The sequence below is a fragment of the Streptomyces sp. NPDC091272 genome, assembly GCF_044757485.1.
Taxonomy (GTDB): domain Bacteria; phylum Actinomycetota; class Actinomycetes; order Streptomycetales; family Streptomycetaceae; genus Streptomyces.
Genome location: NZ_JBIVVC010000018.1, coordinates 57,672 through 113,285, shown reverse-complemented (window position 1 = coordinate 113,285; position 55,614 = coordinate 57,672). Strand labels below are relative to the sequence as shown.

Genomic DNA, 55,614 nt, shown 5'->3' with positions numbered 1-55,614 from the left:
CGTGGGTGACCATCAGGGTGCTCTGGCCGTCGCGGTCGACCAGCATCCGCATCATCCGCAGCACCTCCTTGGAGGTGACGGTGTCCAGTGCGCCGGTGGGCTCGTCCGCGAAGAGGACGTCGGGGCGGGTGACCAGGGCGCGGGCGAGGGCCACGCGCTGTTGCTGGCCGCCGGAGAGCCGGCTGGGCCGGTGGCTTGCGCGGTCGGCCAGACCGACGGCGGCGAGTGCGTCCGCGACCTGCTCCGGCTTGACCCTGCGGCCGGCGAACCGGGAGGGCAGTGCCACGTTCTGGGCCGCGGTGAGCGACTCGACGAGGTTGAAGGCCTGGAAGACGAAGCCGATGTGCTTGCGGCGGAGCTCGGTGCGCTGCTTCTCGTTCTGCTTGCCGATGTCGACGCCCGCGAGGACGATCCGGCCGTCGGTCGGCTGCTCCAGTCCTGCCGCGCACTGCAGCAGGGTGGACTTCCCGGAACCGGAGGGACCCATGATCGCGGTGAACGTGCCGCGGGGGAAGCCGATGGAGATGGAGTCCAGCGCGGTGACCGTGTGTTCGCCGGCGCCGTGGACCTTGCGCACGCCGTGCAGTTCGACCGCGTCCTGCGCGGAGGCCCGCCTTGTTGTCGTCATGTGCCGATCCCACCGCACGAGGGGGGCACGGCACACTGACCCGCTCGCTACCTCCGGGGTAGTGCCAGCTCTACCCCGGCCGCCCGAACTCCCCGGATACGGTGGCCGCATGCGTCCCACGACGGCCTGGCAGGCCATGGCCCAGCGGCCGATGAGCTTCCTGACGTCGAGCTGGCCCTGGCGCTCCCTCGCCTATCTGGGCAGCGGGGTCCTGTTCGGCGCGGCGGCCGTGGTGATCTTCGCCGTGGGGCTGGGGGCGGGGGTCGTCCTGCTGGTGGTGCTGATCGGGATCGCCCCGCTGGTGGGCATGGTGCTGGCTTCCACGGTGGTGGCCGCGGTGGAGCGCGGGCGGCTGCGGCTGGTGGACCTCGACCGGCTGGAGGACCCGCACCGGCGCCCGGACGAGAAGGGCGTCAGGGCCTGGGTCGCCACCCGGCTCAGGGAGCAGGTGACCTGGCGGGAGCTGATGTTCACGCTGCTGTCGACGGCCGCGCTGTGGTGGCTGGACCTGCTGGTGCTGGGGTTCTCCTTCGGGCTGCCGGCCGCCTTCCTCACCTCGCTGGACGGCAGTACCTGGCCGTGGGCGCTCTTCAGCGGGGTCGTGCTGCTGGCCTCGCCGTACACGGTGACGTCGTGGGCGGGTGCGCGGGCGGCGCTGGCCCGTACGTTCCTCGCGCCGCGCGGCCGGGAGCTCGGCGAGGAGCTGCGCGAGGTGCGGGCCTCGCAGGGGCGGCTGCTGGACGCCTTCGACGCGGAGCGGGTACGGATCGAACGCGATCTGCACGACGGGGCGCAGCAGCGGCTGGTGTCCCTGGGGATGACGCTCGCGATGTTGCGCCTGGACACCCCCGCGGACTCGCCGCAGGCCACTCTGCTGAGTGATGCGGAGGCTCAACTGTCTGCTGTGCACCAGGAGTTGAGGGCACTCATCCGGGGTCTCAACCCGCCGGTGCTGGCCGATCACGGGCTGGTCGCGGCGGTCGAGGACTACGCGGCCCGGTTCCCGATCCCGGTCACGGTGGACCTGCGGCTGCCCGAGGGGCTGCCCAGGAAGGTGGAGACGACGGTGTACTACCTCATCAGTGAGGCCATGACGAACATCGCCAGGCACAGTGGCGCCGGGAAGGCGCAGGTGCGCGGTCGCTACCATTCCGATCTGTTGATCCTCGACATCACGGACGACGGCCACGGCGGCCTGGACACGGGGGCGGGCACCGGGGTGACCGGGCTCGCCGACCGGGTCGGGGCGCTGGACGGGCGGATACGGGTGTCGAGTCCGGTCGGGGGTCCCACCCTGGTGCATGTGGAGGTGCCGTGCCGCTTCGCCTGATCGTGGCAGAGGACGCAGTGCTGTTGCGCGAGGGCCTGGTGGGGCTGCTGGAGCGGGTCGGGCACGAGGTGTTGGCGGCGGTCGGTGACGCCGACGCCCTCGTGGCGGCGGTGCGCGCCGGCCGTCCCGACCTGATCGTCACGGACGTACGGATGCCGCCGACGCTGAGCGACGACGGGCTGCGGGCGGCGGTGCGGCTGCGCGAGGAGTTCCCGGGACTGCCGGTGCTCGTGCTGAGCCAGTACGTGGAACGGTCGTACGCACTGGGCCTGCTGGACTCCGGCGGCGGCGCGGGGGTGGGCTATCTGCTCAAGGAGCGGGTGGCCGCGGTGGCGGACTTCACGGCGGCGATCGAGCGGATCGCCGCCGGCGGGACGGTGGTGGACCCGGAGGTGATCCAGCAGCTCGTACGGATCCGGAAGGACCCGCTGGAGCGGCTCAGCCCGCGCGAGCGCGAGGTGCTGGCCCTGGTCGCGCAGGGCCGTACCAACTCCGCCGTTGCCGCGCAGCTGTTCGTCAGCGAGGCGGCGGTGAACAAGCACATCGGCAACATCTTCGCCAAGCTGGACCTGCCGGTGGCCACCGAGGGGCACCGGCGGGTGCTGGCGGTACTGGCCTTCCTGCGGGCGTGAGGCGGGGCGGCGGGAGTGCGGGTCACGCCTGCGGGCGTGCGGCGGGGCGGGGCGGTGCGGGTCACGCCAGGCAGTGCAGTGGGCCGCCGTGGTACTCGGTCATTTCGTCGAAGAGGGCCGTGATGTCGAGCGGGGAGCCTTCGGGCAGGCCCTGCGCCTCGGCGTAGGCGCGGTGCAGGTTGGGCAGCAGCCGTTCGGGGTCGAGGAGTTCGGCGTACGGGCCGAGGTCGGTGGCGCGGGCCAGGGTGAGGGGGTCGGTGGCGGAGCGGGTGCCCTCGTGGGCGAGCTGCTGGACCCGGCGCAGGTAGGCCGCGTTGGCGTCCAGGATCTCCGGCCCGCCGACCGGGCCGTGGCCGGGCACGATCGTGGTCGCGCCGAGGGCGCGCAGCCGGTCGAGGGCGCGCAGTGAGCCCGCGACGGAGCCCATGGCGCAGAACGGGGTGACGCCGTTCATCGCGAGGTCGCCGGTGAACAGCACCCGCTGGTCGGGCAGCCAGACGACGGTGTCGTCGGTGGTGTGTGCGGCGGGGCCGATGTGGATGAGCTCGGCCTGGATGGCGCCGATGTGCAGCGTGGTGCGGTCCTGGAAGGTGAGCTGGGGCGGGGTGACCTCGATGTCGCCCCAGCGGACGTCGGGCCACAGGGTGGCCATGTGGAGTCCGGCCGCGCGGGTCATCGTGCGGGTGCGGGCGTGGCCGATGGTCAGGGCCTCGGGGAAGACGAAGTTGCCGTAGGTGTGGTCGCCGTGGAAGTGGGTGTTGACCACGGCGCACGGCGGGTGCGGGGACAGGGCGAGTGCGGTCCTGCGCAGGGCGCGGGCGCGCCGTTCGGTGGCGGCGGTGTCGACGAGGGCGCTGCGGCCGGCGTCGGTGAGGATGCCGGCGTTGTTCAGGCACCAGCCGCCGCGGTGCTGCACGTAGGCGTGAACTCCTTCGGCGACCTCGGTGACGTGGGTGCCCGCCGGGGGCTTTGGGGTGGCGCTGTGCACGGGTCTGCCTTTCGTCGGCGGCCGGCGGGCGGGGGCCTTCGGGTCAGCGGGTCAGCGTGTCAGCGGGAGCGCCAACTGCCGGTGCGTACGTGCGGGTTGTGGTGGACGCGGTCCCAGACGGTGTCGGTGTGGGCCGGGTGGGCGGGGGCCTGCCGGGAGGCGGCGTGGTGGGCCAGCAGCGCGGTCAGCACCGCGGCGAGAACGGCGGTCTCCTCGTCCGTGGGCCGGCCGCCGGTGATCTGCCAGGGGCGCGTGAGGGGGGCGGGGTCAGGGGTGGGCGGGGGTGTGGTCGGGGGCGCGGACAGGGGCGGGGATACGGACAGGGGCCGGCGCACGGACGCGACCTGGGACGGGGGCCCGGACGGGGGCGGGGGCGGGGCAGCCGGCGCCGGAGCGGCAGCGGGGACGGTGGTCATCGTGGGGGCTCCTTCTCTCAGACCGGGGGGTTGCCGTGTTTGCGGGAGGGCAGGTCCGTGTACTTGGTGCGCAGCATGGCGAGGGCGCCGATCAGGACGGAGCGGGTTTCGGCGGGGTCGATGACGTCGTCCACCAGGCCGCGTTCGGCGGCGTAGTAGGGGTGCATCAGCTCCGTCTCGTACTCCTTGATCTTCTGGGCCCGTTCGGCGTCCGGGTCGGAGGCCGCGGCGATCTCCCGGCGGAAGATGACGTTGGCGGCGCCCTCGGCGCCCATCACGGCGATCTCGTTGGTGGGCCAGGCCAGGGAGAGGTCGGCGCCGATGGAGCGGGAGTCCATGACGATGTACGCGCCGCCGTAGGCCTTGCGCAGGATGAGCTGGATGCGCGGGACGCTGGCGTTGCAGTACGCGTAGAGCAGCTTGGCGCCGTGCCGGATGATGCCGTTGTGCTCCTGGTCGACGCCGGGCAGGAAGCCGGGCACGTCCACCAGGGTGAGCAGCGGGATGCTGAACGCGTCGCAGAACTGCACGAAGCGTGCGGCCTTCTCGCTCGCCCTGATGTCCAGGACGCCGGCGAGCGCGGCGGGCTGGTTGGCGACGATCCCGGTGACGTGGCCGTCCAGGCGGGCCAGTGCGCAGACCACGTTGGGGGCCCAGCCGGGCTGGACCTCGAAGTGGTCGCCGTCGTCGACGATCTCCTCGATGACCTGGCGGATGTCGTACGCCTGGTTCGGGTTGGCCGGGACCAGGTGCAGGAGGGATTCGGTGCGGCGGTCGGCGGGGTCGTCGGTGGGCAGGCGCGGGGCGGTCTCGCGGTTGTTGGAGGGCAGCAGGGAGAGCAGGTGGCGGACGTCGGCGAGGCAGCTCTCCTCGTCGTCGTAGGAGAAGGCGGCGACGCCGGACACCTCGGCGTGGACGTCGGCGCCGCCCAGGCCGTTCATGGAGACCTTCTCGCCGGTGACGGCCTGCACGACGTCGGGGCCCGTGATGAACATCTGTGAGGTGCCGCGGACCATGAAGACGAAGTCGGTGAGGGCGGGGCTGTAGGCGGCGCCGCCCGCGCACGGGCCGAGCATCACGCTGAGCTGCGGGATGACGCCGGAGGCGCGGGTGTTGCGCTGGAAGATGCCGCCGTAGCCCGCGAGGGCGGTGACGCCTTCCTGGATGCGGGCGCCGGCGCCGTCGTTGAGCGAGACGAGGGGGGCGCCGGCCGCCTCCGCGAGGTCCATCACCTTGTGGATCTTGGCGGCGTGGGCCTCGCCGAGCGCGCCGCCGAAGATCCGGAAGTCGTGCGCGTAGACGAAGACGGTGCGGCCCTCGACGGTGCCCCAGCCGGTGACGACGCCGTCGGTCCAGGGCCGGTTGCCGGCCAGCCCGAAGCCGGTGGCGCGGTGCCTGCGCAGTGCCTCGATCTCGTGGAAGGAGCCCTCGTCGAGGAGCAGCCCGATCCGCTCGCGTGCCGTCAGTTTGCCCTTGGCGTGCTGGCGTTCGGTGGCCAGGGGGTTGGGCCCGGCGACGGCCTGGGCCTTGATCTCGGCCAGTTCCGCGGCGCGGTCCTGGGCGGGCGCGGGGACGGGAGCGGCGTCGGTGATGCTCATGGATTCCTCCGGGTGGTGGGGAGGGCTGCGGGGACCGGCGGGCACCCTCGTGCGCGGTCCTCCTGCTCCTCGCCGGGCCGGCCGGGAACGCACCTCGGTACCGGGCAACCCTGCTGCGCGGCCCTCGACAACCTGTCGAGGACCGCTTGAGGACGGCTGGGCGCCATGGTGAGCCTCGTCACTCCCAACTCCCTCAGCGCACGCGGAAGTTGGCCATCATGCCCATCGCCGAGTGGTCCAGCAGGTGGCAGTGGTAGACGTACGTGCCCCGGTAGGAGTCGAAGGTGGCGTGCAGCTTGACGCTCTCGCCGGGGAAGAGCCGCACGGTGTCCTTGAGTCCCGCCTCGGCCGGGCCGACGGGGGTGCCGTTGCGCTCCAGCACCCGGAACTGCACCAGGTGCAGGTGGAAGTTGTGCGGGATGATCTTGTTGGCGTTGGTGACGGTCCAGATCTCCGAGCTGCCGAAGGCGACGGACTGGTCGACGCGGCCGGCGTCCCAGACCTTGCCGTCCAGGTAGGCGCGGGGGTCCTGGCGGCCGTCCTCGTCCATGCTCAGGACGATGCTGCGCTGCACCGTCGCCTTCGGCAGCGACGGCAGCCTGCGCAGCACGTCGGGTATCCGGCTGGGGTCGGCCGCCTTGCGCACGACGTCGAAGCGCAGCACGTTGCCCACCTGGTCGGGGGTGCCGGGGCCCAGGGTGTTCTCCAGGACGATCTTCGTGCCGACGGGGTAGCGGGAGAAGTCGATGATCACGTCGGCGCGTTCGGCCGGGGAGAGGCCGACGGTGTCGGTGACGAAGGGGCGCTCCAGCAGGCCGCCGTCGGTGCCGATCTGGACGATCTGCCCGCCGTCGGCCAGCCGCAGCTGGAAGAAGCGCATGTTGGAGGAGTTCAGCAGCCGGAAGCGGTACTTGCGTGCGGCCACCTCGAAGTACGGCGAGGGGCGGCCGTTGGCGAGGATCGTGGTGCGGCCCATGTCGTCCATCTCGTAGACGAGCTGGCCGGCGCCGTCGAAGCGGGCGTCGCGCAGCGCGACGGGCACCTCGTACTCGCCGTCGGGCAGCGGGAGCGCGCGCTCGGTGGCGTCGGAGAGCAGGTAGCTGCCGGACAGGCCGCGGTAGACGTGCTCGGACTCCATGTGGTGGGAGTGGTCGTGGAACCAGAGGGAGGCGCCCGGCTGCTGGTTGGGGTAGGTGTAGGTGCGCTCCTTGCCGGGGGCGAAGGTGTCCATCGGGCCGCCGTCGTTCTCCGGGGTGACCGAGCCGCCGTGCAGGTGGCAGGAGAGGGGCATGGTGAGGCTGTTGCGGTGGCGGATCACCACCTTGCGGCCGCTGCGGGCGCGCAGCACCGGGCCGGGGAAGTGGCCGTCGTAGGTGAGGACCCTCGTGCGGACACCGGGGATGATCTCCCGGTCCACCTCCTTGGCGGTGACCAGGTAGGTGTCCTGCCCGCCGAGCGTCGACACCGGGGCGAGCTGCGGCAGCCTGGGCATCCGTACGGAGAAGGCGGGCGCCGCGGCCGCCGCGCGTGACCCGGCCACCGGCGCCAGGTCCCCGCCCGCCGTCCTGGCCTGCAGCAGGGGGACCAGCCCGCCCGCGGTGAGCAGGCCGGCGCCGCTCGCGCCGAGGACGCCGCCGAGCACGCTGCGTCTGGTGACCATGGGTTTCCTCCTGGGGGCGTACGGGCGTGGCGGACGCCGCCCGGCGTCGCGCGGCGAGTGCACCAGGGCCGGCTTGCGTGCTGCTCGGGCCGCGGTGGGGCGCGGGCGGCGGGGCGCGGACGTTGCGGAGGCCTTGCGGGGGCTCGGCAACGCTCCTGGTACGTGCGTGGGACCGCGCACGTACGACCAGAGCCGCCCCGTCGACTCCCGGTGCGGCCCCAGGCGGAGGCTCCCGTGGACCTGCACGATCTGCACGACCTGCGTGCCTGGCTGCCGGGTGCGCTGGAGGTGGCCGAGCGGTGGGGCGGGCGGTTCGGCCCGTACGAGAGCCATGGCGCGCACCGGGCAGGACCCGAGGCGTTCACCGAGGCGTTCGAGCGGTTCGCCAAGCGGATGGACGACAACTACCCGTTCTTCCACCCGCGGTACGCCGGCCAGATGGTCAAGCCGCCGCATCCGGCCGCCGTCACCGGCTATCTCACGGCGATGCTGTTCAACCCCAACAACCACGCGGCCGAGGGCGGCCCGGCGACCACGGAGATGGAGCGCGAGGCGGTGGCCTCGCTGGCGGAGATGTTCGGTCTCGCCGCCTCCCACGTCGGGCACCTGACCACCAGCGGCACGATGGCCAACCTGGAGGCCCTGTACGTCGCCAGGGAGCTGCACCCGGGGCGCGGGATCGCCTACAGCTCCGAGTGCCACTACACGCACGAGCGGATGTGCCACGTGCTGGGCATGGCGGGCCACCGGGTGCCGGTGGACGTGCGCGGGCGGATCGACCTCGACGCGCTGGAGGGCGTGCTGCGCGGCGGCCGCATCGGCACGGTCGTGGTCACCACCGGCACGACCGGGCTCGGCGCGGTCGACCCGGTGCACGAGGTGCTGGCGCTGGCCCGGCGGTACGGGGCACGGGTGCACGTGGACGCGGCGTACGGCGGCTTCTACGCGATCCTGGGCCGGGCGGGCACCGGGGGCGTCCACGCGGAGCCCTGGCGGGCGATCGCCGACTGCGACTCGGTGGTGGTGGACCCGCACAAGCAGGGGCTCCAGCCGTACGGGTGCGGGGCGGTGCTCTTCCCCGATCCGCGCGCCGGACGGCACTTCGCGCACGACTCGCCGTACACCTACTTCACCGACTCCGACCTGCACCTGGGCGAGATCAGCCTGGAGTGCTCGCGGGCGGGGGCGGCGGCAGCCGCGCTCTGGCTGACGCTGCAACTGCTGCCGCTCACCGTGGCGGGGTTCGGGCAGATCCTCGCCGCGAACCGGCGCGCGGCCCTGAACTGGGCCCAACTCATCGACGGATCAGGTGAGTTGGAGCTTTACCAGCGGCCGGACCTCGACATCGTGACGTACTTCCCCGCGGTCGCGGGCGGCCGTCTGTCCGCGATCGACGGGGCGAGCGGGCGGCTGCTGCGGGACGGCATGACGGCGCAGGACGACCCGGTGTTCCTGAGCGTGCTGCGCGCGGACGCGGACGCCTTCCAGCGGCGCCACCCCCGGGTGGTGCGGGACGCGGAGACGGCGCGGATCATCCGCAGCGTGCTGATCAAACCCGAGCACGAGCACTATCTGCCGGTACTGCACGGCCGCGTGTCGGAACTGGCGGCGCGGGCCCGCAGCACACCCGCGACCGCCACACCCTGACCACCGCGCGGCTGACCACCGCACTTCTGACCGCCACGCCCCGACCACCGCGTGACCGCCGCACTTCCGACCGCCACGCCCCGACCACCGCGCCGCTGACCACCGCGCCCCTGTCGTGCCTCTCCTGTGGCCCGACTCCCCCACGCCACCCGTGACTCTGGAGCCCACCTTGCCCACCATCCGACGGTCCTCCTTAGCCGGCCTGCCGGCCACCCGGGACCTGTGCGACCTCCTCTCCTCCTGCTTCCACGACGACGCGATCACCCGCTGGATCGTCCCGGACCCACAGATCCGGGCGCAGCTGCTGCCCGGCTTCTTCCGGGTGTTCGTCGAGCTGTCCGCCGCGTACGACGGGATACTCGCCGACCCCGGCGGCGACGGCGTGCTGCTCTTCCTGCCGCCCGGCGCCGAGCCGGACGAGGCCGCCCTCGACGCGGCCCTCGCCGACGCGCTGGGCCCCTACGCGGACGCGATGCGTACCGTCGCCGCCCTCCAGGCCGAGCGGCACCCGCTCCACGCACCGCACTACTACCTCTCCTTCGGCGGGGTCCGCGCGGGCCGCCGGCGCGGCGGCATGCTGTCCGGGTTCCTGACGACGGTGGCCGAACGCGCCGACGCCGAGGGGGTCGGCGCCTACGGGGAGGCCAGTTCGCCCGGCGGCGAGGCCGCGATCGGACGGGTCGGCTTCACCCGGGTGGGCGGCGACATCGTGCTGCCCGGCGGCGACGCCTCGCTGCGGCCGATGTGGAGGGAGCCCCGATGAAGGGCGACGACCTGATCGAGTCGTGGACGGCCGGCCAGGTGACGCGCGGCGAGGTGCCCGCGCAGCACCTCGCCCCGCTCACCGAGGTGCTCGACTGGAGCAAGGAGTTCCTGGTCTCCAGCCACCCCGAGCTGGGCCGCACGGGCCCGGTCTGCCCGTACACCCAGCCCTCCCTGCGCAAGGAGCTGTTCCACCTGGCCGTGCCGTCGGCGGGCTGTGAGGACCTGCCCTCCGCGGTGGACTCGCTGCGCACCCGGCACGCGACCCTCTCGCTGCCGCTGTCGGAGGAGGACCAGGAGCTCCTGACGATCCTCCTGGTACTGCCGGAGTTCGACCGGGGCGACTCGGTGGAACTGGACGAGCTCCAGCTCAAGGCCAAGAACGAGTTCGTGGCCGAGGGGCTGATGATCGGTCAGTTCCACCCGGTGTGCCCGGAGCCGGGTCTCTACAACGAGGAGTTCCGGCCGCTGCGTGCCCCGGTGCCGCTGCTGGCGGTCCGCAAGCTGCTGGTCTTCGACCTCCCCTTCCTGCTGACCGACGACCTGCACCTGGACCACTTCCTCCAGCGGTTCGCCCCCTCCATCCCGGCCCGGGTGCGCGACCGGCTGGTGAGCCAGGTGGTCGCCTGACCGGCCGCCCCCTCACCCGGCGGCCACCTTTGCCCGCTCCAGGCACTGTTCCAGGAACGTCAGGACCGCCAGGTGGTACGCGGGGGCGGTGCGGCCCAGCCCGATGTTGTGCCCCGCCGCCGGGAGGTGGACCGCGCCTGCCGACGGGGACCCGGTGAGCAGCGAGGTCATCTCCGCCAGGGTGGCCTCGTCGAGCTCCCACCACATTTCGTGCTCCGCGAAGGTCAGCCGGACCGGGACGCGTACGTGCGGGGCCAGGGCCTCGAACTGGCGGGGCCAGTGGACGGTTTCCGCCGACTCCCGGGGCGGGGTCGCCGAGAGCAGGGAGCGGCTGGCCCGGAAGGTGCCGGGCGGATAGAGGTGCAGCGGGCCCCAGTTGAGCTTGGTGGCGCCGCCGCCCAGGGTGGTGGGGAAGTGCAGGGCCTCGGGGTGGTAGCGGTAGCCGGTGCCGGAGGTGTCGAGGCCGAGCAGGGGGAGGGCGCCCTCGGTGGCCGCCGTGTGCAGGGCGACCTTGCCGCCGTCGGAGTGGCCGAGCAGGAAGACTCCCGCGCCGGTGTCGTGGGTACGGCTGTAGTCCTTGAGCGCCGCGTGCAGGGCCGCCGCCTGCTCGGCGAGGGGCAGTCCTTCGGGCAGGAAGCCCGCGGACTCCCCGTATCCCGGCCGGTCCACGGCGAGCACCGTGTGGCCGAGGGCGGTGGCCGCCGGAAGGAAGGAGTTCCAGTACGCGGCGCCGGTGCCGCGACCGTGCACGGCCAGGATGGTGGCGCGCGGTGGCCCCGCGGCGGGCTCGGCGAGCAGCGCCGAGAGCGGCACACCGCCGGCGTCGAGGACGAGCGGACGGGAAGCCCCGGGCACGGTGGCGAGCGGGCCCGCGGCGGACGCCGGGGTGCTGCGGTACGGGCCCGCGCCGGCCGGCGGGGTGTGGGACGGGCTCGGTTCAAGGGCGGTTCCTTCCGGTCGGGGGCGGGGTGCCTTCGGGGTGGTGGCCGGCGCCGGGAGGTGCATCTCGGTCGTCGGGGTGGTGGTCTCCGGGCGGCGCAGCGGGGTGGTCGGGGTGTCGGGGTCCGGGGTGGGGGCGGTCGGTGGTGGGGTCATCGCAGGGTCAGCTCCTTCCGGGCTCGGGTGACGGCGGACACCCAGTCCGCCGGTGCGCCGCTGCGCAGCAGCGAGGTGCCCACCAGCAGGCCGCCGAAGCCGGCGTCCAGGAGTTCGGCGGCCGCCTGCGGGCTGTCGATGCCGCTCGCGCTGACCGGGCAGGGGGTGCCGGCCGCGCGGAGGGCCGGCAGCAGGTCGAGGCTGCGGCCGAGGTCCGCCCCGCCGCGCTCGCGCTTCTTGATGTCCTTGTTGTTGACCGCGATCACGCATTCGTCGGGGTGGTGGACCGTTTCGAGTTCGGCCTCCGAGGTGATCTCGACGAACGGGGTGAGCCCGCTCAGCAGGCACTCCGTCACCAGGGTCCGCATGCTGGAGCGGGGCAGCAGGGCCGCGGTCAGCAGCACGGCTGAGGCGCCGAGCTCCTTCGCCGTGCGGACCTGGTCCTTGCGGGTGATGAAGTCCTTCTGGAGCAGCGGGAGTTTGGTGATCGCGGCGACGTCGCGCAGCAGCGCGGGCGAGCCGCCGAACCAGCGGCCGGTCACCACCGAGATGCACGGTGCGCCGGCCGCCTCGTACGCGTCGACGATTTTGACGGGGGTGCGGCTGCCGAGCAGGTCGTAGCCGTGCGAGTCGAGTCTCTTCACCTCCGTCACCACGGGCGTCGGGGCGGCCAGGAGGGCCTCGAGAAAAGGGAAGTCGGTCCGGTGGGGGTGCGTCATCTGCGAGGGCTCCGTTTCGGGAAGGGGCGGGACGTTCCGGGAGGGCCGCTCAGGCCGGGTGCAGTGCGTGGGTGCCGGTGCACCAGGCGCGGGCCAGGGCGGCGATCTCCGGGACGCCGAAGCCGCCGGTGATGCGGCTGCGGGCGGCCGTGTCGACGTCGACGCCGCGGAAGCCGGGGTGCACCACGACCTCCTCGTACGCCGCCCTGTTGGCCGGGGTGAGTCCCCCGGCCAGCAGGAACGGCCGGGTCAGGCGTGGCAGCAGCGCCGTGAGGTGGGCCGGGTCGAGGGTGCGGCCGGTGCTGCCGATCCGGCCGTCGTCGGTGGCGGTGTCGAGGAGGAAGAGGTCGGTGCCCGCCCTTGCGTACGCACCGGCCAGCGGGCGTTCCACGCAGCCGCCCTCCCCGTCGACGTGCAGCACCTTGACGATGCCGACCTCGGCCGGGAGTGCCTCGCGCAGGGCCCGTACGAGCGAGGGCGGCTGGTAGGCGTGCAGCTGGACCAGGCCGATGCCGGCCCGCGCCACGATCCGTGCCAGTTCGTCCGCGTCGGCGAGGAAGGTGACCAGGACCGGCAGCAGCCCGGCCGAACGGGCTGCTGCGGCAAGCGGGTTGAGCTGGTCCTGGGTGAGTTCGGACGGGCCGCCGGGGATGCCGTGCCACAGGCCGACACAGTCCGCCCCGGCGGCCGCCGCCGCCTCGATGTCCTGCGGGGCGGTGGCCCCGCAGACCTTCAGCAGAAGAGGGGGAAGGCGGGTCACTTGCCCAGCCCCAGCATCGAGGCGATGCGGTTGTACTGGATCTCGTTGGTGCCGGAGTAGATGGTGCCTCCGACGGCGTTGCGCACCTCCTGTTCCAGGCCGAACTCCGACATGTAGCCGTGGCCGCCGAAGATCTGGACGGCGGTCAGGCTGGTGGCCAGGTTGCTCTCGCTGGTGACGAGTTTGGCGATGGCGAGGTCCTCGGTGACGTTCTCGCCCGCCTCCAGCTTCTCGCCCGTGTCGTAGAGCCACTTGCGGGCGGTCTCCAGCTGGATCTTGGTGTCGACTATCTTGTTGGCGATCGTCTGGTACGAACCGATCGCCTTGCCGAAGGACTTGCGGGTCTTCGCGTAGTCGATGCACCTCTCCAGCCGGCGCTGCATCTCCCCCACGTTGACGATGAAGGAGAAGAGGATCTCCCGCTTCATCACGTGGTCCAGTACGAGGAACCCGCCGCCGACGCGTCCCAGTACGGCGCTCCTGGGTACCCGTACGTCGTCGAAAAAGAGTTCGCTGAGCGGCGAGGTCCGCAGGCCCATCTTCTTGAGGGGCTTGCCCGCGGTCAGGCCGGGAGTGTTCTTGTCCACCAGGAACGCGGTGGTGCCGAGCGGGCCGCCGTCGGGGTGGGTGCGGGCGTAGACCACGATCAGGTCCGCGACCGGTCCGTTGCTGACGAAGACCTTGCTTCCGTTGATGACGAAGTCGTCGCCGTCACGGACGGCCCTGGTGGTCATGGCCATGGCGTCGGAGCCGCCCTCGGCCTCGGTGATCGCATGTGCGCCGATCGCCTCGCCCGAGCAGATCAAGGGCAGGTAGCGCTCCTTCTGGTCGGTGCTGCCGAACTGCTGGATGGGTATTCCGGTGGAGCAGATGGAGGTGGTGACCGAGAAGCTGAGGCCCGCGTCCCGGTTGTACTCGCCCAGGCCCTCCAGCACGTACATGCTGGTCAGCATCGACTGCCCCAGGCCTCCGTACTCCTCGGCGAAGGGCAGGGAGAGGATTCCCGTCTTCTGGACGAGCTTCCACTTGTCCTCGGAGAAGGCGGAGCGCTCGTCGAGCTCGATGTGGTCCGCGCTGAGCGCGTCCCCCCACCTCTCCAGGCTGTCGCGCAGATCTTTCTGGTCGGTGTTCCAACGGATCACGACGGACCCCTTTGTGTGGGCTGGGTGGGCTGGATGAATCGGGACCGGGCGCCTCAGTAGGCGGAGGAGGTGGCGGCGTCGAGGCTGTGCACCTCGTCGCCGCGCAGGGCCGGCGAGAAGACGCAGACCAGGCGCAGGTCCTCGTGCGGGCTGGCGACGAGGAAGTGGGCGTCGTGCTGGTCGAGTGCGTACATCCGGCCGGGCACCATCTCGTGGGTGGTGCCGTCGAGCTCGACCACTTCTCCGGAGCCGCCGATGCAGTAGCAGGCTTCGAGGTGGTTGCGGTACTCCAGCCGGGACTTGGTGCCCGCGGTGACGGTGGTGTCGGTGAGCGAGTAGCCCAGGCCGTCCTCGGCGAGGAGGAAGCGGCGGCTGAGGCCGTTGCCCCACTCGACGGTCTTCACGGACTCGATGTCACGAACGATCATTGCTGTCTCCTGGGTGTGTGGGTGGTGCGCGAAGGTGCTGGATGTGGTGCCTGACGTCGTGCGGGAAGGTGGTGCGGGTCTGCGGGGTGGAGCTCTGCGGCCGGCGGACCGGCCGGGTCAGGAAGGCTGTTCGGGGCGGACCTGGCGGACGAAGGCCCGGAAGGCCTCCGGCACGTCGTGTCCGGCCTCCTGGGCCGCCTCGACGGCGGCGACCGCGGCGGAGCCGATGATGGCGGCGTCCGCCCCGGCGGCCCCGACGGCCTCGACGTGCCGGCGGGTGCTGACCCCGAAGCCGACGGCGATCGGGGAGTCGGTGTGCGCCCGCAGCCCCGCGACCGTCTGTGCGAGCGCGGCATGGCCGGCCGCGGGCGCGGTCCCGCTGCGCCCGTAGTGGGCGACGAGGTAGAGGTAGGCGGAGGCGCGGGCGGCTGCCTGTGCCTGCGTCTGCGCGGGGCTGTTGGCGTAGCAGGTGGTGACGACGGGGAGCTGGGCCTCGGCGGCCGACTCCAGGTGGGCGGTGCGCAGCCGGGGCGGCAGCGCGTGGATGAGCAGGCCGTCCGCCCCTGCCGCGGCGATGTCGCGGGTGGCGGCGGCGAGGTCCCGGTGGCCCAGGGAGTACCTCCAGTCGGTGAGCAGGGCGATCCGGGTGTGGGCGAGCTTCGGCCGTACGTCGGCGACGAAGGCGAGCACGTCGTCCAGGCCGGCCCCGCCGCGGGCCAGCGCCCGGCTCGCGGAGCGCCGTACGACCGCGCCGTCGGTGACCGAGTCGGGGAACGGGACGGCCAGTTCCAGGCAGTCCACGCCCTCCTCGTCAAGCATCAGCACCAGGTCCCGCAGGACCGGCAGCGGCGGGTCGCCCGCGTTGAGGAACAGCGCCAGGCCGGTGCGGCCCGCGGTGCGGCGGGGGAAGAAGGGCGCCGGGGCGGCCGGCGCGGTGGTCGTGGTCTTGGTGACCTCCAGGGGGCTAGGCATGGGCGGCCACCGCCGGCTTCTTCGACGGGGTGGCGGTCTTGGAGGCCTCGGCGATCCGCCGGGCCAGGTCGTGGGCGGCTCCGGAGCGGACCGCGTGCTCGGCGAGTGCGACCGCGGAGGGCCAGTCCCTGCGGGTGCCGGAGGCCACCGCCAGGGCGGCCGCGCCGAGGCAGACCGTACGGGTGGCGACCCGGCCCGCCGTGCCGGCCAGCACGGAGAGGAAGTGCCCGGGGGCGTCCGCCGGGTCGGCGGCGGGCCGCAGGTCGCCGAACGAGCCGTCGGCGGGGGCGAGTTGGCCGGGCCGGATGATCCGGTCCCGGGCGTTCGGCCCGTGCACGGTGTTGGTGGCGAAGGGCAGCAGTTCGTCGGCTCCGGTGTCGTTGGCGGTGAGCCAGATCCTCCGGCCCGGGTGGGAGGCGGCCAGGGCGCGCAGGGTGTCCAGCGGGGCGGCGGCGGAGACCCCGGTGACCTGGGCGGCCACCGGCAGTTCGGCGAGGAAGGGGCCCAGCGCGTTCAGGAAGCGGCCGAAGGGCTTCATGCTCAGCGGGGCCACGGTCCTGGCCAGCCGGGTCAGCTGCACCGGGTAGACGAAGGGCCCGGCGAAGGCGATCCCGTAGGCGGCCAGGGTGTCCTCGGTCTGGGCGTACGAGGAGGTGAGCCGGACCCCGAGCCGTTCCAGCAGGTCGACGGAGCCGAGCGAGCTGGTGTAGGCGCGGGAGCCGGTCTTGACGACCTTGACCCCGGCCGCCGCCGCGACGAACGCCGACGCGGTGGAGATGTTGAAGGTACGGGGCCCGCCGCCGGTGCCGACCACGTTCACGGTGCCCTCCCAGGGGGTGGACACGGCGAGCGGGGAACGGCGTTCGGCGAGCGAGTCCAGCAGGTGGCGCAGGGTCTCGTGGTCGGGGATCCGGCTGGTCAGCGAGGCCAGCAGGGCGACGGCCTGGGTCTGGTCCAGCCGGCCGTCGCCGAGCTGGTCCCACCAGGACCGCCAGGTCTCCCGGTCGACCGGCGCCTGCCGCAGCAGGCCGGTGAGGGCGTCGTGCACGGTGGGTCTCCGTCTCGGGTGAGGGTGCTGGGCGGGGGCGCCGGCGGTGCGGCGGGCGGCGGGTCAGGCCGTCGCGGGGGCGGCGGCGCGGGCCTCGGTGATGAAGGTGTCGATGGCCTCGACGCTGCGGAAGTTGTTCGGGTCGAGGTCGTTGTCACCGACCGCGACGTCGAAGCGGTCCTCGACCCAGGCGATGAGCTTGAGGACGCCCAGGCTGTCGATGACCCCGTCGTTGAGCAGGTCGTGGTCGGTGGCCAGCTCGCTCGCCGGGGTGCCCGGCAGGAACTCGGAGATGACGAAGTTCGTGATGGTGTCGACGTTGCTCATGACGGGTTTCCTTCGGGTGTGGTGGTGGTCAGCTGGTCGAGCCGGTCGAGCGCCTTGCGGTCGACCTTTCCGGTGGCCGTTTTCGGCAGCGGGGCGTCGATGAGGGTGAGGTGGCCCGGCACGGCTGCCCTGGGCAGGTGCTGGGCGCAGTGCTTGCGCAGCTGGAGGCCGGTGAGGGCGGAGCCGGGTGCCCGCTGGACGCCGGCGACGAGCTTCTTGCCGGCGATCGGGTCGGGCAGGGCGGCGACTCCGGCCTCCAGGACGTCGGGGTGTTCCTGCAGGACCCGTTCGATCTCGGCGGTGTTGACGGCGACGCCGCGCACCTTGACCTGGAAGTCGGTGCGTCCGGTCAGGTGCAGGGTGCCGGACCCGTCCCGCCGGACGAGGTCGCCGGTGCGGAACCAGCGGCGGCCGTCGAGCCCCAGCGGGTGGCCGGTGAACTTGTCGGCGTGCCGGGTGCGGTCGAGGTAGCCACGGGTCTGGAAGGGCGTGGAGACGTAGAGCTCGCCGCTGCCGGGGCCTTCGACGACGTCCCCGGTCTCGGGGTCCAGGAGGAGGGCCTGCACGCCGGGCAGCGGCTGGCCGATGGGTACGGGCGGGAAGGCGGTCGCGGTGGTGTCGACCTCGTGGATGAAGCTGTCGTTGGTCTCGGTGCAGCCGTAGATGTTGTGGATGCGGGCGCCGGGGAAGAGTGCGGGCAGGGCGGCGAAGGTCCGGTCGGGGATGGCGTCGCCGGTGAACATCACGTGCTCGACGCCGGCGAAGACGGTGCCGGTCTTGGCGGCCGCGTCCTGGAGCAGTCCGAAGGCCATCGGGACGGCCTGCATGACGTGCACCTCGTGGCGCAGCAGGAGTTCGCTCAGGTGGCGGCCGTGGGCGGCGAGCGCCGGGTCGACGAGGACGACACGACCGCCGTGGGCGAGGGTCGTCCAGACGTCGAGGAGGCAGAGGTCGAAGTTGAGGGGGGCGTAGTTGAGGACGGTCCGGCCGGGGCCCACCTGGAAGGCGGGGCCCGCCCAGCGGGTGAAGCGGTCCACGGCCTCCGTGCCCAGCGGGACGACCTTCGGCAGGCTGGTGGAGCCGGAGGTGGTGAGCATGAGGGCCACGTCGGCGGCCTCGTCGGCGGGCAGCGGCTGGGCGGTGACGTCCGGGTTGGGCGTCACGCGGGCCGGCTCGCCGCCGGGGGCCAGTACGTGTGCGCAGCCTGCCTGGGCGAACAGATCGCCGAGCAGCGAGTCGGCGAGGGCGGGGGACGGGAGCATCAGCGGCCGGCGGGAGAGCAGGCAGGCCAGTACGAGGGCGACGGTGGCCGGTGACTTGTCGGCGAGGATGCCGACCGGTTCGCCGGGGGCGAGCCGCAGGTGGGCGAGCCGGTCGCGTTCCGCCCCCGCGAGTTCGTAGAGCTCGCGGTAGGTGGTCCCGGCGCCGTTGAAGACGAGGGCGGTGGCGTGCGGCCGGTCGCGTACCTGGCCGAGGAACCCGGCGACGAGGCCGGCGGTGGGCGGGGGTGTGGGCTGCGCGGCCCCGGCGGGCTGCGCGGGCTTCGTCTGCGGTGTGTTGGCCCGCGGTGCGGTGGTCACGGCCGGCCTCCCGCGGTGGGCGGCGCGAGCTCCAGCCAGCCCGACTTCACCGCCGTGCCCGCGGGCGTCCTGCAGGTGAAGCGGACGACCCGGGCCTCGGCGTCGGGTTGGAGGGCGATATCCAGCGGGGTGTTCGGCGGTACAGGGGCGGAGAAGCGGCAGCCCAGGCCCCGTACCCGGGTGGAGTCGCCGTCGGCGAACCGGTCCACGGCCTCCTCGACGGCGAGGGCGACGACGCTCATGCCGTGCGCGATGACCGTCTCGAAGCCGGCGCCGCGGGCCGCCTCCGGGTCGAGGTGGATGGGGTTCAGGTCGCCGGAGACGTGTCCGTAGGTACGGATCCAGTCGGGGTTCAGTTCGTGGGTGGCGCTCTGCGGGGTGCCGGCGCCCGCCGGGGCGGGTGCGGGCGGGCCGCCGGCTATGTCTCCGTACGGTTCGAGGAGGGTGGCGCCCACCAGCAGTGCGGAGGTGGTCAGCCGGGCGATCGGCTCGGGGCCGTCCTCGCCGCTCAGCTCCACCCGCAGGGCGATCCTGGCGCCGCGCGGCTCCTTGCGGATGCCGGCCACCTCCAGGCGCACGGTGACCTGTTCGTCGGGGCGGACCTGGCGCACGATGCGGATGTCCTGGCCGAGGTGGACCACGGAGACCGGGCCGGGTTCGGCCTCGGTGAGGGCGGCCACGGTCTGCTCGGCGACGGTGTGGGCCAGCACGAAGGTGTGCACGGGGGACGCCTGGCCGGGGCGGGCGGCGGGCAGACAGTGCCGGGCGGCGGTGCGGTACCCGGTGAGCGCCGGTTCGGTGACGGTGAGGGTGCGGACCGGGGAGGGCAGGGCGAGGGTCGTCATACCGGCATCACCACCACGGAGGAGTTGTGGCCCCCGAACCCGAAGGAGTTCGTGATCGCGGGCCCCTGGGGCACGGCGCGCGGCGCGCCGTGGACGACGTCGATGTCCATTCCTGGCTCCTGCTGTTCGTGGTTGGCGGTGGGAGGTACCTCGCCGTGCCGCATGGCCTGCACGGTGGCGATGAGCTCGACGGCGCCCGCGGCGCCGATGAGGTGCCCGATGACGGACTTGGGGGCGGTGACGGGGGGCTGTGCGGTGCCGAACACCTTGGTGAGGGCGGCGGCCTCGGCGCGGTCGTTGTGGGGTGTGGAGGTGCCGTGCGCGTTGACGTGGACGATGTCCTCGGGGGCAAGCCCCGCGTCGGCGATGGCGCCCGTCATGGCGGCGGCGGCGACGGCGCCGTCGGGGACCGGCATGGCGAGGTGGTGGGCGTCGGAGGTGGCCGCGTACCCGGCGACGAGTCCGTAGGTGCGGGCGCCGCGTGCCTTGGCGTCGGCGAGGCGTTCCAGGACGACGAAGCCGGCGCCCTCGCCCATCACGAACCCGTCGCGGTCCTTGTCGAAGGGGCGCGAGGCGTGCTCGGGGTCGTCGTTGCGGGTCGAGACGGCGTTGAGGTTGCCGAAGCCGGCCAGCGTGACGGGGGTGAGGGTGTGTTCGGTGCCGCCCGCGATGACGACGTCGGCGCGGCCGGTCTGCAGGAGCATCAGCGCGTGGCCGATCGCGTCGGCGCCGCTGGCACAGGTGTTGGCGACGGTGAGCGCGGGGCCCGTCCAGCCGAGCCGGATGGCGATGTGTGCGGCGGCCGCGTTGGGCATCGTCATCAGTGGCATCAGCGGGTTGACCCTGGCCGGGCCGCCCTCGGTGAAGTGGGCGGACTCCAGGTCGCTGGTGGCGCGCCCGCCCACCGCGTTGCCGACGACGATCGCGGTGCGGCCCGCCTCGGCGGTGGGTGAACCCGCGTCGCGGTGGGCGGCGAGGGCGGCGGCGGTGCCGAAGTGCGCGAAGGGGTCCATCCGGCGGGCTTCCTTGGCCGGTACGAGGCCTGCCACGGCCTCGATGCCGGTGACGCGGCAGCCGATCCGCACCCGGTGGCGGGCGAGGTCGATGTGGGTGAGGGCGGCGGCGGTGGAGCGGCCGGCCCGCAGGGTGCGCCACAGCTCGTCCGGGGTGCACCCGCCGGGGGTGACCACGCCCAGGCCGGTGATGGCGACGGGCGGCTGCGCCGAACTGCCCCTGGACTGTCCAGGCATGTCTGCTCCTCGGAGGCTGTCGAAAAGCCGTCGTTACGGGCGTGGGGGTACGGGGCGGGGTGCCGGGGGGCGGTGCGGGGGCGCTCAGATGATGTGGCACTCGCGGGCGGACTTGATGAAGGCCTCCGCGGCGAAGTCGATGTCCGACTCGGTGTGCGCGGCGGTGATCGCGATGCGCAGCCGGGCGAGGTCGTTGGGGACGGCGGGGGTGACCACCGGGAGGCCGATCACGCCGTTCCTGCGGCAGACGGTGGCGTAGTCGTAGGCGTCCTCGTCGGAGCCGGCGATGACCGGGACGACGGCGGTCTCGCTGTCGACGGTGCTCATGCCGGCCTCGTGCAGGATCCGGCGGAAGCGCTCGGACTGCTGCTGGATGAACTCCACGCGCTCCGGCTCCCGTTGGAGGATCTGCAGGGAGGCGAGGGCGGCGGCGGCCTGGGCCGGGCCGAGTGCGGCGGAGAAGAGGAAGGGGCGGGCGGCGTACTTGAGGTGGTGGATGAGTTCGGCGGAGCCCGCCACCCAGCCGCCCATGGAGGGGATGGCCTTGGAGAGGGTGCCGAGCTTGATGTCGACGCGCGCCTCGTAGTCGAAGTGCTCCTCGATGCCCTTGCCGGTGGCGCCGATGACGCCCAGCGCGTGGGCCTCGTCGACCATCAGAAGCGCGTCGTGCGTGTCGCAGACCTTGCGCAGGTCGACCAGGGGGGCGATGTCGCCGTCCATGGAGTAGACGCTGTCGACGATGACCAGACGGACCCCGCTCTTGGGGGCGGCGGCCAGGCGGCGCTCCAGGTGGCCGACGTCGTTGTGCCGGAAGCGGGTGACGGTGGCGCCCGAGAGGCGGCAGCCGTCGACGATGCTGGCGTGGTCGTACTTGTCGATGAAGACGGTGTCGCCGGGGCCCACGATGCCGCCGACGGTGCCGGTGTTGGCCGCGTAGCCGGAGCCGAAGACCATCGCCTTCTCGCGTCCCGCGACCTTGGCGACCTCGGCCTCCAGCTCCTCGTGCAGCGGGGTGGAGCCCGCCAGGGCGCGGACGCCGTGGTTGCCGGTGCCGTAGAGGTCGAGGGCGGCCTTGGCGGCGGCGACCACGCGCTCGTCGCCCGCCAGTCCGAGGTAGCTGTAGCCCGACATCATCAGCAGCCGGCGGCCGTCCAGGTCCGCGTAGGCCGAGTTCCGCTCGCAGGTGTACGCCACGAAGCTGTTCTTGCGCTCGGGCTCGTACTCCAGGGAGGCCACCCTGTCGCGGAAGTAGGCGAGCTTAGGCTCCAGGCGTTCCCAGGCAGCGGATGAATTCACGTTCTTCTCCTCGTCGCGTGTCTCCGGCCCGACCCGGAACTCCATCGGCGCCCTGCCGTTCCTCCGGCGGGGCTCTAGTGGAATTCCATTAGGACTCCTGGGGCGCAATAGCAGCGCAAGAGCAGTCGCCCGTATCGCAATCGGGCGGGTGGCGGCCGGCCCGAAGTGCCTCGATCGAGTGCGGCAGGAGCGGGGGAAGTGCCGGGATCCAGTCGCGCTGGAAGAGCGGTCAACGGGGCATTTCGCCGTTGACACACGAAGAGGGCGCGCGGTTATGTTCGAGATCGCACGAACTAGACAGACACGGCCGGAAGTCGTCCGTTTCGGAGAGTGCAGAATGCTGATCAGACTCGTGGGGATTGTCGCGATCGAGCAGGACGGGGCCCCGCCGCAGCACCTGTCGAGCGCCCAGGCACAAGTGGCGCTCGCCCGGCTGCTGGTCGAGCGGGCCGACGGCACGGAGCGCGACCAGTTGGCCGAAACCGTGTGGCCCGAGGGGCTGCCGGACACCTGGGCCTCGGCGTTACGGAGCGTGGTGAGCCGGGTCCGGGCATTCGTCACCACTCCGCAGGACCGGCCGGGCGAGACACCGCTGGTCGCCCAGGGCGGCCGGTACGTGCTGCGGATCCCGCAGCACGCGGTCGTGGACGTGGAGTGCGCGGAGAGCGCGGTGACCGAGGCCGTCTCGGCGTACTCCCAGGGCGCCTACGCGGTGGCCAGACAGCTGGCGGCCGGCGCCGTGTCGAACCTGCGCGGTTCGTTCCTGCCCTCGCACGAGGGCGAGTGGGTGGACTCGATGCGCGAACAGCTGGAGGAGCTGCGGCTGAACGCGCTGGAGACGGCCAGCCTGGCCTCGTCCGCGCTCGGCGACGAGCACCACGCGCTGCGGTACGCGGAGGAGGCGGTGCGCAGGGCTCCGTTCCGCGAGAGCGCCTACCGGTGCCGGATGGCGGCGCACACCAGGGCCGGCAACCGGGCGGAGGCGCTGCGCAGTTACCAGCGGCTGCGCGAGGTGCTGGCGGAGGAGCTGGGCATCGATCCGGCGCCGGAGACGGAGGCGGCGTACCTGGAACTGCTCCGCACCCCCGAGCCGCGGCCCGTCCTGCGGCCGGTGCCCGTGCTGGACCCGCTGCTGATGGGCATGTTCGAGGTGGACCGCGGGGCCGCGCCGCCCAGGCCGTGCTCGCTGTCCGCGCACGGCTGTGTCACCCACCCGCTGCCCGGAGCCCGCCCCGCACCGCTCCCCACCTCCCTGCCGGCCTCCCCGGCAGCCTGAGACGGCCGCCCGCGCCGGGACGCCCGGCAGCCTGAGACGGCCGCCCGCGCCGAGGCCGCCGCCCGAGCCCGCCGAGGACACCCCGAGGCTGCCGCCGGAGCCCTCCGGGGACAGCCCGAAGCCGCCGTCCGAGCCTGCCGAGGACAGCCCGAAGCCGCCGCCGGAGAGATCCGGCGGCGGCTTCTCGGCGTGCGGCCCGCACAGCGGCACGCGGGTGCGGGCCCCGGCCGCCACGGGGGGACGGAGCGGCCGGGGCCCGGCAGGAGGGGAGGGCGGAGCAGGACGGGGCGTCAGGTGATGGACACACCGCTGTCGATCGAGACGACCTGTCCCGTCATGCAGTCCTGGTCGAGGAAGAGCCCCGCGCTGCGGGCCACCTCCTCCACCGTGACGAAGCGCGGGATGGGCGCCTTGTCCTCCATGCCCTCGATGACGCGGTCAGGGAGGTCCTTCGTCATCCCGGTGATCATGAATCCGGGCGAGAGCGCGTTCACGGTCACCCCCCGGCGTCCGCACTCGGACGCGAGGGTACGGGTGAAGCCGATCAGCCCCGCCTTGGAGGCGGAGTACGCCGTCTGCCCGGCCGTCGCGATGATGCCGGACGGGGAGACGATGTTGAGCACCCGGCCCCAGCGCTTGCGCAGCATGTACGGCACGGTGGCGCGGGCGGTGTGGAAGGAGCCGATCAGGTTGGTCTGGATGACCTGGGCCCAGTCGTCCGGGTTCTGCATGGCCATCAGGCCGTCCTTGCGGATGGCCCCGTTGTTGACCAGCACGTCCACCGCGCCGAGTTCCTCGGTGATGGTGGCGTACATGCCCTGCACGGTCTCCCAGGAGCCGACGTCCCCGGTGACCAGCACCGAGGGGTTGGCCAGCTTCTCCTGGAGCGCCTTGGCGGCGTCCAGCGAGCTGTTGTAGTGCACCGCGACCCGGCAGCCCAGCGAGTCCAGTTCGAGCGCCAGGGCCTGGCCGAGGCCGCCCGAGGCGCCGGTGACGAGCGCGACCGGGGAGTCCGGCCGCTGACCTGCACTGTTCTTGCTCATGCGGCGACACCGCCCCATTCCAGAAGGATCGAACCCCATGTCATACCGGCGCCGAAGCCGGCCAGCAGGACCTTGTCGCCGGACTTGATACGGCCTTCCTCCAGTGCCTCGGTGAGCGCGATGGGGATCGAGGCGGAGGCCGTGTTCCCGTACTTCTGGAGGTTGGTGATCAGTGCTTCCTGGCGCAGCCCGGTGTGCGACAGGATCGAGTTGATGATCCGGATGTTCGCCTGGTGGGGTACGACGTGGTCGATGTCGGCCGCGTCGACCTTGGCGCTCTCCAGCGTCTCGCGCACGGTACGGACGGTGTAGCGCACGGCGTTGAGGTAGATCTCGTTGCCGTTGATCTGCGCGTAGTGCAGGCCGGCCGCCACGGTCTCCGCGGTGGTCGGCATCCGGCTGCCGCCGGCCAGCACCTTCAGGGAGCCGGCGCAGGAGCCGTCGGCGCCCAGGTTCCAGGCCTTGACCCGGTTCTCCGGGCCCGCCTGCAGGACGATCGCGCCCGCGCCGTCGCCGACGAGGATGGACAGGTCCCGGTCCTCGGGGTTGGCGGTGAGGGTGTGGGTGTCGGAGCCGATCAGCAGGATCGGCCGGGGGTCGATGGCGATGAGCGCCATCGCGGACACCAGTCCGTAGACGAAGCCCGCACACTCGGAGTTGACGTCGTGCGCGCTCCCCGAGATGCCCAGTTCGTGGTGGACGAACGCGGACGTCGCGGGGGACGGCTGCTCGGGCGTCGCGGTGGCGACGATGAGGTGGGCGATGTCGTCGCCGGTCAGGCCGGCCTTCTCCAGCGCCCGCCGGCCGGCCTCGACGGCCAGCGAGGCGGTCGTCTGCCCCGGGTCCACCGCTCGCCGCTCACGGATGCCGCAGCGGCTGACCACCCAGTGCTCGTCGACGCCGAAGCGCTCGGCGAGCGAGGCGCTGGTGACGACGCGTTCGGGTACGGACATGCCCCACCCGGTGATGTCGAAGCCGGACACAGGCCCCTCGCCTACGCGTTCGCCGGGACGAGCGCCACGATCTTCGCGTACACGTCACGCAGCGTGGTCGTGTCGTCGAGGTCGGCGAAGAGCGACTCGTCGGCCGGAATGTGCGGGTACTGGTTCTGGAAGCCGTAGAGCCACTCCATCAGGTCCAGCGAGTCGACGTCCGCGATGTGCTGGAGCGGCGCGTCGGGGCTGACCTCTGCGGCACCGGAAACGGCCTCGAGCTGGCTGGCCAGTTCTTCGATGGTGGGCAGCGACATGGGTCGGTCCTCTCTCAGCGGTGCGTCCTTATTTTCCGATGCGATGAAAACCCCGCCCCCGCAAGGAAGACGCAAGACGGCGCGACGCCGTCCCCTCCATTGCCCGGTGTGCCGCCCGGCTGCCGTATTGCGCATTCCTTGCGGGGCATCCGGTTTCCTCGGTCGCGAATTGAAGGAACGTGCTGCCCCCGCCGGACAGGAATGAGGATCAGATGACAACGGTCGCGCCCAAGTCGGTGGACCCGGAAGTCGATGCGATCAGGCACCACTACGAAGTCAGCAATGACTTGTACCGGCTGATCCTGGGTCCCTCGATGATGTACTCCGGCGGTTACTGGGAGGCCGGCGAGGACCTCGTCGCCGCTCTCGATGCGGCCCAGTACCGCAAGCTGGACAAGTTCGCCGAGCTGGCGAACGTGCGTCCCGGCGGCGCCAAGCGGGTGCTCGACATCGGCTGCGGCTGGGGCACCATGATCAACCGGGTCACCACCGTGCACGGCGCCGAGGCCGCGGTCGGCCTGACGCTCTCCCGTACGCAGGAAGCCTTCAACGACGCCCTGAACAACCCGCGGATCAAGACGCTGGTCACCAGCTGGGCGGACTACCAGGTCGCGGACGACAGCGAGAAGTACGACGCCGCGTTCTGCATCAACGCCCTGGAGCACTTCGTCTCCTCGAACCTGCCGCCGAAGGAGCGCACCAAGCGCTACCGCTTCTTCTTCCAGCAGATCGCCAACGCCCTGAACCCGGGCGCCAAGTTCGTGCTGCACACCATGACCGCCGAGGCGCTGCCGATGAACCGGGCGCTCCTGGACGACCTGAAGTTCCTGCAGCGCTCGGAGTTCGAGGGCTGCCACATCCCGCACCTGCACGAGCTGACCTCCGCAGCCGAGGGTCTCTTCGAGGTCGACGAGATCGTCAACGAGCGCGAGTCCTTCGCGATGGCCTGCCGCGCCTGGCTGGTCCTGCTGGCCGAGCGCCGGGACGAGGCCGTGGCCATGGAGGGCGAAGAGGTCGTCGCCCGCTTCGAGCGCTACCTCGACATCTTCGCGTACACGCTTGAGGACAAGTTCTTCAACAACTTCCGCGTCACCATCACACGCCGCTGAGGAGCTGGACGTGACGAGCATTCTCGAACCGGCCAAGGACGGCGGGGCACGCCCCACCACCGACACGGCCCCCGGTGGCCGCGGGCCCACCCGGCACCTGCGGGTCGCCGTCATCGGCACCGGGTTCTCGGGCCTGGGCACCGCCGTACGGCTGCTGCAGTCCGGCATCGACGACTTCCTGGTGTTCGAACGGGCCGACGAGGTCGGCGGCACCTGGCGCGACAACGACTACCCGGGTTCCGCGTGCGACGTCATGTCCCACCTCTACTCGTTCTCCTTCGCCCGCAACCCGGAGTGGAAGTCCACCTTCGCCAAGCGCGACGAGCTGTACGCGTACCTGCGTGACGTCGCCGACCGCTTCGGTGTCCGTCCGCACATCCGCTTCGGCCACGAACTGATCGCCGCCCGCTGGGACGACGCCGAGCGCCACTGGAAGATCCAGACCTCGCAGGGCGACTACACCGCACAGGTCCTGGTCACCGGCACCGGCTACCTCAGCGAGCCGTCCGTCCCCGACATCAAGGGGCTGGGGGACTTCGAGGGCAAGATCTTCCACTCCTCGAACTGGGACCACGACCACGACCTGACGGGCCGTCGGGTGGCCGTCATCGGCACCGGCGCCTCGGCCATCCAGTTCGTACCCAAGATCCAGCCCGAGGTCGCGCACCTGGACCTCTACCAGCGCACCCCGGCCTGGATCGGCCCCAAGACCGACAAGCCCAACAGCGCGCTGCACACCAGGATGCTGCGCTCGGTCCCCGGCTACCAGGGCTTCAGGCGGAACTTCAACAAGTGGGGCCGGGAGGTCCTGGCCTTTGCGTGGGCCCGTCCCAAGGTCGCGGGCAAGGTGCAGAAGATGGCCAGCGACCATCTGAAGAAGTCGGTGCCCGACGAGGCGCTGCGCGCACGGCTGACGCCCGACTACGTGGTGGCCTGCAAGCGGCTGCTGTTCTCCAACACCTGGTACCCGGCGATCCAGCAGCCCAACGTGGACCTGGTCACCGACGGCATCGAGGAGATCCGCGCCAAGTCGGTCGTCGGCAAGGACGGGGTCGAGCGCGAGATCGACACCATCATCCTGGGCACCGGTTTCGCCGCCACCGACCGGCCGGTCGCGCGCCGCATCTGGGGCCGTGACGGGGTGCAGCTGCGCGAGGCCTGGAAGGACGGCATGTCCGCGCACCGCGGCACCACCGTCGCCGGCTTCCCCAACCTCTTCATGCTGCTGGGCCCCAACACCGCGCTGGGGCACTCCTCGCAGACCGTGATGATCGAGGCGCAGATCAAGTACGTCCTCGACGCGCTGAAGAAGATCGAGCAGCGGGGTCTGGCCAGCGTGGAGGTACGGCCGCAGGCGCAGGAGGCCTGGAACAAGACGCTCGACGGCCGGGTGGAGGGTTCCGTGTGGACCGACTGCCAGAGCTGGTACCAGGACGCAGGCGGCCGCAACTCGTCGATCTGGCCGACGTACACCTGGCGCTTCCGCGCCGGGACCAAGCGCTTCGACCTGAGCGAGTACCAGCTCGCCTCTCAGGTGCGGACCGCCACGCAGGTGCCTCGGTAGACGCAGCAATGGGAATCGGGAGACGTACGCAGATGAGCATGACCCCAAGAACAGCTGCCCGCACCGCGGCGGGCACGGCGCCCCAGCCGTCCCGCCGCAGGATCCTGGGCGCCGCGGCGGCCACCGCCGTCGCGGTGGTCGGCTGGAACACCGTGGACCAGTCGTGGGCCACGGCCGCGGAGGCCGCCGGCAACCGCAACGTGGTGCCGGTGCCCAGGCTGGACGGCGCCCTGGTGACCTCGCCGGCCGTGGTCGAGTCCTTCGCCCACGACTTCGGCCACTTCTTCGACGGCGCCGGCAGCAAGCCGTGGGCCGTGCTGCGGCCCGGCAGCATCAACGACATCGTCAAGATCGTCAAGTACGCCTCGGCGAACAACATCAAGGTCGCCGTCAACGGCCAGGGCGGCACCGGCGACGACATCGAGTCGCACTCGGTGTACGGCCAGGCACGCGTCCCGGGCGGCATCTCCATCGACGCCCGCGGCCTGACGAAGATCTGCTCCTTCGGCAACAGCGTCGTGGAAGTCGAGGCCGGGGTCACCTGGGCGCAGCTGACCGAGGCCGCACTCAAGGTCGGCAAGACCGCGCCCGCGCTCCCCGACTACCTGTACCTGTCGATCGGCGGCACCCTGAGCGTCGGCGGCATCGGCGGCACCGTGCACAAGTACGGGCTGATGGTCGACAACGTCCGCTCCCTCGACATCGTCACGGGTGACGGCAGCCTGGTCACGGCTTCGCGGACGGTCCGCCCCGACCTGTTCCACGCGGCCCTGGCGGGCGGCGGACAGGTCGGCATCATCGTCCGGGTCAAGGTGGAACTGGTGCCGGCGCCCAAGCGCGCGGTCATCTTCTCCCTGTACTACGCCGATCTGGCGTCCTACCTCAAGGACTGCGAGAAGCTCCTGGCCGAGGGCCGCTTCCAGGTGAACGCGGGCGAGATGGTGCCGAAGCCGGAAGGCGGCTGGCGCTACAAGATGGAGGCCGGCGCCACCTACAACACGACGCCGCCGGACCGCGCGAAGCTGCTCGCCGGGTTGAGTGACGTACGGTCCGAGGCCGTCATCGAGGACCACACGTTCCGGGACTACATGTTCCGGCTCGACGCCTACGAGGTGTACCTCAAGGAGACCGGCCACTGGTACACGCCCAAGCCGTGGCTGAGCATGTTCCTGCCCGGCTCGAAGACCAAGCAGTTCATGGAGCTGGCCGAGCGCGAGCTGAACGCCGACTCGCTGGGCGGCGGGTTCCTGCTCTTCTACCCGTACTACACCTCGAAGATCAAGACGCCGCTGGCGGTCCAGCCCAACGAGTCCGTCGGCTACCTCTTCGACCTGCTGCGCTTCCCCAACCCGGGTGACCCCAACATCCAGGCCATGCTGGACCAGAACCGCCGGCTGTACGACATCGCGGTGAGCCTGGGCGCCAAGCGCTACCTGGTGGGTTCCGTCCCGAACATGACGACGGCCGACTGGAAGGCCCACTACGGCAACCGCTGGGCCGGCTTCGTCGCCGCCAAGAAGCGCTACGACCCCAAGAACATCTTCACCCCCGGCCAGGGCATCTTCGCCTGACGGGTCGTCGGACCGGGCGGCGGGGGCGGGGCACACGCCCCCGCCCCCGCCGCCTTTTTCCCTTTTCTACGGAGGCTTCGGATGACCACGTACGACCTGATCGACGAGGCGGTGATCGACGCCCCGGCGGACGCCGTCTGGAAGGCGCTCGTCTCGGAGTTCCGCGGGGCCAAGGAGTGGTGGGTCCCGTCCAACACCTTCCACGCCGTCTCCGGCGAACCCGACGCGGTGGGCGGCAGAACCGGCGTGACCGTGCACACCAAGGGCGCCGACAAGGGCGGCCTGAAGCTGCGGTTCACCTCGCGGACGGTGGCGGTGGAGCCGGGCCGCCGGCTCGACATCGAGTACGTCGACGGGGTGTTCCGGGGCCCGAGCACCTTCCGCCTGGAGCCGCTGGCGGACGGCCGCACCCGGCTCTCGATGCACTTCACCGGCACCCCGCACGGCTGGCTGAAGATCCTCGCCAAGGTGGCCGACCTGGGCGCGGAGCACTCCAAGGGCACGCTCGCCGCCTTCGAGTCGCTGAACCGGCAACTGTCGGCGGTGCAGCGGTGACCACCATCCCCGAGCTCACCCACGAGCTGACGGTGCGCACCGACGACGGCGCCGAGCTCGCGGTCACGGTCCTGACGCCGCTGGCCGGCCGGGCGGCGGGCCCCGACGTGGTGCTGGTGCACGGCTGGGCGCACACCCGCAGGACCTGGGGCACCGTCTCCGACCGGCTGATCAGGGCCGGCCACCGGGTGGTGCTGTACGACCAGCGCGGCCACGGCGCCTCCACGCTGGGCCGCACCCCGGTCTCGGTCGAGCGCCTCGGCGCGGACCTGGCCGCGGTGCTGGCCGAGACGGACGCGCGCGAGGCGGTGCTGGTGGGCCACTCCGGCGGCGGGTTCGCCGCCCTCACGTACGCGGCGACGTCGCCTTCCGCCGGGCGCCTCAAGGGACTTGTGCTGCTCGGCAGCGCCGCGCACGGCCAGGACACCCCGGACAGCGAGGTCAAGATGATGGGCGGCGCCCCCTTCTCGTGGGCGCTGCGCCGCGGGTGGCTGGGCCGCAAGCTGCTGGGCTCCACCATGGGAAAGAGGACCGACCCGGTGGTGCGGGACGTCAACCGGCAGATGTTCGCGGCGACGGCCCCCCGGGTGCGGGCGGACTTCTTCCGGTGCACCCGCGGCTGGGACGTGCGCGAGGCCCTGAAGGAGGTGGCGGTCCCGGCGGTGGTGCTGCACGGCACGTCGGACAAGGTGATCGACATCGACCTGGCCGAGACCCTGGCCCAGGTACTGCCCCAGGCCCGCTTCGAGAAGATCGAGGACGCGGGCCACATGCTGCCGCTGGAGCACCCCTCGGCGGCCGTCTCGGCGGTGGCCGAACTCACCTCACGGTGAACGGAGCACGGGCCGGCCTCGCGGCGGCCGCATCCGGCAGCCTGCTCGCGGCGCACCGGGGCGCGAGTCGCACGGCGGCCGTGCCGGTGTCGCCACGGGCGGCGGCCCCGGCCGCGCTGCTCGGGCAGCTGCTGCCCGCGGGCGTCGCGTCGTCGGAGGCCTTCGACGACGCGGCGCCCGCGCCGCTGTTCCTCGCCGAGGCGGCCCTGATGGCGGGCCGCCGCGCGCGCCGGCGCCGCCAGTTCGCGACGGCCAGGAGCTGCGCCAGGCGCTGTCTCGCCGAGCTGGGCCGTCCGCCCGCCCCCCTGCTTCCCGGCCCAGGCGGCGCACCGCAGTGGCCGGCGGGGGTGGCCGGCAGCATCACGCACTGCGAGGGCTACCGGGGGGCGGTCGCCTCGTCCGCCGCCCGGTACGCCGCGCTGGGCATCGACGCGGAGCCCGTCGGCCCGCTGCCCAAGGGCGTCCTCGGGCTGATCACCTCTCCGGCGGAGCGCACCGCGCTGGCCGCGCTGGCGGCCGCGGACCCCGCGGTCGCGTGGGAGCGGGTCTTCTTCTCCGCCAAGGAGGCGGTGTACAAGGCCTGGTACCCGGCGACCGGCATCTGGCTCGGCTTCCGCGACGCCACCCTCACGCTCTCCCGGGACGGCACCTTCACCGCCGAGATCCGCCCGCCGCGCCAGGTGCCCGTCGACCCCCGCTACGAGGGCCGCTGGCTGACCGCCCGCGGCCTGGTCCTGACGGCGGTGGCGCGCCCCGCCTGACCCGTACGAGGGCCGTCCTCACGCGGGGCGGGCCTTCGGCAGGATGACGGTACGCGGCACCGGCGGGGTCTCGGGCGGGCCGAGCGGCGCGGCGCCCGACCGGTACTCCTGCGGGCTGATGCCCCGTACCCGCTTGAACGCGGTGGACAGCGCGAACGCCGAGCCGTAGCCCACCTTCGACGCCACCTTCGCCACCGTCGACTCGGGTTCGCGCAGCAGGTCGGCGGCCAGGGCGAGCCGCCAGCCCGTCAGGTACGCCATCGGGGGCTCGCCCACCAGCTCGTTGAAGCGGCGGGCGAGCGAGGCGCGCGAGACACCGGTCTTGAGCGCGAGCGACTCGACGGTCCAGCCGTGCGCGGGGTTCTCGTGCAGCAGCCGCAGCGCGGGGCCGACCACCGGGTCGCTCTGCGAGCGGTACCAGGCGGGGGCGCCGCTGCCCGGGTCGGCGAGCCAGGTGCGCAGGACACCGATCAGCAGCAGGTCGAGGAGGCGGTCCAGGACGATCTCCTGGCCCGGCTCGTCGCGGGCCATCTCGGTGGCCAGCAGGGTGATCAGGGTGGCGTCCGCGCTCTCGGAGGGGCGCACCAGCAGGGTGGGCAGGGCGCTCAGCAGCCGCCGGCCGATCTCGCTGGGGGCCTGGTAGGTGCCGCTGAGCATCACCGCCGAATCGGCCTCCTGGAAGGCGGCGCCCCAGGTGCGTACCCCCAGCGCCATGGACTCCGTGACGTCCTCGCCGTCCTCGGTGTTGCACCGCTGCTGCGGGCCCACCGTGATCTGCACGCGGGTGTCCGGGGAGTCGGCGACGGTGTACGGGTCGGGGCCGCGCACCACGGCCACGTCACCGGGGCGGATCAGGGTGGGCGTGCCGTGGTCGGGGATCAGCCAGGCGTCGCCGTGCGCCATCGTCACCACCGAGATCGGGGCGCGGTCCTCGACCCGCAGCGACCAGGGCGGGTTGAAGACGGACTTCAGGAGGAAGGCGCCCCGTGCCTTGGGGCCTTCCAGCAAACCGGTCAGGGTGTCCATCGGTCCATCCTCTCCGTCACCGCGCGGCGGGAAAAGCGCCCGTCCCTGCCCGGGGGAGAGACAGGGGCGGGCGCTGCTCAAGGCGGCCTCGCGGGCGTCGTTACGCGGCGGACGCCCGGCCGTGCAGGGTCAGCGCGCGGCCCAGTGCCGCCAGGGCCGCCGTGCAGGCGACCGTGCGGATCACGTTGCCGCCGGCCCAGCGGCTGCCGAAGCGCGAGCGGGCGGCGGTCAGGTCGCCTCCCGCACGGGCCAGTTGGTTGTTCAGTGGGATGTTGACGACCGCGGTCACCACGAGGGAGAGCCCGTACAGCGCGAACGCCGTCCAGCCCCAGCGTGCCGCGTCGGGCCGGCCGCCGCGCTGCTGCTGCACGGCGGCGATCCCGGTGGCCAGGAAGGCACCGAGGAAGAGCAGGCCGAACAGGCCGTTGTCGATGGCCTCGTTGATGTTGCGCATCGCGGTCACGTACGTCTGGTCGTCGCCGCGGCCGAGGCCCGGCAGCACCGAGATGTCGAAGGCGAAGTAGAGGCCGGCCATCAGGCCGGTGCCCACGGTGGCCGCGACCAGGGTCACGGACTGGGTGCGGGTGCCGGCCGTCGTACCGCTCACCGCGCTCGCCGCCGCGCCGGTCACTGTGCTGGTCATGTCAGGATCCCCTTCAGGGTGCGTTCGTAGCGCCTGCGCAGCACCGTCGCGCCGAGGAGGCGGACCGGCGGCGGGATGGTCGCCGACACGTGGGCCACCGAACTGCGCTCGGCGCCGTCGAACATCCACGGCTGGAGGTACGTCATCACGCGCCGGGGGGCGCTGGAGACGACCTTGCGCTCCTCGGCGAGGTAGGCGCGCTCCCCGAGCCGGTCGAAGACGGGGAAGACGACCTGCTCCTCGTCGCGCAGATGGTCGTGCAGGACCGACTCGAAGTGCGCGGCGGCCTGTACGAGGCCGGCGCCGCCGTGTGTCACGGCGGTGGAGACCGCCGCCATCGCGCGGTCCAACTCCTCGTGGTCGTCGTGCAGTTCGCGGGCCTGGGCGTCGAAGTCCGCGTCCTTGCGGCGCAGCCCCGGCCACAGGACGTCGTCCTCGCTGGTGTGGTGCCATTCGATGACTTCGCGAAAGCGCTGCCACCACTCGTCGCCGGTGCCCCGCCACCGGGGGGCCGCCGCGCGCAGCCGCGCCGCGTCACGCCGCATGGCGATGTGCATCAGGGCGAAACCGTGGAAGTGCGGGGGGAGCGAGCGCAGCCCCTGTTCGCTGGACCAGGTCTTCGGAGTGGGCATCGGACAACGCCTCCTGCCGGGTGGGTGCGGGGTGGCGGTACATGGTGAGTGCCCCGGTACCGGCGGGCGGCGGCCGTACCAGAGTCGCCGCCCGAACCGGTCGGGGTCTCACGTGTCGTACTGCCGTACTGCGGTGCTGTCTTCGGGTGTCAGACGTTCCAGACGCCCGTCGCCGCCGCGTCGCGGGCGTAGTCGGCGAAGTCCTTGGGCTTGCGGCCCAGGGCCTCCTCCACACCGTGCACGAGGTGCGCGTTGCGGCCGTCCAGGATCATGGTGAAGAGGTCGGCGAACTCCTCGGGGAGGCCGTTCTCCTTCAGCACCGCGCGGTACTGCTCGTTGGTGACCGGGATGAACTTGATGTCGCGGCCGGTGGCCTTCGACAGTTCGGCGGCCACGTCGCTGTAGCTGAGCAGGCGCGGCCCGGACAGCTCGTAGGTCTTGCCGATGTGCTTGTCGTCGGTCAGCGAGGCCACCACGACGTCCGCGATGTCGTCCGCGTCGACGAACGCCTCGACGGCGTCACCGGTCGGCAGCGCGATCTCGCCGGCCAGGACGGGCTCCAGGAAGAAGCTCTCGTCGAAGTTCTGGTTGAACCAGCTGGAGCGCACGATCGTCCAGTCGGCGCCGGACGCCTTGAGGTTCTCCTCGCTGGCCTCCGCGGCCTCCTCACCACGGCCGGAGAGCAGCACCAGACGGCGGGCGCCCGCGGCGACCGCGGCCTTGGAGAAGGCGCCGACCTGGTCGGAGGCGCCGGGGAAGGCGAGGTCGGGGTAGTAGGTGACGTACACCCGGTCGACACCGGCCAGCGCGGCGTCCCAGGTGGCGGGCTCGTTCCAGTCGAAGGGCGGCTCACCGGCGCGCGAACCGATCCGGACCTGACGGCCCTGCGCGGAGAGCTTCTCGGCGACGCGGCGGCCGGTCTTGCCGGTGCCGCCGATGACGAGGGTGATCTGCGTGTTCTGCGCGTTCTGAGTCATGAGTACAGTCAAGTCCAGTCTCGCGAGACGGGCCATAGCCACAAAGCTCAGTTCCATACGTGTCCGTCTCAGGACACGCGGTCGTGGAGAGTGCGGCAGCGGCATGGGCCCCAGAAGCGTGGCATCTGCGGCGGGTCGTGTCACAGCCTCTCCAGCGCTCCTGGACCCCGCCTGGACCTGCCCTTGAGCGCGGCTGGAGTAGGCTCCGGTGCCGTGCGCCCACAAGCGCTTTCGGACCCAACACCCTTCCGTACAGCGGGACTTGAGCTGTACTCCGGTCGTACGCGACACCATCGGCCTCCGGAAGAACCGACCCGAGGGCCCGGGAGGCCGCATGAACCCCGCTCCTGAGCATCCGGAGCTCGACCAGCTGTCCGACGACCTGTCCGCGCTGCTCGGCCGGGTCGGTCTCGACCCGGCCGGGGAGCGGCCGGGGCGACGGGACCGCATCGACCTCCGCTTCACCGCAGTGGCCGCCCGGCACCCGGGCCGGATCGCCGCCCAGGACGCCGAGGGCGAAGCGACCTACCTCGAACTGGAGCTGCTCGCCGACGACCTCGCCCGCCGGCTCTCCGGGCGCACCGGGCCCGGCAGTGCGGTGGCGGTGCGGGTCCGGCGGTCCTGCACGGCGGCGGGAGCGGTGCTGGGCGTGCTGCGCTCGGGCGCGGCCGTGCTGCCGCTGGAGCCTGGGCACAATCCGGGGCTGCAGGAGTTCCTGATGCGGGACGCGGGCGCGGCCCTCGTCGTCTCGGACACCGGGCTCATGCGCGACGAGATCCCGGCGGCGAAGGTGGGCCGGTACGTCGTCGGGGTCCGTCCCGCCCCGGCCGTCGCCCGTGAACTCCCCCTGGAATCGGCCTTCCTGGCCCTTCCCGAGGCCGGCGGGCCCCCCGGCCGGGCGGCGGCGGTGCGGCCGGTCTCCCACCTGGACGTGCTGTCCTGGCTGGACGCGGCCCTGCCGATGCTGGACGCCGGACCCGACGACGTGTGGTCCTGCTTCCACTCGACGGGCCTGGACCTCGGGATGCGCGAGATGTGGGGTCCGCTGCTGTCGGGCGGCCGTGCGGTCGTCGTGGACCGGGACACGGCCGGCGACCCGGCCGCCTTCGTCCGGCTGCTGGCCGACCGGCGGGTGACGGTGCTGACCCAGCTGCCGTCGGCGTTCGCCCGCCTGACCGAGGCGGTCCGCGGCTGCTCGCTGCCGGAGCTGCGCCACGTACTGCTGTCGCACGAGCCGGTGGACGCCCCGGTCACCGCCGCGTGGCACGCCGCCGGCGCCGCGCCGCAGGCCGTCGTGCGGGACGTGTCCGGCACGCCGACGGTGCTCTGAGGGAGGCGCACTCGGGCGAGATCCGTCGGATGTCAGCCAGGGGTCGGGCAACCTCAACGGGCAGCCTCAACGGGCGGCCTCCAGCGGCGGTACTCGTCCTGCCGTTCCTGGCTTGGTGGCGGCCTGGTCGCGGGAGGCTTTGAGGAGGTCGTACTGGGCCGAGCTGGTCGAGGTCGGCGCCGCGCGCCTCGCCGGGGAGACGGCATGCTGACCGGTCTGCCGCCTGTACGGCTCGGCCCGCTGCTTCCGCCGCTGCCCCGCCGAACCCCCGCTGCCCGGGTTGCCCACGACGCCGCTTACCGGGCGCTCCTGGTCCACGGAGCAGGGTGCACCGCGTGCGGCTCCGGCGAGGAGTGCTCCGATGGCCGGCGTCCGAGGAATAGCCCCTCGCCAGGAGTCCCCTGGCGGGGCTTGCAGAGGAATCCGGAAAACCCCAACCATCTGACTTGGCCTTCGTGACTTACTTTGAAGATTCGAACCTGACGACGGCTCAGGGAGCAGCAAGAGCGACTCCTCCCCCAAACCATCTGACTTGGTCCGTGACTTACTTTGAAGGTTGCGGCGTGTCGCGGCTCCCCGCTTGTTCCGGTCCGGGACGATCGGCGGATGAGTACGCAGATGTCCGCGGTGCAGTGGGACGAGTTATGGCTGCCGTTGCGGCCGTATGCGACGAACCACTTCCAGGAGGGGATCCGGCGGGAGCGGCGGCCTGTGGCGATGACGCGTCGCTATGTGGAGGCGAACCCGTCGGCTCTGAGCAATCTGCTGGTGGTGGATGTGGACCACTCGGATGCGGTGCTGCGTGCAGTGTCCTCGGTGGACTCGCACCCGTTGCCGAACGCCGTGGTGGAGAACCCGGTGAACGGGCATGCGCATGCGGTGTGGGCTCTGTCGGAGGCAGTGACGCGGACCGAGTACGCCCGGCGCAAGCCACTGGCCTACGCCGCCGCCGTCACCGAGGGGCTGCGCCGGGCACTGGACGGGGATGCGGCGTACTCGGGGCTGATGACCAAGAACCCGCTGCACATGGACTGGAGCACCGAGTGGCTCCACGGTGGTCTCCATACGCTCGGCGGGCTGGAGGAGATGCTGGGCGACCGCATGCCGCCCGCGCGCTGGCGTGAGACCAAGCGCTACCGCACGAACATTTCAGGTCTGGGCCGCAACTGTTCGGTCTTCGAGACGGCGCGGACCTGGGCGTATCGCGAGGTCCGCCATCACTTCGGCAGTCCCGACACCTTGCATGCCGCCATCCACGCGGAAGTCCAGTCCCGGAACACCGAGTTCGCCGAGCCGCTGCCGGCCGGGGAGGCCCGTGCGATCGCCAACAGCATCCACCGGTGGATCACGACACGGTCGCGGATGTGGAAGGACGGCGCGGCCGTGTACGAGGCCACCTTCATCGCCATCCAGTCCGCTCGTGGCAAGAAGAGCGGTAAAGCGCGCGCTGCGCGCGGTAAGGAACGCACCGCAGCAATGCTCGAGTACATGAGGGGAACGTCGTGACGCAGCAGCCCAGCCGTGAGCGCCGTACCGTGACGGCCCGTGAACTTGCGGACCGGTTCGGGGTGTCCCCCCGGACGGTGGTGCGCATGGTCGCCGAGGAACGCGCGGCGTACGAGGACCGGTCCCGGCAGCGCCGGGACCGGATCGTCGAGCTGCACCGTCAGGGGCTCAAGGGGTACGAGATCGCGCGCGAGCTGTCCGTCTCCGCCGGCCTGGTGTCCGTCCGGCTCAAGGAAGCCCGCTCGGCCGGTGCCGATCTCACCCGCTACTCCGCTGTCGGCGAAGGGGAGTGCCACCCGACGTCGGCGGGAGAGAAACCCTCGGACGGAAGGCCCTGACGGAAACCGGCCGGGGCCCGTGGTGTGTCCCCCTCCGGGTCGGATCTCCCCGGCCGGGGCTGCGGCCGGGGCTTCTGCGTGGAGCGGAGGGGCCGGCTCTCGCGCGGGCGGTGCGCCCGCCGTGCGCGGGCTCAGAAGTTGCCGAGGCCGCCGCACACGTTGAGCGCCTGGGCGGTGATGGAGGCCGCCAGGTCGGTGGTCAGATAGCCGACCAGCCCCGCGACCTCCTCGGGGGTGGAGTAGCGGCCCAGCGGTATCTTCGCCTCGAACTGCTCCTGGACGTACTCCTGCGTGGTGTCCCACGCCTGCGCGTACGCGCTGCGTACCCGGGCGGCCATCGGGGTCTCCACATAGCCGGGGCAGACCGCGTTGACGGTCACGCCGGTCGGTGCGAGCTCCTTGCCGAGGGCCTTGGTGAGGCCCACGACGGCGTGCTTGGACGCGGTGTAGGGGGCGCCGAGCAGGACGCCCTGCTTGCCCGCGGTGGAGGCGATGTTGATGATCCGGCCCCAGTCGGCGGTGCCGAGGCCGCCCGCGTTGAGCACCTCGCGGGTCAGCAGGAAGACGCTGTGCAGGTTGGTGGAGACGACGTCGTGCCACAGCTCGTCGCTGACGTCGGCGGTCGCGCCGCCGCCGCTGCGGCCCGCGTTGTTCACCAGGACGCCGACCGGGCCGAAGGTGGAGACGGCCGCCCCCACCAGTTCCCGCACCGCGGCGCGGTCGGTCACGTCGGCCGCCATGCCCTCCGCGGTCAGGCCCTCCTGACGCAGGTCCTCCACCGTCTGCTTGACCGCGCTCTCGGTGCGGGCGCAGAGGAACACCCGGTGTCCGCGGGCCCCCAGGTCGCGCGCGATGGCCAGTCCGATGCCGCTGGTCGCTCCCGTGACCAGGGCCACCGGACTCTCGGGAGCCTTGCCTGTCGCCGTCGCACTCATCGCCGATCCCCTCCGTCGCTCGGTCGGACGCCCCGACTCTCGCGGGAACCACTCGGAGCACGGCAGGAGCGGGGTCGAGCCGGGGCGCCCGCCCGGCCCCCCGAAGGCGCCGGGCGGCCCGGGGTCCGGCGCCGACGGGTCAGATGACGCCCTGGGCGAGCATCGCGTCCGCGACCCGTTCGAAGCCGGCGATGTTGGCGCCGGTGACGTAGTCGCCCGGGGCGCCGTAGCGGGCCGCGGTCTCGTGGCAGACGTCGTGGATCGCGCGCATGATGCCCGCCAGTTCGTCCTCGACCCGGGCGGCGCCCCAGGCCTGCCGGCCCGCGTTCTGGCTCATCTCCAGCGCGCTGACCGCGACTCCGCCCGCGTTCGCCGCCTTGCCGGGGCCGAAGGCGACGCCGGCCTCCTGCAGGACGCGCACCGCTTCGGGCGTGGTGGGCATGTTGGCCCCCTCGGAGACCGCGCGGACCCCGTTGCGTACCAGGGCCAGTGCGTCCGGCGCGGTCAGTTCGTTCTGCGTGGCGGAGGGGAACGCCACGTCCGCGGGGACGTCCCAGACCCGGCCGCCGGGCACGAAGCGGGCGCCGCCGCCCCTGCGCCGTGCGTACTCGCTGACCCGGCCGCGCTCGACCTCCTTGATCTGCTGGAGGAGCGCGAGGTCGATGCCCTTCTCGTCGACGACGTACCCCTGCGAGTCGGAGGCGGTCACCGGGTGCGCACCGAGCTGGCGGAGCTTCTCGATGGTGTACTGCGCGACGTTGCCCGAGCCCGAGACGACGGCGGTCAGCCCGTCCAGGGCGGCCCCGCGCCGCGCCAGCATCTCGGCGGCGAACAGCACGCTGCCGTAACCGGTGGCCTGCGGGCGGATGGCGGAACCGCCCCAGCCCTGGCCCTTGCCGGTCAGCACACCGGCCTCCCAGCGGTTGGTGATGCGCCGGTACTGGCCGAAGAGGTAGCCAATCTCGCGTCCGCCGACGCCGATGTCCCCGGCCGGCACGTCCGTGTACTCGCCGATGTGGCGGTGCAGTTCGGTCATGAAGGACTGGCAGAAGCGCATCACCTCGGCGTCCGACCTGCCGCGCGGGTCGAAGTCGCTGCCGCCCTTGCCGCCGCCGATGCCCAGACCGGTCAGCGCGTTCTTGAAGACCTGCTCGAAGCCGAGGAACTTCACCACGCCGATGTCCACGGACGGGTGGAAGCGCAGACCGCCCTTGTACGGGCCGAGCGCGCTGTTGAACTCGACCCGGAAGCCGCGGTTGACGTGCACGTCACCCCGGTCGTCCTGCCAGGGGACCCGGAAGACGATCTGCCGCTCCGGCTCGGTCAGCCGCTCCACGAGGGCGGCGGCGGGCTCGGCGTACTCCGGGCGCGCCTCGAAGACGGGGGCCAGGGTGTCCAGTACCTCCCGGACCGCCTGGTGGAACTCGGGCTGGGCGGGGTTGCGGCGCTCGATGTCCGCCCGCAGCGCCTCCAGCCGCTGCCGGGAACTGCCGCTGCGGGGGGTGGCGGGGGGAGTCAGGGGCTGGGAGGCCTTCACGGGCCGTTCCTCTCCTCGGTGGGTACGGGGGTCCGTGCCCGTGCCGGTCCTGGTGGCGGCCACTTTCGCGGCCGGCTCTCAAGGTCCGCTCGAAGCCCGCTGGAGCTCCCGCCGACGGGCGGCCCGACGGCCGTAGGATCACGGCTCATTGACGAGATGATGACTCTTCTATGGGCCACTGTTTGCCCGTCAATGCTCCGTTCTGTCCACGACCACGCAGGGGGACCCCACCGTGGAGACCGCACGCCTGGCATCGCTCATCGCCGCGATCAGCACCATGGGACTGGTCAGCGGCCTGTTCTACGGCTTCTCCGTGTCCGTGATGCCGGCTCTGCGGCGCAGCCAGGACGACCGCGGTGTCATCGACACCATGCAGCGCATCAACGTGGCCATCCTCAACGGCTGGTTCGTGCTCGGCTACATCGGCGCGTTCCTGTTCACCGCGGTGGCGCTGGCGCTGCACGTGCCCTCGGACGGCCGTGACGTACTGCCGCCGCTGATCGCGGCGCTGCTGTGCTACCTCGTCTCGATGGGCGTCACCAACAAGGTGAACATCCCGCTGAACAACGCGCTGGAGAAGGCGGGCCCGGTGGCCCGCATCCCCGACCCGACGGCGGTGCGGCGCGCGTTCGAGGGCCCCTGGGCGCGGGCGAACGTGTGGCGGACACTGCTGTGCACGGCCGCGGTCGCCTTCCTGGCGTGGGCACTGGTGCTCAACGGCGGCCTGGGCGCCTGACCCGCGCCGAAGGGGCCCCGCCCGGTGGGACGGAACCCCTTCGGTGAACGCCGCAACGGGTACGTCAGCGGGTGGCGCGGCCGTACAGGACCAGGGCGCGCGCGAGCAGGGTCAGCGCCACCGTGCACAGCAGGGTGCGCACGATGTTGGTGGCGACCCAGGTGGACTTGAACTTCTCCACGATCGAGAAGTCGGTGAGCTTGGCCGCGTTGCCCGCGGCGGCCAGTTCGTTGTTGAGCGGGATGTTCACCGCGAACGTGATCATGAGGACGACGAAGTAGAGCGCGGCGGCGACGGCGACCCAGACGGCGATCTTGCGGCGCCCCTTGCGGAACTCGACGACCGCCGAGGCCACCGCGACGAGCAGGGCGCACACGAAGGCCATGCCGAAGAGGCCGTTGCCGTCGATGTTGGAGTTGAAGTGCTGCATCGCCGTGACGTACGTACGGTTGTCGCCGTCCGCCAGGCCCGGCATGACCGAGACGTCGAAGGCGAAGAACAGTCCGGCCATCAGGCCCACGAGGACGGTGGGGATGAGGATCAGCGCCGTCGAGAGCCTGGTGCCGGCCGTCGCCGGGGCGCCCGGGGCCGCCTGCTGGTACCCCTGCTGCGGATACCCCTGCTGCGGGTGGGGCCCCTGCTGGTAATGCCCCTGCGGGTAGCGCTGGGGCTGTTGGGGCTGCTGGGGGAAGTCGCCGGTGTAGTGCGGGGAGTAGCTCCCGGTCGGGGGGTGGCTCATGGCTGCGTCCTCATCTGAGTGGTCGGAGTACTGCTTGCCCATGGCACGGACATCCGATCGTGGCACTCCCCCGACGCCGCGGACCGGGCTCTTGAACCGTCCTTGAGCGAGGTTCGAGGACGGCCGGCCCGATCCGGCCGGACCGGGCCCGCCCGCGGCCGGTGGTGGGCTCAGTAGCGGTAGTGGTCCGGCTTGTAGGGGCCGTTGACGTCGACGCCGATGTAGTCGGCCTGCTCCTTGCGCAGGGTCGTCAGCTTGACGCCGAGGGCGTCGAGGTGGAGGCGGGCGACCTTCTCGTCGAGGTGCTTGGGCAGCACGTACACGCCGGTCGGGTACTCGGACTGCTTGGTGAACAGCTCGATCTGGGCCAGCGTCTGGTCCGCGAAGGAGTTGGACATCACGAAGGACGGGTGACCGGTCGCGTTGCCCAGGTTCAGCAGACGGCCCTCGGACAGCACGATCAGGACCTTGCCGTCCGGGAACGTCCAGGTGTGCACCTGCGGCTTGACCTCGTCCTTGACGATGCCGTCGATCTTCGCGAGACCGGCCATGTCGATCTCGTTGTCGAAGTGACCGATGTTCCCCACGATCGCCTGGTGCTTCATCCTGGCCATGTCCGCGGCCATGATGATGTCCTTGTTGCCGGTGGTCGTGACGAAGATGTCGGCCGTCTCCACGACGTCGTCGAGGGTGGCGACCTGGTAGCCGTCCATCGCCGCCTGGAGCGCGCAGATGGGGTCGATCTCCGTGACGATCACCCGGGCGCCCTGGCCGCGCAGCGACTCCGCGGAGCCCTTGCCGACGTCGCCGTAGCCGAGGACGACCGCGGTCTTGCCGCCGATGAGAACGTCGGTGGCGCGGTTGATGCCGTCGATCAGCGAGTGCCGGCAGCCGTACTTGTTGTCGAACTTCGACTTCGTCACGGCGTCGTTCACGTTGATCGCCGGGAACAGCAGCTGGCCGTCGCGGTGCATCTCGTACAGCCGGTGGACACCGGTGGTGGTCTCCTCGGTGACCCCGCGGATCTCCGCGGCCAGGGCCGGCCAGTCCAGGTCCGACCTGTGCAGCAGCGCCAGGACCAGCGCCATCTCCTCGTTGTCCGCGGTCGACGGGTCGGGCACCTCGCCCGCCTTGGCGTACTCGACCCCCTTGTGCACCAGGAGGGTCGCGTCGCCGCCGTCGTCGAGGATCATGTTCGGTCCTGCGTGGCCGGGCCAGGTCAGCGCCTGCTCCGTGCACCACCAGTACTCCTCCAGCGTCTCGCCCTTCCAGGCGAACACCGGGATCCCGGCGGCGGCTATCGCGGCGGCCGCGTGGTCCTGGGTGGAGTAGATGTTGCAGGACACCCAGCGGACCTCGGCGCCGAGGGCCACCAGGGTCTCGATGAGCACGGCCGTCTGGATGGTCATGTGCAGCGAGCCGGTGATGCGGGCGCCCGCCAGCGGCTGCGCGGCGGCGTACTCGCGGCGGATCGACATCAAGCCGGGCATCTCGTGCTCGGCCAGGGTGATCTCCTTGCGGCCGAACCCGGCGAGGGAGAGGTCGGCGACCTTGAAGTCGGTGAAGTCCATCGGGGCTACTCCGTGGTGTTGTTCGTGAGGGATGGCTGGTGCGGGGTACGGGACGGGGTACGGGTCCTGGCCCTGGGGGCCAGGCCGAGGTTCTGGTGGATCTCCAGCGTCGCGGTGGACTTGTTGAGGGTGATGTAGTGCAGTCCCGGCGCTCCCTCGGCGAGGAGGCGCTGCGACATGGCGGTGGCGTACTCGACGCCGATCCGGTGTCCGTCGGCCGGGTTGTCGCGCGCCGCCTCCAGCCGCTGCGCGAGGGCGTCGGGGAAGCGGGCGTCGCTCAGCTCGGAGAAGCGCCGGATCTGGCGGAAGTCGGTCGCGGGCATGATCTCGGGGATGACCGGCGTCAGACAGCCCACCGACATGAGCCGGTCGCGCAGCCGCAGGTAGTCCTCCACGTGGAAGAACATCTGCGTGATCGCGTAGTCGGCCCCCGCCCTGCACTTGGCGGCGAAGTGCCGGATGTCGTCGGTCCAGCCCAAAGAGCGCGGGTGCCGCTCGGGGAACGCCGCCACCCCCACGCTGAAGTCACCCAACTGCCGGATCATGCTGACCAGTTCGTGGGCGTGCGTGAATCCGTCCGGGTGCGGGGTCCAGGCGCCGCGCGGGTCGCCCGGCGGGTCGCCGCGCAGCGCGAGGACGTCCCGGATGCCCGCGTCGGCGTACTGGCCGATGATCTGGCGCAGCTCGGCGCGGGTGTGCCCGACCGCGGTGAGGTGCGCGACCGGGCGCAGGGTCGTCTCGGTCGCGATCCGCTTGGTGACCTCCACGGTGCGGTCCCGCGACGATCCCCCCGCCCCGTAGGTGACGGAGACGAAGGAGGGCGCGTACGCCTCGATGCGGCGGATCGCGTTCCACAGCGTCCGCTCGCCCGCCGGCGTCTTCGGCGGGAAGAACTCGAAGGAGTACGAGCGCCGCCCGTCGGCCAGCACCTCGCGCACGGTGGGGCGTGGGTTCGGCAGGGCTCCCGGCGCCGCGGCCGGGGCCGCGCGTTCGGCGAAGACAGCTGTCAAGGGGATCGTTCCTTCCGGTGTCGGCGGGCCGCGGGTCCGGGGCCGCGGGTCGGGGGCCTCGGGTCGGGGGCCTCGGGTCCGGGGCCCGTGTCGGGCCGTGGCTCAGCGGGCGTTGAAGTACGTGGCCGCGGGGTGGTGGATGACGATCGCGTCGGTGGACTGCTCCGGGTGGAGCTGGAACTCCTCCGAGAGGTGCACGCCGATCCGTTCCGGCCCGAGCAGGTCGGCGATCTTGGCGCGGTCCTCCAGGTTCGGGCAGGCGCCGTAGCCGAGCGAGAAGCGCGCGCCGCGGTACTTGAGCGCGAACATGTCCTCGACGTCGGCGGGGTCCTCGCCGGCGAAGCCGAGCTCGGAGCGGACCCGTGCGTGCCAGTACTCGGCCAGGGCCTCCGCCAACTGGACGGACAGGCCGTGCAGTTCGAGGTAGTCGCGGTAAGCGTTGGCCTCGAAGAGCTTGGCGGTCTCCTCGCCGATCCGCGAGCCGACGGTGACGACCTGGAGGCCGACCACGTCCACCTCGCCGGTCTCCTCGGGACGGAAGAAGTCCGCGAGGCACAGCCGGCGGCCGCCGCGTTGGCGGGGGAAGGTGAACCGGGTGCGCTCCAGGCCCTGCTCGTCCAGCAGGATCAGGTCGTCGCCCTTGGAGACGCAGGGGAAGTAGCCGTGCACGACGGCCGCCTCCAGCAGGTTCTCGGTGTGCAGCTTGTCCAGGAGCCCGCGCAGCCGGGGCCTGCCCTCGCTCTCCACCAGTTCCTCGTAGGTCGCTCCGCCCGCACGGGCCTGCTTGAGGCCCCACTGCCCCTTGAAGAGGGCGGCCTCGTCGAGCCAGGAGGCGTACTCCTTGAGCTGGATGCCCTTGACGACGCGGGTGCCCCAGAAGGGCGGCGTGGGTACGGGGTTGTCGGTGGCGGTGTCGGAGCGGGCCGCCCCCTTCTCATCGGGGAGCTCCTCGACGGGCGGGGCCACGGCGGCGGCGCGCACCCGGCGCTGTTTCAGGGGCGGGAGTTCGACGCCGGGCACCCCGCGCTTGACGCCCATCAGCGCGTCCATCAGGCGTAGGCCCTCGAAGGCGTCGCGGGCGTAGCGCACCTCGCCCTCGTAGATCTCGTGCAGGTCCTGTTCCACGTACGCCCTGGTCAGCGCGGCGCCACCGAGGATGACCGGGTAGTCGGCGGCCATCTTGCGCTGGTTGAGCTCCTCCAGGTTCTCCTTCATGATCACCGTGGACTTCACCAGCAGACCGGACATGCCGATGACGTCGGCCCTGTGCTCCGTGGCCGCTTCGAGGATCGCGGAGACGGGCTGCTTGATGCCGATGTTGATCACGTTGTAGCCGTTGTTGGAGAGGATGATGTCGACGAGGTTCTTGCCGATGTCGTGGACGTCGCCGCGGACGGTGGCCAGCACGATGGTGCCCTTGCCGTCGGCGTCCGACTTCTCCATGTGCGGTTCGAGATGGGCCACGGCCGTCTTCATGACTTCGGCGGACTGGAGCACGAACGGCAGCTGCATCTGGCCGGAGCCGAACAGCTCACCGACCACCTTCATGCCTTCCAGCAGGGTGTCGTTGACGATGTCCAGGGCAGGGCGGGCGGTCAGCGCCTCGTCGAGATCGGCTTCGAGCCCGTTCTTCTCGCCGTCGATGATGCGGCGCTGCAGCCGCTCGTCCAGCGGGAGCGCCATCAGCTCCTCGGCCCGGCCCGCCTTCAGGGACTTGGTGTTGACGCCCTCGAAGAGTGCCATCAGCTTCTGCAGCGGGTCGTAGCCCTCCGCGCGGCGGTCGTGGATCAGGTCGAGTGCGGTACGCACCTGCTCGTCGTCGAAGCGGGCGATCGGCAGGATCTTCGAGGCGTGCACGATCGCGGAGTCCAGGCCCGCCTTGACGCATTCGTCGAGGAAGACCGAGTTCAGCAGCACCCGGGCGGCCGGGTTGAGGCCGAAGGAGATGTTGGACAGGCCCAGGGTGGTCTGGACGTCGGGGTGGCGCCTCTTGAGCTCGCGGATCGCGCCGATGGTGGCGACGCCGTCCCCCCGGGACTCCTCCTGGCCTGTGCAGATGGTGAAGGTCAGGACGTCGACGAGGATGTCCGACTCGTGGATGCCCCAGTTGCCGGTGAGGTCGTCGATCAGGCGCTCCGCGATGGCCACCTTGTGCTCGACGGTGCGGGCCTGGCCCTCCTCGTCGATGGTCAGCGCGATGAGCGCGGAGCCGTGCTCCTGGGCGAGGGCGGTGACCTTGGCGAAGCGGGACTCGGGGCCGTCGCCGTCCTCGTAGTTGACCGAGTTGATGACCGTGCGCCCGCCGAGTTTCTCCAACCCGGCCTGCAACACGGGCAGTTCGGTGGAGTCCAGCACGACCGGCAGAGTGGAGGCGGTGGCGAAGCGCCCGGCGAGTTCCTTCATGTCGGCGACGCCGTCGCGGCCCACGTAGTCCACACACAGGTCCACCATGTGGGCGCCCTCGCGGATCTGGTCGCGGACCATCTCCACGCAGTCGTCCCAGCGGGCCTCCAGCATGGCCTCGCGGAACTTCTTCGACCCGTTGGCGTTCGTACGCTCCCCGATCGCCAGGTACGAGGTGTCCTGGCGGAACGGCACCGCCTGGTACAGCGAGGACGCCCCCGCCTCCGGGCTCGGCCTCCGCACGGACGGGGTCAACTCCCGTACGCGCTCAACCACTTGACGCAGGTGCTCGGGTGTCGTGCCGCAGCAGCCGCCGACCAGCGAGAGGCCGTAGTCCCGTACGAACTGCTCCTGCGCGTCCGCCAGCTCGGCGGCGGACAGCGGGTAGTGCGCGCCGTCCTTGGTGAGGACCGGCAGGCCCGCGTTGGGCATGCAGGACAGCTGGATCCTGGCGTGCCGGGCCAGGTGGCGCAGGTGCTCGGTCATCTCGGCGGGGCCGGTCGCGCAGTTCAGCCCGATCATGTCGATGCCCAGCGGCTCCAGCGAGGTCAGCGCCGCACCGATCTCGGAGCCGAGCAGCATGGTGCCCGTCGTCTCGACCGTCACCGAGCAGATCAGCGGGACCCGCAGACCGGCCGCCTCCATCGCCCGGCGGGCGCCGACCAGGGAGGACTTGGTCTGCAACAGGTCCTGGGTGGTCTCCACGAGGAGCGCGTCGGCGCCGCCGGCGAGCAGGCCCTCCGCGTTGGTCTGGTAGGCGTCGCGGAGGGTCGCGTAGTCGATGTGCCCGAGGGTGGGCAGTTTCGTACCCGGGCCCATCGAGCCGAGCACCCAGCGCTGGCGGCCAGTGGCCGCGGTGAACTCGTCGGCGACCTCGCGGGCGATCCGGGCACCGGCCTCGGCGAGCTCGAAGTTCCGCTCGACGATCTCGTACTCGGCGAGGGCGGCGTGGTTGGTGCCGAAGGTGTTCGTCTCGACGCAGTCCACGCCCGCCGCGAAGTACTCCTGGTGCACGGAGCGCACGATGTCGGGGCGGGTCACGTTGAGGATCTCGTTGCAGCCCTCCAGCTGCTGGAAGTCCTCCAGGGTGGGGTCCTGCGCCTGCAGCATCGTCCCCATGGCGCCGTCGGCGACGACGACCCGGGTGGCGAACGCCTCGCGGAGCGCGTCGGCGCGGGCCCGCGCGGCGGACAGGGCGTCGGTGTGGCCCCCGGCCCGGCGGGTGCGGCTGTCGGCGGTGCTCACGACCGGTCTCCCCTGGTCTCCAGCACGGCCGCCAGCTGCTCCGCCGCGCCGGCGCCGTAGGCCGCCTCGACGGTGGCGAGCAGAACGCCGGGACCGGCCTCGTACGACTGGGAGCCCACCGCCGTGAGCGCCAACGCGGCCATCGCACAGCCCAGCTGGGCGGCCGGTTCCAGGGCCGCGCCCTTGCTCACCGCGGCGAGGAAGCCGGCCCGGAAGGCGTCGCCGACCCCGGTCGGGTCCTCGGCGGGGACGTCGGGGACGGCGCCGACGGTGACGGTGGTGGTCTCCGCGCCCTCCTTGCGTTCGATGCGTACGCCCTGCGCCCCGAGGGTGGTCACCCAGGTGCCGACCCGGGCGAGCACCTCGTCCGCGCTCCACCCGGTGCGCTCGCGCAGCAGGGCGGACTCGTACTCGTTGGTGAACAGCCAGCGCGCCCCCTCGACGAGGGCGCGCACCTCCTCGCGGTCGAGCCGGGCGAGCTGCTGGGAGGGGTCGGCGGCGAACGGGATGCCCAGCTCCCGGCACTGGCCGGTGTGCCGGAGCATGGCGCCCGGATCGTTGGGCGAGATCAGTACCAGGTCCAACGGGCCGCAGCTGAGCGCGAGTTCGCACAGGTCGATCGCTGCGGCCTCCGCCATGGCGCCCGCGTAGAAGGAGGCGATCTGGTTGGAGTCCTGGTCGGTCATGCACATGAAACGGGCGGTCTGGTGGGCCCCCGAGACGTGCACACCCGCGGTGTCCACGCCGTGCTCCTTGAGCCAGACCTCGTACTCGGCGAAGTCGGCGCCGACGGCCCCGGCGAGCAGGGGGCTGAGCCCCAGCTCGCCGAGTCCGTAGGCGATGTTGGCCGCCACCCCTCCCCGCCGCACCTCCAGGGTGTCGACGAGGAAGGACAGCGAGAGGTGTGCCAGCTGGTCGGGGAGCAGCTGGTCGACGAACCGGCCCGGAAAGGCCATGAGGTGATCCGTGGCGACGGATCCTGTCACCGCTATGCGCACTTGGGTCTCCTGCGGACTGGTTTCTGGGCCGGGCCCGGCCTGTGTCGGGACGGATCTGCGGAGTTACGTGAGGACAGGTGCGGAGGTACGCACCGAGGGCCGCGCCGGTGTCTGCGGGGTGGCGCGGCGGTACGTGCGGGCGCTCAGCCCGCGGCTGCGGCCTTGAGCGCCTCGGCCCGGTCGGTGCGCTCCCAGGTGAAGTCGGGGAGCTCGCGGCCGAAGTGGCCGTAGGCGGCCGTCTGGGCGTAGATCGGGCGCAGCAGGTCGAGGTCGCGGATGATGGCGGCCGGGCGGAGGTCGAAGACCTCGGCGATGGCGTGCTCTATGCGGTCGGTGTCGACGGTGGCGGTGCCGAAGGTCTCGACGAAGAGACCGACCGGCTCGGCCTTGCCGATCGCGTACGCGACCTGGACCTCGCAGCGGGTGGCGAGGCCCGCGGCGACGACGTTCTTGGCGACCCAGCGCATCGCGTACGCGGCGGAGCGGTCCACCTTGGAGGGGTCCTTGCCCGAGAAGGCGCCGCCGCCGTGCCGGGCCATGCCGCCGTACGTGTCGATGATGATCTTGCGGCCGGTCAGACCCGCGTCACCCATCGGGCCGCCGATCTCGAAACGCCCGGTCGGGTTGACCAGGAGGCGGTAGCCCTCGGTGTCGAGCTTGATGCCGTCGGCGGCGAGCTGGTGCAGGACGTGCTCGACGACGTGTTCCCGGATGTCGGGGGCGAGCAGCCCGTCCAGGTCGATGTCGGCCGCGTGCTGCGAGGAGACGACCACGGTGTCGAGGCGGACTGCCTTGTCGCCGTCGTACTCGATGGTGACCTGGGTCTTGCCGTCGGGACGCAGGTAGGGCACGGTGCCGTCCTTGCGGACCTCGGTGAGGCGGTGCGAGAGCCGGTGCGCGAGGTGGATCGGCAGCGGCATCAGCTCGGGGGTCTCGTCGCAGGCGTAGCCGAACATCAGGCCCTGGTCGCCCGCGCCCTGCTTGTCGAGCTCGTCCCCTGCGGCACCGTCGGCGGAGCCCTCGACGCGCTTCTCGTACGCGGTGTCGACGCCCTGCGCGATGTCCGGGGACTGCGCGCCGATGGACAGGGAGACGCCGCACGAGGCGCCGTCGAAGCCCTTGGCCGACGAGTCGTAGCCGATCTCCAGGACCTTCTCGCGGACCAGGGCGGCGATCGGGGCGTACGCCTTCGTGGTCACCTCTCCCGCGATGTGCACCAGGCCGGTCGTGATCATCGTCTCGACGGCGACGCGGGAGGCGGGGTCCTCGGTGAGGAGCGCGTCGAGGATGGTGTCGCTGATCTGGTCGGCGATCTTGTCGGGGTGGCCCTCGGTCACGGACTCCGAGGTGAACAGACGGCGGGACATGTCACTCCTGATGGGTTCGGCTGAGGGAGGGTCTGACGGGGCGGGGTGGTGCGGGGGTGGTGCGGTCCGAGGTGTCGTACGGCGCTCGGCGGCGTCCTGCGGGGGCGGCCCTGTACCGCTCGTCGGTGTCATGCGGCGTCCGTTCCGGCCGCCGCCACCGTGCTCTCCAGGGCGCGGGCCAGCACCCGCAGCGGCTCGGCGCCGCCCTCGGGGCCGCCGCCGGTCGCGACCGGCGGCGGGCGCCAGCCGTGCGCGGCGACCCGGGCGGCGGCCTGCCGGGCGAGGTCGCCCGTGCCGGAGAACCCGCCGAGGAACACCGGCTCCTGCCGGGCCAGCCCGGGACGCAACGCCTCCAGGCACTGATCCAGGCCCACGCCCGCGGGCAGTACGGCCAGCGCCTGCGGCCCCTCGTAGAGGCCGGGGAGCGGGTCGTAGCACCCGGCCGGGGAGCCCGCCGCGGGCAGCACCCAGACGGTGCCCGCCCCCGGCCGCGCAGCCGGTCGCAACTCCCGTACAGACAAGGGAAGTTGCGGGTTCGCGTGCGGTACGGGAAACCCGTCCAGCAGGTCCAGCGCGCCGGACACGTCGAGCGCGCCGCGCCCGTCGGACAGCGCCCGCAGCAGCCGCGCGGTCTGCGCGAGGAGCGAGGCCGCCTCGGCGTCCGGGAACCGGGCGCGGTCGTGCACGCAGGTCAGCACGAGTCCGCCCGCGGTGTCGTGCCGGGCGACCAGGGTGAGGGGCAGCGCGGAGGGCGCCACGAGGACCTCCGGCTCGTCCACCCGTACGCCCTGCGCCGCGAGTTCGTTCGCCAGTGCGGCGGCGGAGACCGCGGACGCGGCGGACGTGGTCCCGTACGGGCCGCTGCCGGGCGCGGCCACGAGGCCGACGGTCGGCGGCGGTTCGAAGACGACGAGCGACTCGGCGCGCGGCCCGGCGGACCGGCCGTCGGCGCCGCGGGGCGCCCCTCGGGAATCCGGCGCCCCGCGGGAGTCCGGCGCCGCGCCGTCGGGGGCCGGTCCCCCGGCGGCCGTCCAGCGCTCGATCTGCCCGCCGGAGACCCATTCGTACGCCGCCCGCTCCAGCGCACGCGCGCCCAGCGTGTCCAGCAGCCGCGCCACCGGCAGCCCGGACGTCAGCCGCACGTGCAGCGGGTGGCAGCCGCGCAGCGGCCCGGAGAGCAGCTCTGCGCCCGGCAGACCGACGCCCCGGCCGGAGACGGCCACCTTGAACGCCACGGACACCGGGTCCCGCGTGTGCGGCGGCGCTCCGGCCGCCCGGTACAGCAGCAGCGCCCACACCGCCTGGAGCGCGGTCGACTCGGCGGCCCCCTGCCCGGCCGCCCAGGTCCGCAGCCGCGCCGCCTCCGCCGGGGTGAGCCGCTCGCGGAACCACTCGTGCCCCTGCCGCTCCCGCGCCCCGCCGGGTGTGCCGGGCAGCGGGACCGACGGCAGGGCGGGCAGCGTGACGGTGTCCCGCGGCGCGGCGGCGTACCGCATCCAGAACTCCCGGGCGGCCACCGCGTCCTGCCGCGACAGCCACTTCGCGTGGTCCCGCACGTCCGGTCGGCGCGCGCCGCCGAGAGGCCGGCCGCCCGCTGCGTACGCACGCAGGAAGGAGCGCAGCAGGGCGCGCATGCTGCGCCCGTCGAGGAAGGCGTGGTGGTAGGTGAACAGCAGCCGGGTGACCCGGGCCAGGTCCGCCGCACCCGGCGCGCCCGGGCCCGCGAGCAGCGTCACCCGCAGCTGTCCGGCCCGGCGCAGGTCGAACTCCCGCAGCCGCTCGTTCCGTACCAGGGTCGGCCAGTCGGCCCCGCTGTCCGCACCGTGGTAGGCGATCCGCGGGACCACCCGGGGGTGGACGGTCAGCGCGGGCGGCGCCCCGGTGGGCGGGGCGAGCCCGGTGCGCAGGACCGCGTCCCCGTCGTAGAGCGCCTGCCACGCGGCGACGAAGCGCGGTACGTCCAGCGGCCCGCGCCAGCGCACCGCCAGCTGCTCGACATGGACACCGGCCCCAGGGCGCACCAGCGCGTCGAGCAGCAGGTCCTGCTGGGAGGGGGAGGCGGGCACGTGCAGCGGGCCGCGGCCCTGCGGCCCGCCGCTGCGCGCGGGGCGTGGGCGTGGCTGCTCCGACGAGGCCATCGGTTTCCTTCCTCCTCCCCGGTCAGGGGTCGGTCGGTGCACACCCGGGCCGGGGCTCCGGCGTCCGGGACGGGGGCTCGGGGCGGCCGTTCAGAGCGGCCGGACGGCGGATTCGGCGTGCCGGGCGGCGAGGGCGAGCGTGGCCCTGCTCCGGCGCCCGAGCGTCTCGCGTACGTGACTGCGGGCCTGCGCAAGGGTGGTTCCGGCCCCCAGGACCTCGGTGACGGCCTCCTCGCGCAGCAGGACGCTGTGCCGGCAGACGGCCGTCACGTCCCGCGTGCCCGGCGTCAGCGACCACTCCGTGACGTGCTCGGCGCACAGCCGCGACGGCACGGTCGCCTTCTCGACGATCCGGTAGGCGGCCGGGAAGCACAGCCGTACGGCCTCGGTGCTCTCGGTGGTGCGCACCGCCCCTTCGGCGACCAGGCTCTCCACGCGCACCCGCTGCACGCCGGGCGACAGTTCGCTCAGCTCCACCTCGGCCACGTGCGGGACGACGGCCGGCCAGTCCCCGATCCGGTACAGGAAGTCGTGCAGGAGCTCCGGCGGGGCCTTGACGGTGAGCTCGTCCTCGAAGGTGAGGAGGAGTTCGGCGTCCCGGTCCGCGTTCTCGGCCGCCGCCTTGACGCGGTCGAGCTCGGCCCGGCTGTTGGTGTCGGTGGCGAGCCGCAGCCAGGCCTCGTCGTCGGGCAGCCCTGCGGCCACCGTGAAGTCGTGGTCGAGGGTGAGCCTGCACCGGCCCCCGCCCAGTTCGTCCACGCTCCACCGCCCGCCCATGGCCAGGGCGGGTGCGGCCGGGGTCTCGTGCCGGAAGGAGATACGGCGCGCGACGGGGTCCATGGTCCGCCGGGAGAACCAGGACTTCACCTCGCCGTTGGCCGTGACCCACATCTGGAAGCGGTCCAGCTCCCCGTCCAGGTCGAGCCGTTCCACGTGCACGGTGGGCGGCATGACGAGCGGCCACCGGGTGGTGTCCGAGATCAGCCCGTACACCACCGCGGCGGGCGCCTGCACCTCCACCGTGTACGCCGTGCGAAGTACCCGCTCGCCTGGCATCGGCTCACCTGACATCGGCTCCACCCTTCTCGACCTTGGACAACGAATGTGCCCAATGCCGCCGGAGAGGAGGTGGAGATGCGCTTGAACCCGCCCCGCGGACCATGTCCGGGTCCGCCGTGCTCGCCCTGGCCGCCCCGCGCACCATGACCGGGCGGGTCCTACAGCACCGCGGAACGAGCCGCGGAGAGCGCCTGGTTGACCAGGGCGAGGTAGCGGCGGGGCGTGTAGGCCTCGTCGAGTTCCTCCTCGTCGAGCACCAGGGCGTAGTCGCGCTCGACCCGGCCGGTGGTCTCCAGCATGGCCAGCGAGTCGTAGCCGAGGTCCCCGAACTCGGTGTCGAGGATCTCCCCGTCGAGGTCGATCCCCTCCTCCTGGCCCGCGCACTCGCGCAACAGCCTTACCAGGTCCGCCAGTTGCATCGGCTCCCGCTCCATGGGCCGTACCTTTCCGTCGTCTGTCGTCCGTCTTGCGTCTTGCGTCTTGCGTCTTGCGTCGTACGTCCTGCGCGTGCGCGTGCCGTCAGGGGGCCCGTACGACGGCCGCCGAGTTGAAGCCGCCCCGGCCCCGGGCCAGCACCAGGACGGTGCGCAGCTCCACACCCGTACGGGGGGTGCCGGTGACGAGGTCCACCGGGCAGTCGGCGGCCGGGCGTTCGGTGCCGGTGGTCGGCGGGATGACCTGGTCGCGCAGGGCGAGCAGGGCAGCCGCCAGGTCCAGTGCGGCGCCGCCCGCCGCCAGCCGCCCGGCCATGCTCTTGGGCGCCGTGACGGGCACCCCGTACGGCCCGAAGAGGGCGGCGATGGCCTCGGCCTCCGCCCGGTCGGCGTCGCGCTCCCCCGCGCCGTCCGCGAGCACGAGGTCGACGTCCGCCGGTACGCACCCGGCGTCGGCGAGCGCCAGCGCCGCCGCGTCGGCGAGTCCCGACCGCTCGGGCGAGGCGTCGAAGGTGGCCGAGTGCCCGGCCAGGCTCCCGTACACCCGGGCGCCCCGCTCGGCGGCGGCGGCCGCGTCCTCCAGCACGAGCAGCGCCCCGCCCTCCCCCACCACATGGCCGCAGGCGTCCTCGGCGAACGGCCGGTAGGCGCGCGCGGGATCCTCGCAGGTGCTCATGCCGCCACCGGCGAGGTAGGCGGCCCAGCCCCACGGGCACAGCGCCGAGTCGAGACCGCCGGTCACCACCAGCCGGGCACCCTTGCGGATCTGGCGGCGGGCGTGCGCGACCGCGTCGAGGCCGCCCGCCTGCTCGGAGACCACCACGCCCGACGCGCCGCGCAGGCCGTGCTTGATGGAGATCTGGCCGCTGTTGACGGCGTAGAACCAGGCGAAGGACTGGTACGCGCTGACGTGCTGGGGCCCCCGGCTCCACAGCGCCTGCAGTTCGCGCTGGCCGAACTCGAAGCCGCCCGCCGAGTTCGAGGTGACGACTCCCGCCGCGTACGGGGGCAGCGCCGCGAGGTCGACACCTGCGTGGTCCAGGGCCTCCTGGGCGGCGGCCAGCGACAGCCGGGTGACCCGGTCGGTCTGCGGCAGCAGCCGGCTGGAGACATGGTCCTCGTCGACGAAGCCTGGCACCTCCCCGGCCAGCCGCACCGGGTAGGGCGAGGCGTCGAAGCGGGTGACCGGACCGATGCCGCTCTGCCCGCGCAGCACGGACGCCCACCAGGTGCCGGCGCCGAGCCCGCCGGGGGCGGCGACGCCGATGCCCGTGAA

General features: G+C 72.3%; 53 protein-coding genes (2 of these 53 running past the window's edge). 16 read left to right on the top strand and 37 right to left on the bottom strand.

Annotated elements, in window-relative coordinates; genetic code table 11:
• Positions 1–628: the 5' portion of an ABC transporter ATP-binding protein gene (locus ACIQM4_RS33425; protein WP_401599155.1), read on the bottom strand. The gene continues 140 nt to the left of window position 1, outside the view; the window shows 628 of its 768 coding nt (coding positions 1–628); its start codon is at positions 626–628; its stop codon lies off the left edge, out of view.
• Positions 629–737: 109 nt separating this feature from the next.
• On the opposite strand from ACIQM4_RS33425, the gene ACIQM4_RS33420 reads away from it, so the two are divergent.
• Both ACIQM4_RS33420 and ACIQM4_RS33415 read left to right on the top strand, forming a co-directional pair.
• Positions 738–1,958, top strand: coding sequence for a sensor histidine kinase (locus tag ACIQM4_RS33420; RefSeq protein ID WP_401599153.1), 1,221 nt, complete (start codon positions 738–740; stop codon positions 1,956–1,958).
• A complete protein-coding gene (locus tag ACIQM4_RS33415; protein ID WP_401599193.1) occupies positions 1,958–2,590 on the top strand; it encodes a LuxR C-terminal-related transcriptional regulator in 633 nt (210 codons plus the stop codon). The genes ACIQM4_RS33420 and ACIQM4_RS33415 overlap by 1 nt, the downstream gene beginning before the upstream one ends.
• Positions 2,591–2,651: 61 nt before the next feature.
• Here ACIQM4_RS33415 and ACIQM4_RS33410 read toward each other — a convergent pair whose 3' ends face one another.
• From ACIQM4_RS33410 to ACIQM4_RS33395, 4 genes are all read right to left on the bottom strand, one after another.
• Positions 2,652–3,578, bottom strand: a complete 927-nt coding sequence (locus ACIQM4_RS33410) for an MBL fold metallo-hydrolase (RefSeq protein WP_401599151.1) — start codon at positions 3,576–3,578, stop codon at positions 2,652–2,654.
• 59 nt (positions 3,579–3,637) lie between these two features.
• Positions 3,638–3,994, bottom strand: a complete 357-nt coding sequence (locus tag ACIQM4_RS33405) for an acyl-CoA carboxylase epsilon subunit (RefSeq protein WP_401599149.1) — start codon at positions 3,992–3,994, stop codon at positions 3,638–3,640.
• 17 nt (positions 3,995–4,011) lie between these two features.
• Positions 4,012–5,592: an acyl-CoA carboxylase subunit beta gene (locus tag ACIQM4_RS33400; RefSeq protein WP_401599147.1), complete on the bottom strand. Its 1,581-nt coding sequence runs from the start codon at positions 5,590–5,592 to the stop codon at positions 4,012–4,014.
• A 193-nt stretch (positions 5,593–5,785) separates the two neighbouring features.
• Complete coding sequence (locus ACIQM4_RS33395) at positions 5,786–7,252, bottom strand: multicopper oxidase family protein (RefSeq protein ID WP_401599145.1); 1,467 nt, start codon at positions 7,250–7,252, stop codon at positions 5,786–5,788.
• A gap of 234 nt (positions 7,253–7,486) precedes the next feature.
• On the opposite strand from ACIQM4_RS33395, the gene ACIQM4_RS33390 reads away from it, so the two are divergent.
• The 3 genes from ACIQM4_RS33390 (at position 7,487) to ACIQM4_RS33380 (ending at position 10,291) form a co-directional block, all read left to right on the top strand.
• Complete coding sequence (locus ACIQM4_RS33390; RefSeq protein ID WP_401599144.1) at positions 7,487–8,899, top strand: pyridoxal phosphate-dependent decarboxylase family protein; 1,413 nt, start codon at positions 7,487–7,489, stop codon at positions 8,897–8,899.
• 169 nt (positions 8,900–9,068) lie between these two features.
• Positions 9,069–9,662, top strand: coding sequence for a hypothetical protein (locus tag ACIQM4_RS33385; protein WP_401599142.1), 594 nt, complete (start codon positions 9,069–9,071; stop codon positions 9,660–9,662).
• Positions 9,659–10,291 carry a DUF6875 domain-containing protein gene (locus ACIQM4_RS33380; protein WP_401599140.1) on the top strand — a complete coding sequence of 211 codons (633 nt, stop codon included), beginning with the start codon at positions 9,659–9,661 and terminating at the stop codon, positions 10,289–10,291. The genes ACIQM4_RS33385 and ACIQM4_RS33380 overlap by 4 nt, the downstream gene beginning before the upstream one ends.
• A gap of 12 nt (positions 10,292–10,303) precedes the next feature.
• Here ACIQM4_RS33380 and ACIQM4_RS33375 read toward each other — a convergent pair whose 3' ends face one another.
• From ACIQM4_RS33375 to ACIQM4_RS33320, 12 genes are all read right to left on the bottom strand, one after another.
• Positions 10,304–11,386 carry an alpha/beta hydrolase gene (locus tag ACIQM4_RS33375; RefSeq protein WP_401599138.1) on the bottom strand — a complete coding sequence of 361 codons (1,083 nt, stop codon included), beginning with the start codon at positions 11,384–11,386 and terminating at the stop codon, positions 10,304–10,306.
• Positions 11,383–12,105, bottom strand: a complete 723-nt coding sequence (locus ACIQM4_RS33370) for an indole-3-glycerol-phosphate synthase (RefSeq protein ID WP_401599137.1) — start codon at positions 12,103–12,105, stop codon at positions 11,383–11,385. Before ACIQM4_RS33370 ends, ACIQM4_RS33375 begins: the two co-directional genes overlap by 4 nt.
• Before the next feature lie 49 nt (positions 12,106–12,154).
• Positions 12,155–12,865, bottom strand: coding sequence for an N-(5'-phosphoribosyl)anthranilate isomerase (locus tag ACIQM4_RS33365; protein ID WP_401599135.1), 711 nt, complete (start codon positions 12,863–12,865; stop codon positions 12,155–12,157).
• Complete coding sequence (locus ACIQM4_RS33360) at positions 12,862–14,007, bottom strand: acyl-CoA dehydrogenase family protein (protein WP_401599133.1); 1,146 nt, start codon at positions 14,005–14,007, stop codon at positions 12,862–12,864. Before ACIQM4_RS33360 ends, ACIQM4_RS33365 begins: the two co-directional genes overlap by 4 nt.
• A 53-nt stretch (positions 14,008–14,060) precedes the next feature.
• Positions 14,061–14,435 carry an ectoine synthase gene (locus ACIQM4_RS33355; RefSeq protein ID WP_401599131.1) on the bottom strand — a complete coding sequence of 125 codons (375 nt, stop codon included), beginning with the start codon at positions 14,433–14,435 and terminating at the stop codon, positions 14,061–14,063.
• 117 nt (positions 14,436–14,552) lie between these two features.
• Positions 14,553–15,407 carry a tryptophan synthase subunit alpha gene (gene trpA / locus ACIQM4_RS33350; RefSeq protein ID WP_401599129.1) on the bottom strand — a complete coding sequence of 285 codons (855 nt, stop codon included), beginning with the start codon at positions 15,405–15,407 and terminating at the stop codon, positions 14,553–14,555.
• Entirely contained in the window at positions 15,400–16,455 is a 1,056-nt protein-coding gene (locus tag ACIQM4_RS33345) for a hypothetical protein (RefSeq protein ID WP_401599127.1), read from the bottom strand. Before ACIQM4_RS33345 ends, trpA begins: the two co-directional genes overlap by 8 nt.
• A 63-nt stretch (positions 16,456–16,518) precedes the next feature.
• On the bottom strand, positions 16,519–16,782 hold the full coding sequence (locus tag ACIQM4_RS33340; RefSeq protein ID WP_401599125.1) for an acyl carrier protein: 264 nt from the start codon (positions 16,780–16,782) through the stop codon (positions 16,519–16,521).
• A complete protein-coding gene (locus tag ACIQM4_RS33335) occupies positions 16,779–18,362 on the bottom strand; it encodes an AMP-binding protein (protein ID WP_401599123.1) in 1,584 nt (527 codons plus the stop codon). The genes ACIQM4_RS33340 and ACIQM4_RS33335 overlap by 4 nt, the downstream gene beginning before the upstream one ends.
• Positions 18,359–19,207, bottom strand: a complete 849-nt coding sequence (locus ACIQM4_RS33330) for a MaoC/PaaZ C-terminal domain-containing protein (protein WP_401599121.1) — start codon at positions 19,205–19,207, stop codon at positions 18,359–18,361. The genes ACIQM4_RS33335 and ACIQM4_RS33330 overlap by 4 nt, the downstream gene beginning before the upstream one ends.
• The gene (locus ACIQM4_RS33325) at positions 19,204–20,457 is read right to left on the bottom strand and encodes a beta-ketoacyl-[acyl-carrier-protein] synthase family protein (RefSeq protein WP_401599119.1); all 1,254 of its coding nucleotides are present in this window, start codon (positions 20,455–20,457) and stop codon (positions 19,204–19,206) included. The genes ACIQM4_RS33330 and ACIQM4_RS33325 overlap by 4 nt, the downstream gene beginning before the upstream one ends.
• 84 nt (positions 20,458–20,541) lie before the next feature.
• A complete protein-coding gene (locus ACIQM4_RS33320; protein ID WP_401599117.1) occupies positions 20,542–21,753 on the bottom strand; it encodes an aminotransferase class I/II-fold pyridoxal phosphate-dependent enzyme in 1,212 nt (403 codons plus the stop codon).
• A 337-nt stretch (positions 21,754–22,090) separates the two neighbouring features.
• Here ACIQM4_RS33320 and ACIQM4_RS33315 point away from each other — a divergent pair, with 337 nt between their 5' ends.
• Entirely contained in the window at positions 22,091–23,029 is a 939-nt protein-coding gene (locus ACIQM4_RS33315; RefSeq protein WP_401599115.1) for a BTAD domain-containing putative transcriptional regulator, read from the top strand.
• A 290-nt stretch (positions 23,030–23,319) separates the two neighbouring features.
• Here the strand turns inward: ACIQM4_RS33315 and ACIQM4_RS33310 are convergent, their stop codons facing one another.
• The 3 genes from ACIQM4_RS33310 to ACIQM4_RS33300 are packed head-to-tail and all read right to left on the bottom strand — an operon-like array spanning position 23,320 to position 25,321.
• A complete protein-coding gene (locus ACIQM4_RS33310) occupies positions 23,320–24,072 on the bottom strand; it encodes an SDR family NAD(P)-dependent oxidoreductase (protein WP_401599113.1) in 753 nt (250 codons plus the stop codon).
• Positions 24,069–25,055, bottom strand: a complete 987-nt coding sequence (locus ACIQM4_RS33305; protein WP_401599111.1) for a 3-oxoacyl-ACP synthase III family protein — start codon at positions 25,053–25,055, stop codon at positions 24,069–24,071. The genes ACIQM4_RS33310 and ACIQM4_RS33305 overlap by 4 nt, the downstream gene beginning before the upstream one ends.
• Positions 25,056–25,066: 11 nt before the next feature.
• Positions 25,067–25,321 carry a hypothetical protein gene (locus tag ACIQM4_RS33300; protein WP_384353763.1) on the bottom strand — a complete coding sequence of 85 codons (255 nt, stop codon included), beginning with the start codon at positions 25,319–25,321 and terminating at the stop codon, positions 25,067–25,069.
• Between the two features lie 212 nt (positions 25,322–25,533).
• Between ACIQM4_RS33300 and ACIQM4_RS33295 the strand changes: the two genes are divergently transcribed.
• The 6 genes from ACIQM4_RS33295 (at position 25,534) to ACIQM4_RS33270 (ending at position 31,714) form a co-directional block, all read left to right on the top strand.
• Complete coding sequence (locus ACIQM4_RS33295) at positions 25,534–26,430, top strand: class I SAM-dependent methyltransferase (RefSeq protein ID WP_401599109.1); 897 nt, start codon at positions 25,534–25,536, stop codon at positions 26,428–26,430.
• Positions 26,431–26,440: 10 nt separating this feature from the next.
• Complete coding sequence (locus ACIQM4_RS33290) at positions 26,441–27,994, top strand: flavin-containing monooxygenase (protein ID WP_401599107.1); 1,554 nt, start codon at positions 26,441–26,443, stop codon at positions 27,992–27,994.
• A 38-nt stretch (positions 27,995–28,032) separates the two neighbouring features.
• Positions 28,033–29,565: an FAD-binding protein gene (locus ACIQM4_RS33285; protein WP_401599106.1), complete on the top strand. Its 1,533-nt coding sequence runs from the start codon at positions 28,033–28,035 to the stop codon at positions 29,563–29,565.
• A gap of 81 nt (positions 29,566–29,646) precedes the next feature.
• Positions 29,647–30,120 carry an SRPBCC family protein gene (locus tag ACIQM4_RS33280; RefSeq protein WP_401599104.1) on the top strand — a complete coding sequence of 158 codons (474 nt, stop codon included), beginning with the start codon at positions 29,647–29,649 and terminating at the stop codon, positions 30,118–30,120.
• Positions 30,117–30,953, top strand: a complete 837-nt coding sequence (locus ACIQM4_RS33275; RefSeq protein WP_401599103.1) for an alpha/beta fold hydrolase — start codon at positions 30,117–30,119, stop codon at positions 30,951–30,953. Before ACIQM4_RS33280 ends, ACIQM4_RS33275 begins: the two co-directional genes overlap by 4 nt.
• Positions 30,950–31,714 carry a 4'-phosphopantetheinyl transferase gene (locus ACIQM4_RS33270; protein WP_401599101.1) on the top strand — a complete coding sequence of 255 codons (765 nt, stop codon included), beginning with the start codon at positions 30,950–30,952 and terminating at the stop codon, positions 31,712–31,714. Before ACIQM4_RS33275 ends, ACIQM4_RS33270 begins: the two co-directional genes overlap by 4 nt.
• Before the next feature lie 18 nt (positions 31,715–31,732).
• Here the strand turns inward: ACIQM4_RS33270 and ACIQM4_RS33265 are convergent, their stop codons facing one another.
• From ACIQM4_RS33265 to ACIQM4_RS33250, 4 genes are all read right to left on the bottom strand, one after another.
• Entirely contained in the window at positions 31,733–32,740 is a 1,008-nt protein-coding gene (locus ACIQM4_RS33265) for an AraC family transcriptional regulator (RefSeq protein WP_401599100.1), read from the bottom strand.
• 100 nt (positions 32,741–32,840) lie between these two features.
• Positions 32,841–33,383, bottom strand: coding sequence for a DUF1772 domain-containing protein (locus ACIQM4_RS33260; RefSeq protein ID WP_401599098.1), 543 nt, complete (start codon positions 33,381–33,383; stop codon positions 32,841–32,843).
• Positions 33,380–34,015, bottom strand: a complete 636-nt coding sequence (locus tag ACIQM4_RS33255) for a hemerythrin domain-containing protein (protein ID WP_401599097.1) — start codon at positions 34,013–34,015, stop codon at positions 33,380–33,382. Before ACIQM4_RS33255 ends, ACIQM4_RS33260 begins: the two co-directional genes overlap by 4 nt.
• Before the next feature lie 149 nt (positions 34,016–34,164).
• Complete coding sequence (locus ACIQM4_RS33250) at positions 34,165–34,992, bottom strand: NAD(P)H-binding protein (protein WP_401599096.1); 828 nt, start codon at positions 34,990–34,992, stop codon at positions 34,165–34,167.
• Positions 34,993–35,326: 334 nt separating this feature from the next.
• On the opposite strand from ACIQM4_RS33250, the gene ACIQM4_RS33245 reads away from it, so the two are divergent.
• Positions 35,327–36,322, top strand: coding sequence for an AMP-binding protein (locus tag ACIQM4_RS33245; RefSeq protein ID WP_401599095.1), 996 nt, complete (start codon positions 35,327–35,329; stop codon positions 36,320–36,322).
• A gap of 66 nt (positions 36,323–36,388) precedes the next feature.
• On the opposite strand, the gene ACIQM4_RS33240 is transcribed toward ACIQM4_RS33245, so the two are convergent.
• Positions 36,389–36,640 (bottom strand): hypothetical protein, encoded by a 252-nt coding sequence (locus ACIQM4_RS33240; RefSeq protein WP_401599094.1) that lies wholly within the window; start codon positions 36,638–36,640, stop codon positions 36,389–36,391.
• Positions 36,641–36,928: 288 nt separating this feature from the next.
• Between ACIQM4_RS33240 and ACIQM4_RS33235 the strand changes: the two genes are divergently transcribed.
• A complete protein-coding gene (locus tag ACIQM4_RS33235; RefSeq protein WP_401599092.1) occupies positions 36,929–37,828 on the top strand; it encodes a replication initiation protein in 900 nt (299 codons plus the stop codon).
• Entirely contained in the window at positions 37,825–38,166 is a 342-nt protein-coding gene (locus ACIQM4_RS33230) for a hypothetical protein (RefSeq protein ID WP_401599091.1), read from the top strand. Before ACIQM4_RS33235 ends, ACIQM4_RS33230 begins: the two co-directional genes overlap by 4 nt.
• Before the next feature lie 131 nt (positions 38,167–38,297).
• Here ACIQM4_RS33230 and ACIQM4_RS33225 read toward each other — a convergent pair whose 3' ends face one another.
• Complete coding sequence (locus tag ACIQM4_RS33225; RefSeq protein ID WP_401599089.1) at positions 38,298–39,101, bottom strand: SDR family NAD(P)-dependent oxidoreductase; 804 nt, start codon at positions 39,099–39,101, stop codon at positions 38,298–38,300.
• Positions 39,102–39,240: 139 nt separating this feature from the next.
• Positions 39,241–40,575: an NADP-specific glutamate dehydrogenase gene (gene gdhA / locus ACIQM4_RS33220; RefSeq protein ID WP_401599192.1), complete on the bottom strand. Its 1,335-nt coding sequence runs from the start codon at positions 40,573–40,575 to the stop codon at positions 39,241–39,243.
• Between the two features lie 295 nt (positions 40,576–40,870).
• Between gdhA and ACIQM4_RS33215 the strand changes: the two genes are divergently transcribed.
• Positions 40,871–41,374 (top strand): DUF1772 domain-containing protein, encoded by a 504-nt coding sequence (locus ACIQM4_RS33215; RefSeq protein ID WP_401599088.1) that lies wholly within the window; start codon positions 40,871–40,873, stop codon positions 41,372–41,374.
• Positions 41,375–41,438: 64 nt separating this feature from the next.
• On the opposite strand, the gene ACIQM4_RS33210 is transcribed toward ACIQM4_RS33215, so the two are convergent.
• From ACIQM4_RS33210 to ACIQM4_RS33165, 10 genes are all read right to left on the bottom strand, one after another.
• The gene (locus tag ACIQM4_RS33210; RefSeq protein ID WP_401599086.1) at positions 41,439–42,113 is read right to left on the bottom strand and encodes a DUF1772 domain-containing protein; all 675 of its coding nucleotides are present in this window, start codon (positions 42,111–42,113) and stop codon (positions 41,439–41,441) included.
• 170 nt (positions 42,114–42,283) lie between these two features.
• Positions 42,284–43,684: an adenosylhomocysteinase gene (ahcY, locus tag ACIQM4_RS33205; protein WP_401599085.1), complete on the bottom strand. Its 1,401-nt coding sequence runs from the start codon at positions 43,682–43,684 to the stop codon at positions 42,284–42,286.
• A 5-nt stretch (positions 43,685–43,689) separates the two neighbouring features.
• Positions 43,690–44,643 (bottom strand): methylenetetrahydrofolate reductase [NAD(P)H], encoded by a 954-nt coding sequence (gene metF, locus ACIQM4_RS33200; protein ID WP_401599190.1) that lies wholly within the window; start codon positions 44,641–44,643, stop codon positions 43,690–43,692.
• A gap of 153 nt (positions 44,644–44,796) precedes the next feature.
• Entirely contained in the window at positions 44,797–48,291 is a 3,495-nt protein-coding gene (gene metH, locus ACIQM4_RS33195; protein WP_401599188.1) for a methionine synthase, read from the bottom strand.
• Positions 48,292–48,338: 47 nt separating this feature from the next.
• Entirely contained in the window at positions 48,339–49,340 is a 1,002-nt protein-coding gene (locus tag ACIQM4_RS33190) for a carbohydrate kinase family protein (protein WP_401599083.1), read from the bottom strand.
• Between the two features lie 143 nt (positions 49,341–49,483).
• Entirely contained in the window at positions 49,484–50,707 is a 1,224-nt protein-coding gene (gene metK / locus ACIQM4_RS33185) for a methionine adenosyltransferase (protein ID WP_401599081.1), read from the bottom strand.
• A gap of 128 nt (positions 50,708–50,835) precedes the next feature.
• Entirely contained in the window at positions 50,836–52,845 is a 2,010-nt protein-coding gene (locus ACIQM4_RS33180; RefSeq protein WP_401599079.1) for a condensation domain-containing protein, read from the bottom strand.
• Between the two features lie 90 nt (positions 52,846–52,935).
• Entirely contained in the window at positions 52,936–53,916 is a 981-nt protein-coding gene (locus tag ACIQM4_RS33175) for an SRPBCC family protein (protein WP_401599077.1), read from the bottom strand.
• Positions 53,917–54,062: 146 nt separating this feature from the next.
• On the bottom strand, positions 54,063–54,338 hold the full coding sequence (locus ACIQM4_RS33170) for an acyl carrier protein (protein WP_401599075.1): 276 nt from the start codon (positions 54,336–54,338) through the stop codon (positions 54,063–54,065).
• 85 nt (positions 54,339–54,423) lie between these two features.
• Positions 54,424–55,614, bottom strand: partial view of a beta-ketoacyl synthase N-terminal-like domain-containing protein gene (locus ACIQM4_RS33165; RefSeq protein ID WP_401599073.1) — the 3' portion only. 60 nt of this gene lie beyond the right edge of the window; 1,191 of the gene's 1,251 nt are visible here — the last part of the coding sequence; the start codon falls outside the window, past its right edge; it ends in the stop codon at positions 54,424–54,426.

What these genes read in the sequence shown, in the direction of transcription:
- ACIQM4_RS33245 (WP_401599095.1), top strand. Translation starts at nt 35,327, where the DNA reads ATGAACCCCGCTCCTGAGCATCCGGAGCTCGACCAGCTGTCCGACGAC.
- ACIQM4_RS33355 (WP_401599131.1), bottom strand. Translation starts at nt 14,435, where the DNA reads ATGATCGTTCGTGACATCGAGTCCGTGAAGACCGTCGAGTGGGGCAAC.
- ACIQM4_RS33295 (WP_401599109.1), top strand. Translation starts at nt 25,534, where the DNA reads ATGACAACGGTCGCGCCCAAGTCGGTGGACCCGGAAGTCGATGCGATC.
- ACIQM4_RS33265 (WP_401599100.1), bottom strand. Translation starts at nt 32,740, where the DNA reads ATGGACACCCTGACCGGTTTGCTGGAAGGCCCCAAGGCACGGGGCGCC.
- ACIQM4_RS33170 (WP_401599075.1), bottom strand. Translation starts at nt 54,338, where the DNA reads ATGGAGCGGGAGCCGATGCAACTGGCGGACCTGGTAAGGCTGTTGCGC.
- ACIQM4_RS33400 (WP_401599147.1), bottom strand. Translation starts at nt 5,592, where the DNA reads ATGAGCATCACCGACGCCGCTCCCGTCCCCGCGCCCGCCCAGGACCGC.
- ACIQM4_RS33255 (WP_401599097.1), bottom strand. Translation starts at nt 34,015, where the DNA reads ATGCCCACTCCGAAGACCTGGTCCAGCGAACAGGGGCTGCGCTCGCTC.
- ACIQM4_RS33180 (WP_401599079.1), bottom strand. Translation starts at nt 52,845, where the DNA reads ATGGCCTCGTCGGAGCAGCCACGCCCACGCCCCGCGCGCAGCGGCGGG.
- ACIQM4_RS33280 (WP_401599104.1), top strand. Translation starts at nt 29,647, where the DNA reads ATGACCACGTACGACCTGATCGACGAGGCGGTGATCGACGCCCCGGCG.
- ACIQM4_RS33210 (WP_401599086.1), bottom strand. Translation starts at nt 42,113, where the DNA reads ATGAGCCACCCCCCGACCGGGAGCTACTCCCCGCACTACACCGGCGAC.
- ACIQM4_RS33235 (WP_401599092.1), top strand. Translation starts at nt 36,929, where the DNA reads ATGAGTACGCAGATGTCCGCGGTGCAGTGGGACGAGTTATGGCTGCCG.
- ACIQM4_RS33405 (WP_401599149.1), bottom strand. Translation starts at nt 3,994, where the DNA reads ATGACCACCGTCCCCGCTGCCGCTCCGGCGCCGGCTGCCCCGCCCCCG.
- ACIQM4_RS33285 (WP_401599106.1), top strand. Translation starts at nt 28,033, where the DNA reads ATGACCCCAAGAACAGCTGCCCGCACCGCGGCGGGCACGGCGCCCCAG.
- ACIQM4_RS33420 (WP_401599153.1), top strand. Translation starts at nt 738, where the DNA reads ATGCGTCCCACGACGGCCTGGCAGGCCATGGCCCAGCGGCCGATGAGC.
- ACIQM4_RS33340 (WP_401599125.1), bottom strand. Translation starts at nt 16,782, where the DNA reads ATGAGCAACGTCGACACCATCACGAACTTCGTCATCTCCGAGTTCCTG.
- ACIQM4_RS33175 (WP_401599077.1), bottom strand. Translation starts at nt 53,916, where the DNA reads ATGTCAGGTGAGCCGATGCCAGGCGAGCGGGTACTTCGCACGGCGTAC.
- ACIQM4_RS33330 (WP_401599121.1), bottom strand. Translation starts at nt 19,207, where the DNA reads ATGACGACCCTCGCCCTGCCCTCCCCGGTCCGCACCCTCACCGTCACC.
- ACIQM4_RS33300 (WP_384353763.1), bottom strand. Translation starts at nt 25,321, where the DNA reads ATGTCGCTGCCCACCATCGAAGAACTGGCCAGCCAGCTCGAGGCCGTT.
- ACIQM4_RS33225 (WP_401599089.1), bottom strand. Translation starts at nt 39,101, where the DNA reads ATGAGTGCGACGGCGACAGGCAAGGCTCCCGAGAGTCCGGTGGCCCTG.
- ACIQM4_RS33375 (WP_401599138.1), bottom strand. Translation starts at nt 11,386, where the DNA reads ATGACCCCACCACCGACCGCCCCCACCCCGGACCCCGACACCCCGACC.
- ACIQM4_RS33325 (WP_401599119.1), bottom strand. Translation starts at nt 20,457, where the DNA reads ATGCCTGGACAGTCCAGGGGCAGTTCGGCGCAGCCGCCCGTCGCCATC.
- ACIQM4_RS33380 (WP_401599140.1), top strand. Translation starts at nt 9,659, where the DNA reads ATGAAGGGCGACGACCTGATCGAGTCGTGGACGGCCGGCCAGGTGACG.
- ACIQM4_RS33395 (WP_401599145.1), bottom strand. Translation starts at nt 7,252, where the DNA reads ATGGTCACCAGACGCAGCGTGCTCGGCGGCGTCCTCGGCGCGAGCGGC.
- ACIQM4_RS33370 (WP_401599137.1), bottom strand. Translation starts at nt 12,105, where the DNA reads ATGACGCACCCCCACCGGACCGACTTCCCTTTTCTCGAGGCCCTCCTG.
- ACIQM4_RS33315 (WP_401599115.1), top strand. Translation starts at nt 22,091, where the DNA reads ATGCTGATCAGACTCGTGGGGATTGTCGCGATCGAGCAGGACGGGGCC.
- ahcY (WP_401599085.1), bottom strand. Translation starts at nt 43,684, where the DNA reads ATGGACTTCACCGACTTCAAGGTCGCCGACCTCTCCCTCGCCGGGTTC.
- metK (WP_401599081.1), bottom strand. Translation starts at nt 50,707, where the DNA reads ATGTCCCGCCGTCTGTTCACCTCGGAGTCCGTGACCGAGGGCCACCCC.
- ACIQM4_RS33310 (WP_401599113.1), bottom strand. Translation starts at nt 24,072, where the DNA reads ATGAGCAAGAACAGTGCAGGTCAGCGGCCGGACTCCCCGGTCGCGCTC.
- trpA (WP_401599129.1), bottom strand. Translation starts at nt 15,407, where the DNA reads ATGCCTAGCCCCCTGGAGGTCACCAAGACCACGACCACCGCGCCGGCC.
- ACIQM4_RS33250 (WP_401599096.1), bottom strand. Translation starts at nt 34,992, where the DNA reads ATGACTCAGAACGCGCAGAACACGCAGATCACCCTCGTCATCGGCGGC.
- ACIQM4_RS33260 (WP_401599098.1), bottom strand. Translation starts at nt 33,383, where the DNA reads ATGACCAGCACAGTGACCGGCGCGGCGGCGAGCGCGGTGAGCGGTACG.